The sequence below is a fragment of the Streptomyces sp. DT190 genome, assembly GCF_049846985.1.
Classification (GTDB): Bacteria; Actinomycetota; Actinomycetes; order Streptomycetales; family Streptomycetaceae; genus Streptomyces.
In genome coordinates, this window is record NZ_JBNCNM010000029.1 from 55,826 (window position 1) to 113,496 (window position 57,671).

General features: G+C 73.8%; 44 protein-coding genes (2 of these 44 running past the window's edge). 14 read left to right on the top strand and 30 right to left on the bottom strand.

The window, feature by feature from the left end:
• From ACPXCS_RS35065 to ACPXCS_RS35080, 4 genes are all read left to right on the top strand, one after another.
• Window positions 1-644, top strand: partial view of an AAA family ATPase gene (locus ACPXCS_RS35065; protein ID WP_425951561.1) — the 3' portion only. Its footprint begins 379 nt before the window's first position; the window shows 644 of its 1,023 coding nt (coding positions 380-1,023); its start codon lies off the left edge, out of view; it ends in the stop codon at window positions 642-644.
• 141 nt (window positions 645-785) lie between these two features.
• Window positions 786-4,466 (top strand): SAV_2336 N-terminal domain-related protein, encoded by a 3,681-nt coding sequence (locus ACPXCS_RS35070; protein WP_425951562.1) that lies wholly within the window; start codon window positions 786-788, stop codon window positions 4,464-4,466.
• 25 nt (window positions 4,467-4,491) lie between these two features.
• Window positions 4,492-4,983 (top strand): NUDIX domain-containing protein, encoded by a 492-nt coding sequence (locus ACPXCS_RS35075; protein WP_425951563.1) that lies wholly within the window; start codon window positions 4,492-4,494, stop codon window positions 4,981-4,983.
• A 71-nt stretch (window positions 4,984-5,054) separates the two neighbouring features.
• Window positions 5,055-5,795, top strand: coding sequence for an SIR2 family NAD-dependent protein deacylase (locus ACPXCS_RS35080; protein ID WP_425951564.1), 741 nt, complete (start codon window positions 5,055-5,057; stop codon window positions 5,793-5,795).
• A gap of 115 nt (window positions 5,796-5,910) precedes the next feature.
• On the opposite strand, the gene ACPXCS_RS35085 is transcribed toward ACPXCS_RS35080, so the two are convergent.
• A complete protein-coding gene (locus ACPXCS_RS35085) occupies window positions 5,911-6,393 on the bottom strand; it encodes a methylated-DNA--[protein]-cysteine S-methyltransferase (protein ID WP_425951565.1) in 483 nt (160 codons plus the stop codon).
• Window positions 6,394-6,402: 9 nt separating this feature from the next.
• Window positions 6,403-7,884: an AlkA N-terminal domain-containing protein gene (locus ACPXCS_RS35090; protein WP_425951566.1), complete on the bottom strand. Its 1,482-nt coding sequence runs from the start codon at window positions 7,882-7,884 to the stop codon at window positions 6,403-6,405.
• A 131-nt stretch (window positions 7,885-8,015) separates the two neighbouring features.
• Between ACPXCS_RS35090 and ACPXCS_RS35095 the strand changes: the two genes are divergently transcribed.
• A complete protein-coding gene (locus ACPXCS_RS35095) occupies window positions 8,016-8,378 on the top strand; it encodes an ArsR/SmtB family transcription factor (RefSeq protein WP_425951567.1) in 363 nt (120 codons plus the stop codon).
• A 27-nt stretch (window positions 8,379-8,405) separates the two neighbouring features.
• Here the strand turns inward: ACPXCS_RS35095 and ACPXCS_RS35100 are convergent, their stop codons facing one another.
• Window positions 8,406-12,314: a glycoside hydrolase family 2 TIM barrel-domain containing protein gene (locus ACPXCS_RS35100; protein WP_425951568.1), complete on the bottom strand. Its 3,909-nt coding sequence runs from the start codon at window positions 12,312-12,314 to the stop codon at window positions 8,406-8,408.
• A 705-nt stretch (window positions 12,315-13,019) separates the two neighbouring features.
• Between ACPXCS_RS35100 and ACPXCS_RS35105 the strand changes: the two genes are divergently transcribed.
• Entirely contained in the window at window positions 13,020-15,065 is a 2,046-nt protein-coding gene (locus ACPXCS_RS35105) for a SpoIIE family protein phosphatase (protein ID WP_425951569.1), read from the top strand.
• 384 nt (window positions 15,066-15,449) lie between these two features.
• On the opposite strand, the gene ACPXCS_RS35110 is transcribed toward ACPXCS_RS35105, so the two are convergent.
• The 6 genes from ACPXCS_RS35110 to ACPXCS_RS35135 all read right to left on the bottom strand — a co-directional run bounded on the left by ACPXCS_RS35110 (window position 15,450) and on the right by ACPXCS_RS35135 (window position 20,772).
• Window positions 15,450-16,781 (bottom strand): diacylglycerol/lipid kinase family protein, encoded by a 1,332-nt coding sequence (locus ACPXCS_RS35110; protein ID WP_425951570.1) that lies wholly within the window; start codon window positions 16,779-16,781, stop codon window positions 15,450-15,452.
• A complete protein-coding gene (locus ACPXCS_RS35115; RefSeq protein WP_425951571.1) occupies window positions 16,778-17,227 on the bottom strand; it encodes a DUF7144 family membrane protein in 450 nt (149 codons plus the stop codon). Before ACPXCS_RS35115 ends, ACPXCS_RS35110 begins: the two co-directional genes overlap by 4 nt.
• 33 nt (window positions 17,228-17,260) lie before the next feature.
• Window positions 17,261-17,719 (bottom strand): SHOCT domain-containing protein, encoded by a 459-nt coding sequence (locus tag ACPXCS_RS35120; protein ID WP_425951572.1) that lies wholly within the window; start codon window positions 17,717-17,719, stop codon window positions 17,261-17,263.
• A 129-nt stretch (window positions 17,720-17,848) separates the two neighbouring features.
• Entirely contained in the window at window positions 17,849-18,718 is an 870-nt protein-coding gene (locus ACPXCS_RS35125) for a ribonuclease BN (RefSeq protein WP_425951573.1), read from the bottom strand.
• A complete protein-coding gene (locus tag ACPXCS_RS35130; protein ID WP_425951574.1) occupies window positions 18,715-20,079 on the bottom strand; it encodes a hypothetical protein in 1,365 nt (454 codons plus the stop codon). Before ACPXCS_RS35130 ends, ACPXCS_RS35125 begins: the two co-directional genes overlap by 4 nt.
• Before the next feature lie 42 nt (window positions 20,080-20,121).
• Window positions 20,122-20,772, bottom strand: a complete 651-nt coding sequence (locus tag ACPXCS_RS35135; RefSeq protein ID WP_425951575.1) for an HdeD family acid-resistance protein — start codon at window positions 20,770-20,772, stop codon at window positions 20,122-20,124.
• A 223-nt stretch (window positions 20,773-20,995) separates the two neighbouring features.
• On the opposite strand from ACPXCS_RS35135, the gene ACPXCS_RS35140 reads away from it, so the two are divergent.
• Window positions 20,996-21,598: an ion channel gene (locus ACPXCS_RS35140; protein ID WP_425951576.1), complete on the top strand. Its 603-nt coding sequence runs from the start codon at window positions 20,996-20,998 to the stop codon at window positions 21,596-21,598.
• Entirely contained in the window at window positions 21,595-22,998 is a 1,404-nt protein-coding gene (locus ACPXCS_RS35145; protein ID WP_425951577.1) for a DUF2252 domain-containing protein, read from the top strand. The genes ACPXCS_RS35140 and ACPXCS_RS35145 overlap by 4 nt, the downstream gene beginning before the upstream one ends.
• 16 nt (window positions 22,999-23,014) lie before the next feature.
• On the opposite strand, the gene ACPXCS_RS35150 is transcribed toward ACPXCS_RS35145, so the two are convergent.
• From ACPXCS_RS35150 to ACPXCS_RS35165, 4 genes are all read right to left on the bottom strand, one after another.
• Window positions 23,015-23,212, bottom strand: coding sequence for a hypothetical protein (locus ACPXCS_RS35150; RefSeq protein ID WP_425951578.1), 198 nt, complete (start codon window positions 23,210-23,212; stop codon window positions 23,015-23,017).
• Window positions 23,213-23,328: 116 nt separating this feature from the next.
• A complete protein-coding gene (locus tag ACPXCS_RS35155; protein ID WP_425951579.1) occupies window positions 23,329-23,868 on the bottom strand; it encodes a hypothetical protein in 540 nt (179 codons plus the stop codon).
• The gene (locus ACPXCS_RS35160) at window positions 23,865-25,523 is read right to left on the bottom strand and encodes an MFS transporter (RefSeq protein ID WP_425951580.1); all 1,659 of its coding nucleotides are present in this window, start codon (window positions 25,521-25,523) and stop codon (window positions 23,865-23,867) included. Before ACPXCS_RS35160 ends, ACPXCS_RS35155 begins: the two co-directional genes overlap by 4 nt.
• Window positions 25,524-25,579: 56 nt before the next feature.
• The gene (locus ACPXCS_RS35165; protein ID WP_425951581.1) at window positions 25,580-28,252 is read right to left on the bottom strand and encodes a LuxR C-terminal-related transcriptional regulator; all 2,673 of its coding nucleotides are present in this window, start codon (window positions 28,250-28,252) and stop codon (window positions 25,580-25,582) included.
• A gap of 224 nt (window positions 28,253-28,476) precedes the next feature.
• On the opposite strand from ACPXCS_RS35165, the gene ACPXCS_RS35170 reads away from it, so the two are divergent.
• Window positions 28,477-29,310: a class II glutamine amidotransferase gene (locus ACPXCS_RS35170; RefSeq protein ID WP_425951582.1), complete on the top strand. Its 834-nt coding sequence runs from the start codon at window positions 28,477-28,479 to the stop codon at window positions 29,308-29,310.
• A 16-nt stretch (window positions 29,311-29,326) separates the two neighbouring features.
• Here ACPXCS_RS35170 and ACPXCS_RS35175 read toward each other — a convergent pair whose 3' ends face one another.
• The 7 genes from ACPXCS_RS35175 to ACPXCS_RS35205 all read right to left on the bottom strand — a co-directional run bounded on the left by ACPXCS_RS35175 (window position 29,327) and on the right by ACPXCS_RS35205 (window position 37,457).
• Window positions 29,327-29,836, bottom strand: a complete 510-nt coding sequence (locus tag ACPXCS_RS35175; RefSeq protein WP_425951583.1) for an O-acetyl-ADP-ribose deacetylase — start codon at window positions 29,834-29,836, stop codon at window positions 29,327-29,329.
• Window positions 29,833-31,242 carry a phytoene desaturase family protein gene (locus ACPXCS_RS35180; RefSeq protein ID WP_425951584.1) on the bottom strand — a complete coding sequence of 470 codons (1,410 nt, stop codon included), beginning with the start codon at window positions 31,240-31,242 and terminating at the stop codon, window positions 29,833-29,835. Before ACPXCS_RS35180 ends, ACPXCS_RS35175 begins: the two co-directional genes overlap by 4 nt.
• Before the next feature lie 180 nt (window positions 31,243-31,422).
• Window positions 31,423-32,268, bottom strand: coding sequence for an inositol monophosphatase family protein (locus ACPXCS_RS35185; RefSeq protein WP_425951585.1), 846 nt, complete (start codon window positions 32,266-32,268; stop codon window positions 31,423-31,425).
• A gap of 90 nt (window positions 32,269-32,358) precedes the next feature.
• Window positions 32,359-34,188 carry a gamma-glutamyltransferase family protein gene (locus tag ACPXCS_RS35190; protein ID WP_425951586.1) on the bottom strand — a complete coding sequence of 610 codons (1,830 nt, stop codon included), beginning with the start codon at window positions 34,186-34,188 and terminating at the stop codon, window positions 32,359-32,361.
• A gap of 300 nt (window positions 34,189-34,488) precedes the next feature.
• Window positions 34,489-35,748, bottom strand: coding sequence for a cation:proton antiporter (locus tag ACPXCS_RS35195; protein ID WP_425951587.1), 1,260 nt, complete (start codon window positions 35,746-35,748; stop codon window positions 34,489-34,491).
• 156 nt (window positions 35,749-35,904) lie between these two features.
• Window positions 35,905-36,990 (bottom strand): SPFH domain-containing protein, encoded by a 1,086-nt coding sequence (locus ACPXCS_RS35200; RefSeq protein ID WP_425951588.1) that lies wholly within the window; start codon window positions 36,988-36,990, stop codon window positions 35,905-35,907.
• A gap of 29 nt (window positions 36,991-37,019) precedes the next feature.
• Window positions 37,020-37,457 (bottom strand): NfeD family protein, encoded by a 438-nt coding sequence (locus ACPXCS_RS35205; protein WP_425951589.1) that lies wholly within the window; start codon window positions 37,455-37,457, stop codon window positions 37,020-37,022.
• A 315-nt stretch (window positions 37,458-37,772) separates the two neighbouring features.
• Here ACPXCS_RS35205 and ACPXCS_RS35210 point away from each other — a divergent pair, with 315 nt between their 5' ends.
• Window positions 37,773-38,441: a hypothetical protein gene (locus ACPXCS_RS35210; protein WP_425951590.1), complete on the top strand. Its 669-nt coding sequence runs from the start codon at window positions 37,773-37,775 to the stop codon at window positions 38,439-38,441.
• 26 nt (window positions 38,442-38,467) lie between these two features.
• On the opposite strand, the gene ACPXCS_RS35215 is transcribed toward ACPXCS_RS35210, so the two are convergent.
• The 9 genes from ACPXCS_RS35215 to ACPXCS_RS35255 form a co-directional block, all read right to left on the bottom strand.
• Entirely contained in the window at window positions 38,468-39,988 is a 1,521-nt protein-coding gene (locus tag ACPXCS_RS35215; protein ID WP_425951591.1) for an NCS1 family nucleobase:cation symporter-1, read from the bottom strand.
• A gap of 130 nt (window positions 39,989-40,118) precedes the next feature.
• Complete coding sequence (locus tag ACPXCS_RS35220; RefSeq protein WP_425951592.1) at window positions 40,119-41,141, bottom strand: TIGR03842 family LLM class F420-dependent oxidoreductase; 1,023 nt, start codon at window positions 41,139-41,141, stop codon at window positions 40,119-40,121.
• Between the two features lie 11 nt (window positions 41,142-41,152).
• Complete coding sequence (hydA, locus tag ACPXCS_RS35225; RefSeq protein ID WP_425951593.1) at window positions 41,153-42,538, bottom strand: dihydropyrimidinase; 1,386 nt, start codon at window positions 42,536-42,538, stop codon at window positions 41,153-41,155.
• 94 nt (window positions 42,539-42,632) lie between these two features.
• Window positions 42,633-43,475 (bottom strand): nitrilase-related carbon-nitrogen hydrolase, encoded by an 843-nt coding sequence (locus tag ACPXCS_RS35230; RefSeq protein ID WP_425951594.1) that lies wholly within the window; start codon window positions 43,473-43,475, stop codon window positions 42,633-42,635.
• Between the two features lie 155 nt (window positions 43,476-43,630).
• A complete protein-coding gene (locus tag ACPXCS_RS35235; protein ID WP_425951595.1) occupies window positions 43,631-45,226 on the bottom strand; it encodes a PucR family transcriptional regulator in 1,596 nt (531 codons plus the stop codon).
• A 28-nt stretch (window positions 45,227-45,254) separates the two neighbouring features.
• Entirely contained in the window at window positions 45,255-46,541 is a 1,287-nt protein-coding gene (locus ACPXCS_RS35240) for an aspartate aminotransferase family protein (RefSeq protein ID WP_425951596.1), read from the bottom strand.
• Window positions 46,538-47,380 carry a nitrilase-related carbon-nitrogen hydrolase gene (locus tag ACPXCS_RS35245; RefSeq protein WP_383322009.1) on the bottom strand — a complete coding sequence of 281 codons (843 nt, stop codon included), beginning with the start codon at window positions 47,378-47,380 and terminating at the stop codon, window positions 46,538-46,540. Before ACPXCS_RS35245 ends, ACPXCS_RS35240 begins: the two co-directional genes overlap by 4 nt.
• Window positions 47,381-47,550: 170 nt before the next feature.
• The gene (locus ACPXCS_RS35250; RefSeq protein WP_425951597.1) at window positions 47,551-50,022 is read right to left on the bottom strand and encodes a hypothetical protein; all 2,472 of its coding nucleotides are present in this window, start codon (window positions 50,020-50,022) and stop codon (window positions 47,551-47,553) included.
• A gap of 110 nt (window positions 50,023-50,132) precedes the next feature.
• On the bottom strand, window positions 50,133-50,384 hold the full coding sequence (locus ACPXCS_RS35255; protein ID WP_425951598.1) for a helix-turn-helix domain-containing protein: 252 nt from the start codon (window positions 50,382-50,384) through the stop codon (window positions 50,133-50,135).
• 32 nt (window positions 50,385-50,416) lie between these two features.
• Here ACPXCS_RS35255 and map point away from each other — a divergent pair, with 32 nt between their 5' ends.
• Window positions 50,417-51,184, top strand: coding sequence for a type I methionyl aminopeptidase (gene map / locus ACPXCS_RS35260; RefSeq protein ID WP_425951599.1), 768 nt, complete (start codon window positions 50,417-50,419; stop codon window positions 51,182-51,184).
• 179 nt (window positions 51,185-51,363) lie between these two features.
• On the top strand, window positions 51,364-53,886 hold the full coding sequence (locus tag ACPXCS_RS35265; RefSeq protein WP_425951600.1) for an ATP-dependent Clp protease ATP-binding subunit: 2,523 nt from the start codon (window positions 51,364-51,366) through the stop codon (window positions 53,884-53,886).
• A gap of 47 nt (window positions 53,887-53,933) precedes the next feature.
• Here ACPXCS_RS35265 and ggt read toward each other — a convergent pair whose 3' ends face one another.
• Complete coding sequence (ggt, locus tag ACPXCS_RS35270; protein ID WP_425951601.1) at window positions 53,934-55,733, bottom strand: gamma-glutamyltransferase; 1,800 nt, start codon at window positions 55,731-55,733, stop codon at window positions 53,934-53,936.
• A 104-nt stretch (window positions 55,734-55,837) separates the two neighbouring features.
• On the opposite strand from ggt, the gene ACPXCS_RS35275 reads away from it, so the two are divergent.
• Together ACPXCS_RS35275 and ACPXCS_RS35280 are read left to right on the top strand one after the other, a co-directional pair.
• Window positions 55,838-56,599 (top strand): hypothetical protein, encoded by a 762-nt coding sequence (locus tag ACPXCS_RS35275; protein ID WP_425951602.1) that lies wholly within the window; start codon window positions 55,838-55,840, stop codon window positions 56,597-56,599.
• A 116-nt stretch (window positions 56,600-56,715) separates the two neighbouring features.
• A protein-coding gene (locus ACPXCS_RS35280) for a CocE/NonD family hydrolase (protein ID WP_425951603.1) crosses the window boundary here: on the top strand, window positions 56,716-57,671 show its 5' portion. 613 nt of this gene lie beyond the right edge of the window; only the first 956 of its 1,569 coding nucleotides appear in the window; its start codon is at window positions 56,716-56,718; the stop codon falls past the right edge of the window.

Below are 57,671 nucleotides of genomic sequence, written 5' to 3' on the forward strand. Positions count from 1 at the left end.
GCCTGCGGGAATCCGGTCTGATCAAGGAAAGGGCGAAGACGAGTGGGGCCGAGGGGGCGCGCGGCGTGTCCGAGCCCGACATCGGTTCGTATGTCCGGCTCGGGCCGCTCGGTACGGCGCTGGTGCCGACCGGCCGACCGCGGGTGCTGCTGGTCGACGAACTCGACAAAGGAGACGTGGACCTGCCGAACGACCTCCTCGCCGTCTTCGAGGAAGGTGAGTTCGAGATCCCCGAACTGGCCCGGTTGCCCGAGGAGCAGGACCGCGTCGAGGTTCTGACCGCTGATCCGGGGGACCGGGTGCCGGTCGTCCGCGGCCGGGTGCGCTGCTCGGAGTTCCCCGTCGTCGTGATCACGAGCAACGGTGAACGGGAGTTCCCGCCGGCCTTCCTGCGCCGGTGCGTGCGGCTGGAGATCGCCGAGCCGGACAAGGCGCGGCTGCGGGACATCGTGCAGGCCCATCTCACCGATGTGTCCGGCGATGACGTCGACGAACTGCTGCGGGTCTTCCTGGACCGCCGTGCCTCCGGCGAGCTGGCGACCGATCAGTTGCTCAACGCGGTGTTCCTCCGCAAGGGCGGCGTCGACCTCCCCGCCGGTGGGCTGCTGGACGCCGTGCTGCACCGGCTCGGCGGAACGGTGTGACGGGTGCGCTTCGGATTCCGGCGGGAACGGGCGGGCGAGCCGCCGGCACCGGCCTCTCCCCCGGTAGCGCCGGAAGCCGATGAGGGGAGCACGGCTGCTGAGCGCCTCCGGCTCATCGTCGCAACCCTCGCCGACTGCGGGGTGGAGCTGGCTCCCGAGGAACTGCTGGACACGCTGTGGCTGGCGAGGCTGCTGCCCGCCGACGAATCGGCACCCCTCGCTCGCATCGAGGGCACACCCCGCGGCGCCCGGCCGAGGCCTGTCATGGCGCCCGGGGCGCCGGGACGGGCTGTGCGAAGCAGCCCGACCGTCGCTGCGCTCGAGCCAGGACCGCGTCCCGGCCCCGGGGCGGAGGCCTCCTCGCCGGGCGTGCCGCCGCCCGACGAGGACACCGGCCCCGAGCCCTCCCTCCCGCCGCGGCCGCAGCTACCGCTGCACGCGACCGCCGCGCCGGACGCACCGCTCCCTCACACGCCCGTCCAGGCCTTTCGGGCTCCGGCCTCCCGGGCCTCACAATTCGGGCAGCTGCAGTTGAGCCGATCGCTGCGCCCGCTGAAGCTGCGCGTGAGCGACCCGCGTGGTCTGGAGCTGGACGAGACGGCCACCGCCGACAGGATGGCGGAGACCGGTTTGGCGGAGGCCGTGGTGCGTCCGTCTCTGGCCCGCTGGCTGGACGTCACCGTGCTCATCGACGACGGCACCTCGATGTTGCTGTGGCAGCGGCTGGCCACCGAGGTCAAGAATCTGCTGGAACGCAGCGGCGCGTTCCGGGCCGTCCGCGTGCTGGGCCTGGACACTCGTGGTCTTCACGCCCCCAGGCTGGGCCGTCGTCCGTTCCTGATCGACACCGCTCCCCTGCCGCCGTCGACCGTGACCGACACCGCGGGCCGGACGCTGGTGCTCGTGGTCAGCGACGGGGTGGGTGCGGCCTGGCGCGACGGGAGGATGGAGGAGCAGCTCAGGCAGTGGGCACGGTTCGGTCCGACGGCGGTGCTCAACGCTCTGCCGCCGCAACTGTGGGAGGGCTCGGGGCTGCGGGCCGCCCGCTGGCGCGTCACGACACGGCGCCGAGGCGCGCCGAACCTGGAATGGGACGTGTCGGACCCGGTGCTGCCGACAGAGGTGGCTGAGTTCGACGGCGTGCCGGTGCCGGTTCTCGCGCCGGACCCGGTTGCGCTCGGGACCTGGGCCAGGCTGGTGGCGTCACCGGGAACGAGCGCGGTCCTCCCGCTGCTCGCCCGCCCCACCCCGGTCCGCGGCCCGGAGCGGGACACGCGCCCCGGGGCCGCGCAGGCGGTGCTGCGGTTCCGTCAGACGGCCTCCCCCGAGGCGTACCGCCTCGCCGCGCACCTCGCGGCGGTCGCTCCCGTGACGGTTCCGGTGATGCGGCTGGTGCAGCAGGTACTGGGCCCGCGCTTCGACTCAGGCCATCTCGCGGAGGTGTTCCTCGGTGGGCTGATGCGGCGTACGGGGACCGCGGGACAACCGCTCGTACCGCAGCACCGCCGGTACGACTTCGGTGAAGGGACACGCGACATCCTCCTCGGTACCACTCCGCCCGTGGAACTGCTCCGGTCGGGCCGGGCGGTGGCGGACCGGCTCACCGATCTGGTGGGGCGGTCGCCGGACTTCCCGGCGTGGCTGGCGCACCCGGACGGTGCGGACCGGGTCGCCGAGGGGGCCCGCCCCTTCGGGTGGATCGACCAGCGGCTGCTGCGGCGGCTGGGGGTGGCCGCGCCCGGCACGGAGCCTCCGAAGCCCGCGTCGGAGGAGCCCGCCACGTCGCCGGCTGGGGAAACCGGGGCCGCCGCCGTCATTGCCGACCTGCCCGATTACGTCGACGTCGCCGGGTCACCGTGGTGTTCGCTGCGGCCGGACGACCCCCGTGCGGCAGGCGGCTGGCAACTGTTCGCCCGGCACCGGTTGGCGCGTACGGAACAGGGCATCTTCCTGGGCCGTGACGAGACGGGCCGGACGGCCACGGTGCGGATGACCCGGCCCGTTTCGTCGGCGCGTGCCTCGCTTCAGCGGCAGGCGGCCACCTTGCGGTCCGTACGGGGTGCGGGTGTGCCGGCGCTGCTCGGCTCCGACCATCACTGGCTCGCCGCTGAACTGGTCACGACCGGCTCCCCGCCCCGCCCGGCACCGAGTCTCGCCGACCGCGTCGAGCGGCTGGGACGGCTGGACCGGGAGGATCTCCTCCGTGTCGGGCACCAGGTGGCGGGTGTCCTCGCGCGAGCCCATGCCGCGGGCGTGGTGCACGGCAGTGTGTCCGCGGAACGGATCCTGCTCTCCGACCGCGGCACCTTCGTCACGGGCTGGGGTGTGGACGAGCATCCCGACGACAGTGACCACGACGTGAGCAGGCTGGGCTCGCTGCTTCTGGCGGCCGCGGAGGACGACGCCGTGTCGGACCTGCGTACGCTGCTGCTGCGCTGTGGCAGCCCGGTACTCGGCGACCGGCCGTCGGCCGCGCAGGTCGCCGTGTCCCTCAGGGATGCCGCACGCCCGGCCGACCGGCCCGCGGCACCGGTACAGGCCGTGCCGATCGGTGTCGGCGAAGACGGCTCCCGGGTGTTCCTCAGGCTCGGCGAGCGGGCTCCGCACGGGAGTGTTCACGGTCTGTTCCCTGCCCGGGCGGCGCTGCTGTACTCGATGGTGAACGGCATGGTGCGCCGCCACACGACGGCGGACGAGACCCGGTTCGTCCTCGTCGGGGACGCCTGTCTCTATCTGGATTCGACCCTGGCAGCCAATCTGCGCCAGGTCATGGTGAGGCCCGACGTCACCGACGTCGTGGAGGCGCTCGACGAGGAGTTGCACCAGCGGTCGCTTCTGCTCGAGGAGGCCGACGCGGCGGGGCGGGCGCGCCCCGGACTCGGCCGCATCGTGGTGGTCACCGAGTCACCCGGCCCCGAGGCGATCTCCGCGTGGGCACGTGCCCTGCGGCCGGAGCTGGGTCTGCACCTGTTGGTGCTCGACGGCTCCGCCGAGCCCACGGCGGACCTGCACTACCACGTTCTCCTCGCGGGTGGCGGTACCGGACGCATCAAGGCCGGCCGTCTCGCGGACATGGCGGCGCCCGACCCCGGCCTGCCCTTCCGCACCCTTCTGCCGCTGCCGCGCATCGACCGGGCGGCCCAGTTGATGGACGAGCAGCGCCAGGCCGCCGACTTGGGGCGGTCCGGGCGCACCCTGGAGGCGCTGGCCGCGCTGCGGAACATCCTGACCGAACAGCGTGCCTCCCGCGGCGACAACCACCCCGAGACCTTGTCCACCCACTTCGAGATCGGCGTTCTGCTGCTGCGCGACGGGAAGTTCGAAGAGGCGGCCGGCATCTTGGAGGAGACGGCCACGCGGTGTGCCGCGACCCAGGGGCCCCAACACCCGGACACACTGGCCGCGCAGCAGCAGTGGGCCCACGCGCTGAGCGGACTCGGCCTGCACAACCGGGCCTACGACGTGACCAGCATGGTGCTCGCCTCTCTCGAGACGTCGGTGGGCCCGCAGGCTCCCAGCACGCTGCAGTGCCGTCATGACATGGCAGCGACGCTGCTCGCCCTGAGGCTTCCCGCGCTCGCGGCGCCGGAAGCCCGCACCGCTCACGAAGGCCGGGTACGCGTGCTGGGCGACGGCCATCCCGACACCCTGGCCAGCGCGTACCAGCTCGCCGTCGCGCTGTATCGCGCCGGCCGGACCGAGGAGGCCCGGGCCACCGCCCGGGATCTGCACGCCCGGCGAGTCCGGCTGATGGGCGAGGACCATGCCGACACCCTGGCCGCGCGGCGCCTGCTCGATGAGGGGCCGCACCCCGACGAGTGACCCGTGTCGCCGTTATCCTGCCGGGATGAGCACACCGGATTTCGCCGCCTACATCGCGTCCCTGCCCCGTGTCCTGGCCGGCGCCGCCGCGCTGTTCCGGGACGGTGAGGGGCGGGTGCTGCTCGTGGAGCCCAACTACCGGGAGGGCTGGGCGCTGCCGGGCGGCACCGTCGAGTCCGACGACGGGGAGACGCCGCGGCAGGGCGCGCGGCGCGAGACGGCCGAGGAGATCGGCCTGGACCGCGAGCTCGGCCGGCTGCTGGCGGTCGACTGGGTGCACGGCACGGGCCGTCCGCCGCTGGTGGCGTACCTGTACGACGGCGGGGTGCTCGGCGAGGACGACCTCAAGGCGATCCGCCTGCAGGAGGAGGAGCTGCTGTCCTGGCGGCTGGTGCCGCGCGAGGAGCTGACCGAGTACCTGCCGGGTGCCCTCGGCCGCCGGGTCCTGGCGGGCCTGGACGTGCTGGCGGACGGCTCGGGCACGGCGGAGCTGGAGAACGGCCACCGGGTCGCCTGACGCCCCCCCCCCCGGCGTCCGGTGCGATATCCGCTCGCCGCCGCACCGGGGCGCGGCCTACCCTCACCGGCATGGCCAAGCCCCTCGTCGCCCTGCTCACCGGTGCCGGTGTCAGCACCGACTCCGGCATCCCCGACTACCGCGGTCCGAACGGCCTGTGGCGGCGGGATCCGGACGCCGAGAAACTCGTCACGTACGAGTACTACATGGGTGATCCGGAGATCCGCCGGCGGTCGTGGCGGATGCGGCTGGAGCAGCACGCGCTGCGCCCCGAACCCAACGCCGCGCACCGGGCGGTGGCCGGGCTGGAGCGGTCCGGGGTGCCGGTGCGGGTGATCACTCAGAACGTGGACGGGCTGCACCAGCAGGCCGGGATGCCCGCCCGCAAGGTGCTCGAACTGCACGGCACGGCACGGAGTTTCGTCTGCACCGGCTGCCACGCGCGCGGCCCGATGGAGGAGGCGTTCGCCCGGATCGAGGCCGGTGAGGACGATCCGGCGTGCCGGGAGTGCGGCGGGATCCTGAAGCCGGCGACGGTGATGTTCGGCGAGCGCCTCGACCCGGTCGTCCTCGGCGAGGCGGCCGCGATCAGCAAGGCCTGCGAGGTCTTCGTCGCCGTCGGCACGAGCCTTCAGGTGCAGCCGGCGGCCGGCCTGGCCGGTGTAGCCGCCGACCACGGGGCCCGGCTGGTCATCGTCAACGCCGAGCCGACGCCGTACGACGACCGTGCCGACCAGATCGTCCGCGAGCCCATCGGCACGGCTCTGCCCGAGTTGCTGCGCGGGCTGATGGCCGGCCCTCCAGCCGGGTGAGCGCGTCCCGGGCCGCCTCGCGCTCGGCCTCGTCGAGGCGGCCCGCGGCGGCCCGGGTCAGGAAGTCCCCCGCCCCTCCCTCGTCCCCGAGCCGCCGTTGTGATGAGTCCCGGTGTCAGAAGAGGGCCGCTCCACGTTCGAAGTCCAGCAGGCGCTGCTTGCGTTCCAGGCCGCCGCCGTAGCCCGTGAGGCCGCCGTTCGCGCCGATGACGCGGTGGCACGGGACGATGATGCCGACGGGGTTGCGGCCGTTGGCCAGGCCGACCGCGCGGGAGGCGGTGGGGCTGCCCAGGGCGTCGGCGAGCCGGCCGTAGGTGCGGGTCTCGCCGTACGGGATGCGGCACAGCTCCCGCCACACCCGGAGCTGGAACGGGGTGCCGGTCAGGCGCAGCGGGACGGTGAACTCGGTCAGCTCACCGGCGAAGTAGGCCTTCAGCTGCTCCTCGGTCTCCGCGAAGAGGGTGTCGTCGCGGGGGCCGAAGGTCTCCTCGGGCGGGCGGTGGCGCTGGCCGGTCATGTAGAGCCCGCACAGGACGCCGTCGTCGGCGACCAGGGTCAGGGGGCCGTAGGGGCTGTCGGTCACGGTGTGCTGCTTCATCGAACGTCCCTATGCCGGAAGGAGGTTGATCGGGTGGCTGTCGGTCGCCCACAGGTACTGGACCGCGTAGGCCCGCCAGGGGCGCCAGGCCGCCGCACGCGAGGTGAGCGCCGCGGGCGTGGACGGCAGGCCGAGGTCGCGGGCGGCGCGGCGGATGCCGAGGTCGGTGGGGAGGAAGGCGTCGGGGTCGCCGAGGGCCCGCATGGCGATGACGTCGGCCGTCCAGGGGCCGAAGCCGGGCAGGTCGAGGAGCTGGGCGCGGGTGCGGGGCCAGTCGCTCTCCACACCGAGGTGGAGGTCGCCGTCGGCGAGCCGGCGCACCAGGGTGGTGAAGGTGGTGCGGCGGGTGCGGGGCAGCGCCAGGGTGTCCGGGTCCAGCGCCGCGAGCGCCTCGGGGACCGGGAAGAGGTGGGTGAGGCCGCCCTCGGGGTCGTCGACCGGGTCGCCGTGCGCGGTGACCAGGCGGGCCGCGTGGGTGCGGGCGGCGGCGGTGGAGACCTGCTGGCCGAGCACGGCCCGGACGGCGAACTCCGCCTCGTCCACGGTGCGCGGGACACGCCGTCCGGGCGCCTTGTCGACCAGCGGCGCCAGGACCGGGTCCGTGCGCAGCTGGTCGTCGATGGCGACCGGGTCGGCGTCCAGGTCGAGCAGCCGCCGGCAGCGGCTGATGGCGACGGTCAGGTCGCGCAGGTCGCCGAGGGTGAGGCGGCAGGCGATGTGGTCGGGGCGCGGGGTGAGGGCGACGATCCCGTGGCCGTACGGCAGGCGCAGGGTGCGCCGGTAGGAGCCGTCGCGCCACTCCTCGACGCCGGGTACGGCCGTGGCGGCGAGGTGGCCGAAGAGGTTGTCGGGGTGGAGCGGGGCGCGGAACGGCAGCCGCAGCGAGAGCGCGCCCGGTGTGCTCGGGCCCTGCCGCTTCGGGGCGCGGGCGCGCAGCTCGCTCGGGGAGAGGGCGAAGACCTCGCGGACCGTGTCGTTGAAGGTGCGGATCGAGGCGAAGCCCGCGGCGAAGGCGATCTGCGCCATCGGCAGGGCCGTCGTCTCGACGAGCAGCCGGGCGGTCTGGGCGCGCTGGGCGCGGGCGAGCGCGAGGGGTCCCGCGCCCAGTTCGGCGAGGAGCTGGCGTTCGACCTGCCGGGTGCTGTAGCCGAGCCGGGCGGCGAGGCCGGGGACGCCCTCGCGGTCCACGACGCCGTCGGCGATCAGCCGCATGGCCCGGGCCACCAGGTCGGCCCGCTGGTTCCACTCCGGCGAGCCGGGGCTGGTGTCGGGCCGGCAGCGTTTGCAGGCCCGGAACCCGGCCTGCTGACAGGCCGCGGCGCTCGGGTGGAAGACCATGTTCTCCGGCTTGGGCGGCACCACCGGGCAGCTGGGGCGGCAGTAGATGCGGGTCGTCAGCACGGCCGTGAAGAACCAGCCGTCGAACCGCGCGTCCTTGGACTGTACGGCGCGCACGCAGCGCTCGGTGTCGGTGTGCATCCCCATCTGCATGCCCCCAGCATCGGGCACCGGGACGGGCCGGGTCTGGCGAGAATCCGACATGGACCTCGCGGCACGGCACCGCGCACCGGGACAGATGAAGATTCATTCATGTGTTCGTGACTGCCCGGTACGATGACGTCATGGGTCATGGAGCCGTCATCCCCGCGCAGGACGCCGCACAGCGCGTACGCCTGGACGCGGACAACGCCGCGAAGGTCGCCACCACGCTCCAGGCCCTGTCCACGCCCTCCCGGCTGCTGATCCTCGCGCGTCTGCGGGAGGGGCCGCTGCCGGCCACGGAGCTGGCGGCCGAGGTGGGCATGGAGCAGTCCGCCTGCTCGCACCAGCTGCGGCTGCTGCGCAACCTGGGTCTGGTGGTGGGTGAGCGCAGGGGCCGTTCGGTGGTGTACGCGCTGCACGACCACCATGTCGCCGAGCTGCTCGACCAGGCCGTGTACCACGTGGAGCACCTTCGTCTGGGGATCAGCGACGCCGCCGACTGAGGCGGCGCCGCCCTCCCCCCGCGCGCCCTACTCGGTGGCGGTCGGCCGCCGCGCGGCCCGCATCGCCTCGCTGACGCGGGCCAGTGGACGCAGCCGGTAGGTGTAGGCGTAGTCGCGGTCGGCGAACAGCTTGAACTCGTCGTGCGTGTGGGCGCCCCAGCTGTTGTCGCCGCCCACGCCCATCTGGCGGTGGTTGAGGCGCAGGACCACCGCGTCCCGGGGAGTCAGCTGGTAGTCGTGGCGGGCCCCGACCGACAGGTCCTCGGGGGTGAAGTGCGAGGCGTTGACCTCCAGCAGCGGCTCACCGCAGACCAGCAGTCCGCGCCCGCGGCCGTCGGTCAGGGCCGCCCAGCGGACGTCGGTCTTGTTGCCGTTCTCCTGGGGGCGCAGATACGGGGTCCACTGGTCGGCGACCTTCCCGGAGTACAGGCCCACGTCGGTGGCGTTGTTGCGGTCCCACATGTTCTCCTCGGGGCCGCGTCCGTAGTAGTGCAGCCGGTCCAGGCGGCGCGGCAGGAACAGCAGGGAGCCGACCTCGGGGAGGTACGGCAGGGTGGCCGCGCCCGGGTGCAGGGTGTGGTCGACCTTGATCTCGCCGTTGCCGAAGACGGTGTACGTGGTGCCGAAGGCGGACGCCGGGCCGGTGGGCAGGGTGCCGGTGACGGTGATCTCGACCGCCCGGTCGGCCAGGGGCCGGACGCGCACCTCCGCCACGGTCCGCCGGGCTCCGGCGTCGCGCCAGACCTGGTTGCGGGTGTGGTGGCCGTTGCCCCGGTCGTTGTCGGTGGGCGCCCGCCAGAAGTTCGGAACGGGGCCGGAGGTGACGAGCTGCTCGCCGTCCGCCTCGTAGGAGATCAGCGTGCCGGTCGACTTGTCGACGGTGAGCGCGAAGCCCCTGCCCTCGACCGTGACGGCCCTGTCCCCGTCGGTGTGGCGCAGGGCGGGCACGCTGCGCAGCGGGGCCGGGGTGACGGCCGGGCCGCCCGCGTCGAGGGCGAGCTGCTGCTTGGCCACCTCGAAGCCCGCCTCGGCCCAGGGGGTGCGCTCCCTGGTGGTGAAGGAGAGCTGCAGGAAGTACTCGGTGCCGGGCGCGGGCCGGGCCGGCAGCCGCACCGGGACCGTGATGTCCTTGCGGCTCAGCGGGGGGACGTCCAATTGGTCGCGGCTCAGCCGGCCCCGCTGGACGACCGTGCCGTCGGCGACCAGGGACCACCGCCCGTCGAACTCGCGCAGGTGGGTGAAGAGGTACTCGTTGACGAGCGTCAGGGCACCGGGGCCGCCCTCGGCGGGCGTGGCGTTGATCGCCTGGTAGATCTGCTTGACCTCGGCGGACTTGCCGGTGAGCGTGCGGTCGGGCAGGACGATGCCGTCGCCGGAGAACGCGCCGTCGTTGGGGTTGTCGCCCCAGTCGCCGCCGTAGGCGTAAAACGTCCTGTCGCGCGGGCGCTTCTCGGTGAGGCCGGCGGTGGCCGCGTCGAACCAGAAGCGCACGCCCTCGTCGTCGGGCTCGCGGGTGTCCGAGGCCAGTTCCGCGGCGCTCAGGGCGCGGGCGTACACCCGGGCCCGGCGGATGCTGCCGCTGAACTCCCGGGTGGGGTTGTCGACGTCGGTGGCGAGCGACAGGGACGCGGTGTTCACGCCGGGACGGCGGGTGGTGGTGCGGGTGCCGCGCACCCGGCCGTCGACGTACAGGGTGAGGGTGCCCGCGTCCGCGTCGAAGACGCCCGCGATGTGGTGCTCCCTGCCCGTCCAGTCCTCGGGCAGCGCCCAGCTCGCGGCCACCCACTGGCCGCCGCCGTGGAGGAAGAACTCCAGTGTCCGGTCGGTCTGTTTGAGGGCGTACTGGGTGTCGCCCTTGGCGACGATGGGCTGGTGGCCGCCGGTGAAGGCCGGGGTGACCCAGGCCTCCAGGGTGAGCGAGCCGGTGAGGTCCAGGCGGGGGTCGCGCGGGAAGACGGTGCCGCCGGAGACGCCCTTGGCCCGGTCGAAGGTGCCGGCAGGCGCGACGATCTCGCCGCGCAGCGAGCCCGGGCCGGACTCGGTCAGCAGCGTGCGGGCGGGGGTGGGCCAGCGCAGGGCCTGGTCGGCGAAGTCCCAGATCCAGCCGCCCTGGAGGACGTCGTGGCGGCGGACGACGTCCCAGTACTTCTTGAAGTTGCCGTTGGAGTTGCCCATGCCGTGGGAGTACTCGATCATCACGTACGGCCGGGTGTCGCTCGTGTCCTCGGCGCGCTGCTCGACCCGCTGCGGGCTGTCGTACATCTCGGAGCGGATGTCGCTGATGCCCGGGCGGTCGTCGCCCTCGTACTGGATGACGCGGCTCGGGTCGTAGGAGCGGATCCAGTCGTACATGGCGTTGAAGGTGGTGCCGCCGCCCGCCTCGTTGCCGAGGGACCAGATGACCACCGAGGGGTGGTTCTTGTCGCGGTGGACCATGTTCCGGGCCCGCGCCACGCAGGCCTCGGTCCACTCGGGGTGGCCGCTGCCGGGGTAGGTGTCGCGGATGCCGTGGGTCTCGAGGTTGGTCTCGTCGACGAGGTAGAGGCCGTACTCGTCGGCGAGTTCGAGCCACAGCGGGTTGTTGGGGTAGTGCGAGGTGCGGACGCTGTTGATGTTGAGCCGCTTGATGATCCGGATGTCCTCGACCATCTGCGCGCGGGTCAGCGCCGAGCCGGTGACGGGGTGCATCTCGTGCCGGTTGGTGCCGCGGAAGGAGACCGGCTTGCCGTTGATGCGCATCAGGCCGTCCTTGAGCGCGAACTCGCGCAGGCCCACCCGGTGCGAGAGCGTCTCGACGACCTCGCCGGACGGGTCGCGCAGGCGCAGCACGGCGGTGTAGAGGTACGGGTGCTCGGCCGACCAGAGCTTCGGTGAGGGGACGGGCCGAGACGCCTCGACGGTGGCCTCGTCGCCGTCGGGGACGTCGACGGTGCGGCTCAGGGGCCGGGACCAGACGGCGTGGCCGCGGGCGTCGTAGAGCTGGGTCTCGACGGTGTGGCGGCCCCCGCCCTCGCCGCCGTGGTCGCGCACGTGCGCGGTGACCTTCAGCTCGGCGGAGGTGTGGTCGTCACCGAGCGGGGTGTCCAGCTTGAAGTCGCGCAGGTGCACGGACGGCGTGGAGTACAGGTGGACCGAGCGGAAGATGCCGCTGAGCCGGATCATGTCCTGGTCCTCCAGCCACTCCGCGTCGGAGTAGCGGTACACCTCCACGGCGATCTGGTTGGTGCCCGGCTTGAGGTGGCGGGTGATGTCGTACTCGGCGGAGGTGTAGGAGTCCTCGTGGTAGCCGACCAGTTCGCCGTTGATCCACACGTAGTGGGCGGACTTGACGCCCTCGAAGTGCAGGAAGGTGCGCCGGCCCTGCCAGGTGCGGGGGACGGTGAAGGTGCGGCGGTACTGGCCGACCGGGTTGTACCGGGTGGGGGCGGCGGGCGGCTGGGCGTTCTCGCCGCGGCCGTTGGGGCCCCACCAGGGGTAGGTGATGTTGACGTAGATCGGGACGTCGTAGCCGTGCAGCTGCCAGGCGGAGGGCACGGGGACGGTGTCCCAGCCGGAGTCGTCGACGTCGGTGCGATGGAAGTCGGGGTCCCGGTCGTCGGGGCGGTCCGCGTAGGCGAACTTCCAGGTGCCGTCGAGGCTCAGCCGGTACGGCGAACGCTCGCGGTCACCGGCCAGGGCCTGCGTGAGGTTCGCGTACGGCGTCAGCGTGGTGTGCGGTGGTTCGGTGCCCACGCGGTACAGGGACAGCCCGTCGTTCCACTCCGGAGGGCCGTCCGCCGCCGGGCGCCGGCCGGCCGGGTCCGCGGCGGCGGGTGACGCGGACAGCGCCAGCGCGCCCAGCACGGCGGCTCCTCCCTCCAGCAGACGGCGACGGCTGACGACCGGCCGCTCGGGGTGGGCGGGCCGGTCGGCGGGAGACGGGTGGGGGTGCGGCATACCGTGGCCTTCCTCGGCTCGACAAGGTGGTGCTGCACGGACTGAGGGCACGTCAGAAGCGATCGCCAACTGCGCGCCCCCGAGGGGTGGTTCCGCTGGGGCGCGTGGCAACTGACGGTGACGGAGCAACTGCTGAGCAGGCACACCCTAGGACTCGAACACAACCGAAGCAATGACCGCGTCGGACTTTGTGCGGTCCTGATGGTTCCGCTCCCCCGCGGCCGGCGTTCGGCCCAGCAGGAAGGACCGGCTCCTCCCCCGGGTGGCAGGGAGCCGGGTGTCCTCCTCTCACCGGCGGACCGCGACGGGCAGGTCGAGCGTCGGGGACAACGGCTGGATCTCGTCGGTGCGGCGCCGGTCGGTCTGCGCGATCCGGCGGTGCCAGGCGGCCGTGCTCCCCCGACGAGCCGGAAGGGGCCGGTGCCCCAGGGCGTCGGGGCCACGGCGTCGGCCGGTGCGAGCCGCCGGCAGCCGGTGCGAGCCGCCGGCGGGCCCCGTGCAGCAGGTGGGCGAGCAGCTCCGTGAGGACGGCCGCGGGCTGGGGGTCGTCACGCACGACGCTGCTGCTTCGCTCCGCGCAACGGCGGTTTTTTGTCATTTCGGCGCGACAGTGTCGCGCCGCCGACCGTACTGTGACCCCAGCGGACGGCCTGCGAAACGGACCTCGGCGGTACCTCCTGCCGCGCCGGAAGGAGAGCGGCTCGCATGAGCGGCTATGCGACCTCGGACCCCGGCGCCGTCGCGGGCGCGCCCGGTGGGCTGCTGGACCTGCTGAAGGTCGCGGCCGTCGTCCTGGACGGGTCCGGGTACATCGCCCTGTGGAGCCCCGAGATCGAGCAGCTGCTCGGCTGGACCGCCGAGGAGGCCCTGCGGCAGCGCGCCGACACCCTTCTGGTCTCGCCCGCCGACCGGCCCCGGGGGCGGGAGCTGTTCGCGCAGGTCAGTGCGGGCAAGCGCTGGGCCGGTGTCTTCCCGCTGCGCCACCGCGACGGCACGGAACGCGCCGTGGAGTTCCGCACCATGCGGCTGCTGGACCCCGAGGGGCAGCCCCATCTGCTGGGGCTGGCCACGGACGCGACGACGGTACGGAAGGTGGAGCGGGACCTCGCCCTCTCGCACAGCCTCGTCAACCAGACGCCGCTCGGCATCGCCGTCTTCGACAACGACCTGCGCTGGGTGGGGGTCAACCCGGCGCTGGAGCAGATCAACGGCGTGCCCGAGGAGGCCCTGCTGGGGCGCCGGATCGGGGAGGTGCTGCCCGGCCTGGACGTGGCGGCCATCGAGTCCCGGATGCGGCACGTGCTGCGGACCGGCCGCCCGCTGCTGGACCAGCAGACCGTCGGCCGTACGGCCGGGGAGGCGCAGGACCGGGCGTACTCGGAGTCCTACCACCGCATCGAGGACATCGACGGGCGGGTGCTGGGCCTGGCCATGGCCGTGCTGGACGTCACGGAACGCCAGCAGGCCGCGGCCGAGGTGGCGCAGGCGCGCCAGCACCTGTCGGTGATCGCCGACGCGGGGGTGCGCATCGGCACGACCCTGGACCTGCGGCAGACCGCACGGGAGCTGGCCGGCGTGGTCGTGCCGCAGCTCGCGGACCTGGCCGCCGTGGACGTGCTGGAGTCCGTCGTCGCCCACGGCACCATCGTGCCCGTGACGGGCGGCGCGCCCGCCGAGTTCCGGGCCCTGGCCGTCGCGGCCGGCTATCCCACCGACGCCATCCACGCCGCCGACCCGGTGGGCGAGGTGGCCACCTACGGCTCGTCCCGGATCATCACGCGGTGCGTGCGCAGCGCCCGGCCGGTCCTGGTCGAGCGCGTGGATCCGAAGACGCTGCGGCGCCTGGCCCGGGACGCGCGGGCCGCCCAGGCCCTGCACGAGGCCGGCGCCCACTCCTACCTGGCACTGCCGCTCGTGGCCCGGGGCAAGGTGCTCGGCACGCTGTCGCTGTTCCGCACGGTCAACGAGCGCCCCTTCGACGCCCGGGACCAGGTGCTCGCCTCCGAACTCGCCGCCCGGGCCGCGATCTGCATCGACAACGCCCGCCTCTACGGGCGTGAGCGCGGCACCGCGCTGACGCTGCAGCGCAGTCTGCTGCCGGCCGCGCCCGCCGCGCAGGAGGGACTCGACATCGTCGCCCGCTACCGGCCGGCCCTCAGCGAGGTCGGCGGCGACTGGTACGACGTGCTGCGGCTCGGGCCGGGACGCACCGGGCTGGTCGTCGGGGACGTGATGGGCAAGGGCGTGCAGGCCGCGGCGATCATGGGGCAGCTGAGCACGGCGACCCGGGCGCTGGCCCGGCTGGACCTGCCGCCCGCCGAGTTGCTGAGGCACCTCGACGACATCGCGGGCTCGCTCGGCGACGCGATCGCCACCTGTGTGTACGCCGTGTGCGACCTGGGGCGCGGCGTGTGCGAGCTGTCCAGCGCCGGTCATCTGCCGCCCGTGCTCGCCGGCGCGGACGGCAGCGCCCGCCTCGTGGAGGTGCCCGGTGGTGTGCCGCTCGGGGTGGGCGGCGTGGAGTTCGGCACCGTGGAGGTGGAACTCGCCCCGGGCGCCCTGCTCGCGCTGTACACGGACGGGCTGGTGGAGACCCGCGGTGAGTCGCTCGACACCGGCCTCGACACGCTGACGCGCCTCCTGCGGAACCCGGCGCCGAGCCTGCAGCGGACCGGCGACCACCTGCTCGGCGCGCTGCGCCCGGAACCGGACGACGACGTGGCGCTGCTGCTGGTGCGCAGACACGTCTGACCCGTCCCCGGCACGTGCACCCTCCCCGATACGTCCCCCCGGCGGGCGGCCCCGGCGCCACCCACGGGGAGGAACGGCCTACGGCCGGACGGCGCGGCCCGCGGCCGGACGGCGCGGCCCGCGGCCGGGGGGCACGGCCACCCGCCGGGGAGCACGGCCACCCGCCGGGGAGCACGGCCACCCGCCGGGGAGCACGGCCACCCGCCGGGGAGCACGGCCACCCGCCGGGGAGCACGGCCAACGGCCGGGGAGCACGGCCAACGGCCGGAAGAGCAGCTCACCACGGGGCGCGGGCCCGACAGCCTGAAGGCGCAGCCCACGGCCGGGAGGAGTGGCCCACGGCCGGAAGGCGTGGTCGGCATACGGGAGGAGCCGGTGGTGGTCTCACCCCGGGGCGGGGTTCGGGGGGCGGCTGCCGAACGCGATCCGTGCGGTACGCGGCCAGTCGGCCACCGGCCGGCTGACCGGGACCCCCGGCCGGTGGCGCGGCACCCGCACGCGCAGCGCGCCCGGTCGGATGCGCACGGCCACCGGGACCGGCAGCACCACGTGTTCGCCGTCGATGCCCACCGGGACGGTCTCCGCGTCCGCCTCGACCACCACCTCACGCGCCGTCAGGCGCAGCAGTCCGCGGGAGCGGGGGCCGCGCGCCATCCCCGCTGCCTGTGCGGCGCTGTCTACCCGCACGCCCAGCACGCCGAGCCGCCCGGAGTCCAGGCGTTCCCGGCGGCCCGGGTGGGGCGAGTCGACGGCGCGCCGGTAGGGGTTGTTGCTGACGAGCAGCGCCTGGAGGCCCTCGGCGTGCTCGCCGTCGGCCCGCATCCGCAGCCTGGGCGCGTCGTCGCCGGTCAGCAGGCCGGGCAGGGTGCGCAAGGCGGTGTGCACCTTGTCGTCGCGGTAGGCGGGGGACGCCACGACGGCCGCGTACGTACCGAAGGAGGCGTTGTTGACGAACACGCGGCCGGCGGCGAACCCGAGGTCGACGTCCAGCTCGACCCCGTCGGTCAGGGCGTCGAGGGCCTTCGCCGGGTCCTCCCGGTCGAGCCCGAGGTCGAGGGCGAAGTGGTTGCGGGTGCCGGCCGGGATCACCAGGAAGGGCAGGCGGTGCCGGGCCGCGACCTCGGCCACCAGCGCCTGGGTGCCGTCGCCGCCGGCCACGCCCAGCAGGTCCGCGCCCTCGGCCACGGCCTGCCGCGCCAGGGCGGACACGTCCTGGTGCCCGGAACCGAGCAGCACGACCCGGGCACCCGCCGCCCGGGCCCTGGCCGCCAGGTCGAAGCGCCGCACCTTGCCCCCGCCGGAGCGGGGGTTCATGAGGATCCAGGGGTGGTGTGCCGGAACGGCGTCGTGCTCTGTCGTGGCCGTGCGGGTGCCGGGGGTGAGGGCGATCCGGGCGGCCGCGACGGCGGCACCCCACAACGCCAGGGAGACGAGCGCGGGCCCCAGCATGCCGGCGGCGGCGTACAGCGCCAGGACGGCGGCCGGCGCCGCGACCGACAGCAGGAGCCCGGCGGCCCGGGCGGGGCCGGTGCGGGCCAGGGCCCACCACACCCCCGCCGCGGCGAGCGCCACACCGGCCACGCCGAGCAGGAGCCACAGCACGCTGCGCAGACCGGCCACGACCAGCGGTACGGCCGCGCTCGCCGTCAGGGCGAGCACGGCCAGCCGGGCCCAGCCCGCCGCACCGGGGCGGACGGAGCCCGAAGTGCGCCTCACGGATTGCCCGGCGGCCGTTCGAAGGGCTCCCAGGCGTCGTCCTTGCGCACGGTGCACAGGGCCCAGATGACGATCGCCGACATCGCGATCATCACGACGGACCACACCGGGTAGTACGGCAGGGACAGGAAGTTGGCGATGATGACGAGCCCGGCGATGGCCACGCCGGCGACCCGTGCCCACGTCGCCGCCTGGAACAGCCCGACGCTGACGATGACGGCGGCCGCGCCCAGGAACAGGTGGACCCAGCCCCAGCCGGTGAGGTCGAACTCGAAGACGTAGTTGCGGGTCGAGAGGAAGACGTCGTCCTCGGCGATGGCCGCGATGCCGCGCAGGAGGTCGAGGATCCCGGCGATCATCAGCATCACCGCGCCGAAGACGGTCAGGCCGACGGCCCATTCGCGTTTGGCTCTCGACGGCGCGTGCGTGGGGTGTGTGGCGGTCATCCTGCTGCCTCGTTTCTGCTGCGTCCGGCGCGTTCAGCGACCGGAGGGGGAGGTGACGGAGGCCGTGGGGCCCGAGGCGGCGGAGCCGCTCAGCACCAGGTCCTTCGCCTTGCGGAACTCCTCGTCCGTGATGTCGCCGCGGGCGCGGATCTCGGAGAGCCGGGCGAGTTCGTCGACACTGCTCACCCCGGTGCGGGCGGTCTGGCGTACGTAGTCGTCGAAGGACTTCTGCTGCTCGCGCGCCTGGGTGATCTCCCGGCGGCCCATGTCCTTGCCGCGCGCGACGACGTAGACGAACACGCCGATGAACGGCAGGACGATGCAGAACACCAGCCAGCCGGCCTTCCCCCAGCCGCTCATCGAGTCGTCCCTGAAGATGTCGAAGACGATCCGGAACAGCAGGACGAACCACATGATCCACAGGAAGAACACCAGCATCGTCCAGAAGGCGCTCAGCAGGGGGAAGTCGTACGCCAGGTAGGTCTCGCTCATGTCACTCCTCCGTTCCGGGCGCGCGCCCGGCAGCCGCTCGTGCTGCTCCAGCGTGCTCGCCGCCGGCCGGGGCCGGCCTCACCCGGCACGGGTGAGCGCGCGGGGCGGCCCGGGCCGGCGCGGGCCGGGTCAGCGGTCTCCCGCCGGACGGTCGCGGGCGGTGCACAGGGCGCGGTACCAGCCGGCCGTGGCCACGCTCTCGCCGAGCGCGAGGCCGCACACGGCTCCCAGGAAGATCGCGATCAGCCACGACAGGAAGGTGAAGACCGGGCCGAGGACGCCGAACTCCGCCAGGCTGCGCTCCATGGCCGCGGGCAGCACCAGCGGGGCCACCCGGCTCAGCAGCACCGTCGTCGCCGCGGCCAGCGCCGCCCCCGGCAGCAGGGGACCCCACCCGACCCTGCCGCCCAGCAGCAGGTGCTGCGACCACCACCACAGCAGCGTCGCCGACAGCAGCGACAGCGTCAGCCCGGCCACCGGGCCGAGGCCGAAGCCGTCGCGCAGCGGCCCCTGCACGAGCAGGTAGGCCAGCCAGCCCAGCAGCCACAGCGGCCAGCGCCAGACGGCCGCCCGCAGCGGCGTCCTGGGCAGCCGCCAGCACCTGAGGCAGACCGCCTGCAGCGCCCGGGTGAAGGCGGTGGCCGAGACGAGAGCCACCACGACGCCGAGGGCTCCGACCGTGTCCCGGGTGGGTCCGGTGGCGGTGAAGGTGCGGCGTATCTCGTCCAGGGTGTCACCGCGCAGGCCCAGCACGGCCCGCAGGGAATCGGCCAGCAGGTCCTGCACGGCGCTCGGCGCGAACGCCGCGACCGTCATCAGCAGCGGCAACGCGGTGAGGAAGGCCTGGGCGGCCAGTCTGACGGCCCCCTCCATGATGTTGAGCGCGGACAGCCTGGGCAGCACCCGGGCCGCCGGGCCGGAGCGCAGACTCGCCGAGAGCCGCTCCGCCCTGGATCTGCGGGACGGCGGAGTCGGGGCGGGCGGGCCGTCACGGGTCACGGAGCCGGGCCGGAGCGGGGCGGGGCCGCGTCCCGGGCAGTGGCGGTGGCGGTGGCGGTGGCGGCCAGGGTCTCCAGGAGGATCAGCACGACCAGGACCAGACCCACGACGAGCGCCACCGCGCCGACCGTGGGGTGGTTCCACAGCACCAGGGTCAGCACTCCGGCGCCGATGACCAGGCCGGTGGTCCAGGAGCGGTGCCCCGCCAGGGCCCTCCCGGCCGCCCCGGTGCGCAGTCCGGCGGTGGTCACTCCCCGCCCGGCGGCAGCGGTGCCCCGGTTCGCCAGACCCCGCACGGCCCGGGCCCCGCGCCCGGGACCGTAGAGGTAGGCCGCGAGGGCGGTGATCACGGCGACCACGAGCAGGGTGCGGGTGCTGTCGCGCAGGAAGCGGACGAAGGTGTCGTAGATGACGGCGGCCGCGTCCTGGGGCAGGGCCGCGGCCGGCACCGCGTCGAGGTAGACCCGACGCACCACGGCCAGCGCGACGAGCAGCACCACCATCATCACGCCGGTGCCGACGGCCGTGATCAGCAGCATCAGCCGGTGCCGGGGCGCCGTCCACACCGCCAGGGCGGCCAGGGCGAGCGTCAGCACCGGCAGCCAGGTCCCGACGACGTCCAGCAGCCGCAGGGTGTCCTGGGCCGTGCCGAGCTTCTCGGTCTCGAACAGCGGGACCGTCCGGTCGGTGTCCGGGATGGCCGCGGCCTTGTCGAAGCCGGCCGCGACGAGACGCTCGCGCACCTGTTCGACGACCTGGCCCAGATCGAGTTCGACGGTGTCGCCGGTGGCGCGCAGGGCGCCCTCGCGCTCGCCGGTCAGCATGGTCACCACGGCGGCGTGAGCCCGCTCGTTGGCGCCCTCCCATCCCTGCCGGAAGGCGTCACTGGTGACGACCCGGCTGATGGTGGCCTCCACGGCACCGCGGACGGCGGAGCGCAGCGGCCCGGCGAGGGACTCGGAGGCGTCGACGACACCCGGTGGCGCTCCGGCGTCCGCGAGGCTCTTCGTCAGTGCCTCGGTGATCGCGTCGACGTCCACGTTGGCCACGACGCGATCGGTCCAGCGGTCGATCACGAGGTCCTGGACCGCGGGCTCCGACGCCAGCGGCGCCACGGTCCGCACGTAACGGCCGGTGTCGGAGACCTCGTCGTCGACCCAGGCGGCGACCACGGACAGCGGGGCGAGCAGCAGGGCCAGGACGAGCAGCACGCCCGCGCCCGCGTACCGCAGCCGCCGGTGGCGCACCGTCGCGGCGCCGCGCAGCCGCTCGTACTCGGCGTGCTCGGCCGCGCTCAGGACGCGGCCCGTTTCCTCGGGCTCCCGCGGGGGCGGCGGTCGGGGACCGCTGTCGGGGACCATGGACTCTCCTCGGGTCGGGACGCCGGTCGCCGCGCGCCGGGTTCACACGGACGCCGCCGGGTGGGACCCGGCTCTGCGCAGCGCGGCCCGCCAGGCGAAGGCGAGCCCCGCCTCGGCCAGCCCGAGCAGCACGAGCCACAGACCCAGCAGCCGGGTCAGCGCACGGGCCGACTCCGCGGGCAGGGCCAGGACCACGATCCCCGCGACGACGGCGAGTACGGCCGCGCCGAGGACGAGGCCGCGGTGCGGCAGGCCCCGGGCGGCCAGGGCGGTGTAGAGCGTGAGCATGCCGGACACCAGCCAGACCAGCCCGGTGATCAGGGACAGCGCGGTGATGGTCTGCAGCGGATCGCGCAGGCACAGCACCCCGCCCAGCACGTAGAGCACGGCCAGCAGCAGGCTGGGCAGCCGGTGGCCCTGTTCCTCCCGGGCGAACGTCCCGACGAACCGGAAGGCCCCGGCGGCCAGCAGGTACAGGCCGATCAGGACCGCCACCACGTGCAGGGTCGCCTCCGGCCAGACCAGGAGCAGGACACCCGGCACGAGGATCGCGACCGCCGAGGCGAGGATCCACGTCCAGGAGCGTCCGAGTGCGGCCAGGAGCTCCGCGGGGTCCGCCGGGCGAGGGGGCCCGGGGCCGTCCGTCCCGAGGTCCGCTCCGGTGCCCGGTGTCCCGCCCGGCGACGTGGTCATCCTCGCTCCTCCTGCCCCGGCGAACCGGCCCGGCGTACTCCCCCGACGAGCCCCCGGAGCAAGCGTCGCGCGCGCCGCCGGTGACCGGGTCACCCCCGGCGGGTGATCCGGGCCGCGCCACCGTGGTGATGGAGTGACAGCGCACCCCGTCCGCACACCGGCCGCCCGGGCGCCGGGCACGCGCTCCGTGTCCCGGTGCCGGGCACAGACCGAAAGACACGAGATGAAGGATCCGGCGACCGTCCGGACCGGGCCGCCCCCGTCCCGGCACGGGCAGCGGCCGCATCGGGGCCGTGCGTCGGCCACGGCGCTGGCGCGAGCCCTCCTCAGCGCGGCGGGGCTGGTCACCGTCTACTACGTGCTCCCCCTGGATGGCCGTCTGACGAGCGGTGCCTCGGTCGTGCTCGCCTGCGGGCTGCTGCTGGTCGTGGTGGTGTTCTGGTGGGAGGTGCGGGCCATCGTGGACTCGCCCTGGCCGCGGCTGAAGGCCCTGGAGGCTTTGGCCACCACGCTGGCGTTGTTCCTGCTGCTCTTCGCGGGCGCCTACTTCCTGCTGGAGCACACCACACCCGGCTCGTTCAGCGAGCCGCTGACCAAGACGGACTCCCTGTACTTCACGCTCACCACGTTCACGACCGTCGGCTACGGCGACATCGCGGCGCGTTCCCAGCCCGGACGCGTCCTGGTGATGTGCCAGATGCTGGGCGGTCTGCTGCTGGTGGGAGTGGCCGCGAAGATCCTCGCGGGCGCGGTGCAGACGGGGCTGCGCCGCCGGGACCGCGATGCGGTGGACGACTTCCCGCCCGGCCGGAGGAACCAGCGATGACCATGCCCGGCACCACCCCCGCCTTCCTGTCCCCGGCCGAGCGGGCCGCCGAGGGCCGCGCCGCGCGGCGCCGCTCGCCGCGCGCGTCGCACGGCCGGTTCGACCGGGAACCCGGACGGTTCGACCCGGTGGAGGTGGTGGAGCGCCAGTCCGCCACGCGCGTACCGGAGTTGGTGCCGGTCCGCTACGGCCGCATGCTCGAATCGCCCTTCCGTTTCTACCGCGGCGCCGCGGCGATCATGGCCGCGGACCTCGGGTCCGCCGCCGACACCGGGCTGCGGGTGCAGTTGTGCGGCGACGCCCATCTGCTGAACTTCCGGCTGCTGGCCACGCCGGAGCGCCATCTGGCCTTCGACATCAACGACTTCGACGAGACCCTGGCCGGCCCCTTCGAGTGGGACGTCAAGCGCCTCGCGGCCAGCTTCGCCATCGCGGCCCGGGCCAACGGCTTCGGGACCGGGGAGCAGGACGGCGCGGTACGGGCGTGCGTGGAGGCCTACCGGCGGCGGATGCGGGACTTCGCCGGCATGCGCACCCTGGACATCTGGTACGCGCAGGACGACGCCGACCGCCTGCGGGAGCTGATGGCCGCCTCGATGACCAAGCGGGCCAGGCGCCGCACGGACGAGGCGACGGCGAAGGCCCGGACCCGTACGCATCTGCAGGCCTTCGCACGACTCACCGTCGCCACCCCGGAGGGCCGGCGGGTCGCGGCGGATCCGCCCCTGATCACTCCGCTGCGGGACCTGACCACCGGTTCCGCGGCGCAGGAACGGGAACTGCGCACGGTCCTGGAGGGGTACGCCCGCACCCTGTCGTCGGAACGGCGGCACCTGCTGCGCCGCTTCCGGCTGGTGGACATCGCCCGCAAGGTGGTGGGCGTCGGCAGCGTCGGCACCCGCTGCTGGATCGTGCTGCTGCTCGGCCGCGACGACGACGATCCGCTGCTGCTCCAGGCCAAGGAGGCCCAGGAGTCGGTGCTCGCCGCCCACACCGAGGGCGTGCGCTACGACAACGAGGGCCGTCGTGTCGTGGCGGGGCAGCGGCTGATCCAGACGACCAGCGACATCCTGCTGGGCTGGACGCACGCCGTGGGCCTCGACGGCCGGGAGCGGGACTTCTACGTACGGCAGTTGCGCGACTGGAAGGGCATCGCCCGGCCGGAGAGCATGGACCCCGGCATGCTCCGGCTGTTCGCGCGGCTGTGCGGGGCGAGTCTGGCCCGGGCCCACGCCCGCTCCGGCGACCCGATCGCCATCGCCGGCTATCTGGGCGGCGGCGACCGCTTCGACCGCGCGCTCACCCTGTTCGCCCAGGCCTACGCCGACCGCAACCAGCGGGACTTCGAAGCCCTCGGCGCCGCCGCCCGCTCCGGCAGGATCCCCACCGCCGCCCTGTGACCGCCCGTCCGGCCGCTCACTCCGGCAGCTGGCGCATCTCCACGACCCTGAGCCCCAGCGACTGGAAGCGGCTCAGCAGCCCGTACAGGTGGGCCTCGTCGACGACGGGCCCGAACAGCACGGTCTGCCCGGCCATCCTGACGTGGTCCAGCTCCGGGAAGACCTTGGCCAGGGTCTCCGACATGTGCCCGTCGACGCGGATCTCGTAGCGCATGTGCTGCTCTCCCCCGGGCGGTGTGGGGTGTGCGGTGCGCCCTCTCCTGCGATCGTCCGCCTGCGGGACCGGGGTGCCCTCACCCGGGGCAGGTGAACCGGGAGCCGGTGGCCGCGTCACTTCTTCAGGACGATCTTCAGCGCGATGATCAGCAGCCCCAGCAGCAGGTTGACCGCCGCGGACAGGACCAGCTGCCGCCGGGAGGCCCCGGCGCGCACCGCCGCGGCCAGTGACCAGCCCACCTGTCCGGCCACGGCCACCGCGAGCGCCAGCCACAGGGTGCCGGGCACGTCCAGGCCCAGCAGGGGGCTGACGGCCACGGCGACGGCGGGCGGCACGGCGGCCTTCAGGATGGGCCACTCGTCGCGGCACACGTGCAGCAGGACGCTGCGGTCCACGCGCTGCTGCGCCAGGCGGGCCCCGAACAGCTGGGCGTGCACGTGCGCCATCCAGAACACCGCCCCGGTCAGCACGAGCAGCAGCACCAGTTCCAGGCGGGGCAGCTCGCCCAGGTGACCGGCGCCGAGCACCACGGAGGCGGCCAGCATGGAGCCGTAGACGCCGCCGGTGTAGTCGGCGTGGGCGCGGCGTTCGGCGCTGCGGGCCCGGCGCTCGCCGTGACGGGCACGGTGGGTGGTGGCACGGGTGGTGGTCATCGGGGTCCTCCCCCGGTCCTGGTGCTCCGGTCCCCGGCCGGGGCCGGAGACCTCGTGTCCGGTCCGGGCGGCCGTCTGCCGGGGGCGGCCGGCAGGTGCGAGGTCGCCAGGAACCCGACCAGGGTGACGCCGCCGGTGGCGAGGACGGCCGCCTTCAGCCCGTCGAGCTGGGCCGAGGCGTAGGAGTCGGTGAGGGCCTCCACCTCGGCCGGCGGGAGCCCGGTCCGTTCGGCCGCCGAGCGGACCTGGCCGGTGGAGACGAAGCTGACGTCGCCTTCCAGGGCGATGCCGGTCTGCCTGCGCGCCTCGTCCGACAGGCGGGGGTCGTTCTCGACCTGGGTCGTGAAGGCGTGCACCAGGGCGCCGATGAGCAGCGACCCGATGAGGGCGGTGCCCAGGGCGGAGCCCAGGTTCTGCGCCGTGAACTGGAGTCCGCCCGCCTCACTGCGCTCCTTCTCCCCCACGGCGGACTGGACGACGTTGCCCAGCTGCGAGGCCAGCAGCCCCATGCCCACCCCGAGCAGGGCCATGGCGCCGGCGAACTGGGCGTCGTCGATGGCGGTGTCGATCGTGGCGAGCAGCCACACGATCGCGCCCGCGAGGGTGAGCAGCGCCAGCCGCACCACCCGCCGCGGTCCCGCCAGCCGGCCTAGCCGCGCGGCGGCCAGCGACGTCAGGAGCATGGTGACGGACACCGGCAGCAGGCGCAGCCCGGTCTCGAAGGCGTCGAAGCCCTGCACCACCTGCAGGTACAGCGGGATGGCGAAGAACAGGCCGAGCAGGATGAGGTTCTGGCTCACGAGCATCGTCAGGCCGGACCGCAGGGCGGGCCGGTGCAGCAGCGACAGGTCCACCAGGGCGTCCCCGCCGTGCCCGGCCCGCCACCGCTCCCAGCGCGCGAACCCGCCCAGGACGAGTGCCCCGGCGCCGATGACGAAGAGGGTCGGTGCGAAGCCCAGCACCGTGAAGGGCGGGTTGCGCGGCTGCACCCAGCCCCAGGCGCTGCTCTGGAGCACTCCCAGCACGCCCAGGCCCAGTCCGCCGGCCGACAGCGCGGCGCCCACGCCGTCCAGCCGCGGACGCGGATCGGCCGGGGGCGTGCGGGGGATCCACCGGTACAGGCACAGCATGGCCAGCACGACCACGACCTCCCCGGCGAAGACCAGCCGCCAGGTGAGGTACGTCGTCATCCACCCACCCAGCAGCGGGCCGACGGCGATGCCCGCGCCGGCGAGGCCGCCGATCACGCCGTAGGCGACGGCACGGTCCCGGCCGCGGTAGGACTCGGCGACCAGCGCCGCCATGGAGGGCAGGACCAGCGCGGCACCGAGCCCCTCGATGACGGACCAGCCCACGGCCAGCACCCACAGGGTGGGGGCCACGGCGGTCAGGGCCGATCCGGTGCCGTAGACCGCGAGCCCCAGCAGGAACACGCGTCGGCGGCCCAGGATGTCGCCGCAGCGGCCGCCGGTCATCATGAAGGCCGCCATGACCAGGGCGTACAGGGTGATGACCGCCTGGATGGCGGTGACCTCGGTGTCGAAGTCCTCGACCAGCCGGCTGATGGACACGTTCATGACGGAGGTGTCCAGCACCATCAGGAACTGGGCGGTACCGAGGACGAGCAGGGCGCGCCAGTGGGTCACGCAGTCCATCACAGCGGTGGCGCCGGGTTTTGTGCCTCACCCCTCGCGGGGGAACCGGGCCGGGGTCACAGGAGCCCCTTGTCGCGGGCGCGGCGGACCGCCTCGGCCCGCCGGCTCACCCCGAGCTTGCGGTAGATGCTCTTCAGGTGGGTCTTCACGGTGTTCACCGACACGTGCAGGTCGGCGGCGATCTCCTCGGTGGAGAGCATGTCGGCCAGGCGGTGCAGCACGTCCCGCTCCCGCGCGCTCAGGTCCTCCACGACCAGGTCCGGTGCCGGCGCGGATGCGGCGGCCCCCACGGCCCGGTACCGGACCCGGCCGGTGACGAGCCAGCCGTCGGCCAGGTCCCGCAGCCGGCCGGTGCGCAGCAGCGGGCGGAGCCAGGGTCCGGCCTCCAGGAACGGCCGGCGCAGCCGCTCGCGCCGGCCGTCCAGGAGCGCGCGGGCCACGAGCCGGCCGGCGGCGGTGTGGTCGCCGGTCCGGTGGGCGGCCTGGGCGCGGACCAGGGTGGCGCGGACCGTCACCGCCGGACCGCAGCGGGCGTCCTCGGGCAGGCCGTCGAGCAGGGCGAGCGCCTCGTCGGTCCGGCCCGCGGCGAGCCGGACGCGGGCCGCCTCGACCGCGCACGCGGTCCGGTGGTGCGCCACCCGCTCCACGTCCTTGCGGGCGAGGTCCGGCTGTCCCTGGGCGAGGTGGGCGGCCGAGGCGAGCAGCGCGCTCTGTTCCTGCGCCCAGGGCGAGCCGACGTCGGCGGTGACCGGTTCGTCGGCGGCGGCGAGCGCGGCCCGGGTGTCCCCGCGGGCCAGGAGCAGCCGGCCCCGGACCACGGCCCGGCCCGCCCGCGCCACCGGGTCCTCGACGGCCGGGCGGGTCGCGGTCTCCTCGTCGAGGAGCACCTGCGCCTCGTCCAGTTCGTCGCGTTCGACGTGGACGGCGGCCAGCACCAGGGGGCCGAGGCCCGCCCCGGCGCGCTGCGGCAGGCTGTGGCGCTCGGCCTGGCCGGCCGCGGCCAGGGCCTTGTGCTCCGCGCGGCCGGGCCAGCCGTTGAGGTAGTCGATCAGCGCCAGATGGCCGAGGGCCTCCCACCGGGGCAGGGCCATCACCGCTCCGCCGGGCTGCCCGGCGACCTCCGACAGGGCGGTGCGGGCGTCGTCGAAGCGTCCGGCCCACAGGCGGGCGGAGCCGAGGTGGGTGAGGAGCAGGGCGGTGAGTTCCGGGTGGGCGTCGAGGAGCCGCCCGGGGATCCGCTGCCGCAGGAGCCGGGCCTGCTCGGCGGCGTGCTCGGCCCGGGCGGGGGAGCCGGTCAGCCGGGCGGCGAGCGTGTCGAGCAGGGCGAAGCCGAGCTGGGCCGGGGCCGGTTCGCCGCCGCCCCGGGCCAGTTCCTCCCCGGCGTGGCGCAGATGGTCCAGGCCGTGGGCGAGATCGCACCGGCCCAGGTCGCGGGCGGCGCGGACCAGGTCGGGCGCGGGGCCCGTCACCTCGGGGCTCATCCGTGCGAACAGGGCGGACAGGTCCTCCGAGCGCAGGCCGGTGAAGAGCCGGCCGAGCGCGAGGTCGTCGACGACGGCCCGGGCGGTGAACTCCCAGTCGTCGGCCGCGGCGCCCTGGACGAGCGCGTCCCGCAGCGCTCCCGATTCCCGCAGCCAGCGGGCGGCCCGGCCACGCAGCTCCGGCTCCAGGCCGGGTCGGCGTTCGCGCAGGTGGGCGCGGAGGATCTCGGCGAACAGGGGGTGCAGGCCGTACCAGGAGTGCCCGAGGTAGTGGACGAAGGCGTTCTCGCGGTGCAGCGAGGCGAGCACGGGTTCCGCGTCGGTGCGCCGCGTCACCGCGTTGACCAGGTCGGGGCAGAACCGGTCGAGGACGCTGATGCGCAGCAGCAGGTCCTGGGTGCCGGGTGTCTGCCGGTCGAGCACCTCGGCGAGCAGGAAGTCGGCCACCGTGCTGTGGTTCGCCTCGAACTGCTTCGCGTAGGTGCCGGGGTCGGTGTCCCGCTGGGCGGCCAGGGCCCAGAGGCGGAGCCCGGCGGCCCACCCCTGGGTGCGCTCCACCAGGGCCCGCACGGCACCGGTGGGCAGGTCGAGGCCGTGGCGGGACAGCAGTGCGGCGGCCTCGTCGGTGGTGAAGGCCAGTTCGGCGTCCCGGATCTCCGTCATCTCGCCGGACGCGCGGTAGCGGTGCAGCGGCAGCAGCGGTTCGGTGCGGGTGACCAGCAGCAGGCGCAGGCCGTGTCCGGCGTGGTGCAGCACGAACTGCAGCTGCCGCGCGATCTCGGGCGAGGTCACCCGGTCGAACTCGTCCAGGACGACGACGGTGGGATGCTCGCGCCGCTCCAGGTCGGCGGCGAGGCAGGTCAGGGTCCTCGGATCCACGCGGCCGGCCTCGGCGGGGGAGCCGACCTCGGCCGCCACCGGGATGCCGGCGGCCCGCAGCGCCTCCAGCAGGTAGGCCCAGAAGACCCCGGGGGCCTGGTCTGCGGTGTCGGCGGTGAGCCAGGCGACGGGCTCGCGCAGGTCGGCGGCCCAGTCCGCGACCAGGAGGGTCTTGCCCGCGCCGGCCGACCCGTTGACCATGGTCAGGGGCGTGTGGAGCGCCTGGTCGAGGTGCCGGACCAGGCGCGGGCGGCGCAGGAAGGTGGCGGGCCGCTGCGGCAGCGCGAACCGGGTGCGCAGCAGGGGGTCCCCCGTGGGGTCGACGTCCGCCGGTGCCGGCTCCGCGTCGGTCTCGTCGGTCTCGGCCATGGGGCCCCCAGTGCGTGCCGCCCGCCGGGTCAGGAGCGGTCGTTCGTCCCGCTCAGCATCTCTCCGTTCACTCCCCCGCGCACCCCCGGGTCGTGATCGTGCCCGTCCCGATCACCCGTGGCGGGCGATGCGGTGCCGGTGGCGTCCGGGGTTGGCTGAGGTGCCCGCACACCGTCCAGGGAGCCGCGGGGCACGCCCGGCGGCTCGGAACCGGAGTACCGACCATGTGCCGCTGGCTCGCCTACTCGGGCACTCCCGTGCTGCTCGACGACGTCCTGTACCGGCCGCAGCACTCGCTGATCGACCAGAGTCTGCACGCGCGGATGGGGGTGGAGACCACCAACGGGGACGGTTTCGGCGTCGGCTGGTACGCATGGCACCTGCGCGCCCCCGCCGTCATCCGCGACATCGGGCCGGCGTGGAGCAACCGCAACCTGCGGGAGATCGCCGACCACGTCCGCTCGCCGCTGTTCTTCGCCCATGTGCGCGCGTCCACCGGGACCGCCGTGCAGCAGACCAACTGCCATCCGTTCCGCCACGAGCGCTGGATGTGGATGCACAACGGGGCGATCACCGGGTTCTCCGCGATGCGCCGGGATCTGATGCTGGCCGTCGACCCGGAGCTGTTCCCGTCGCTGGAGGGCACCACCGACTCGGAGCTGATGTTCCACGTGGCGCTCACCTTCGGCCTCGACGGCGATCCGCCGGGCGCGGTGGCGCGGATGGCGGGTCTCGTCGAGCGTCTGGGGCACGAGCACGGAGTGGCCGAACCCCTGCAGATGACCATCGCGGTGACCGACGGCGAGCGGCTGTGGTTCTTCCGCTACTCCAGCGGCGGGGACTCACGGTCGCTGTACTTCAGCAGCCGGGTGGAGGACGTGCGCGCCCTCCACCCCGACCTCGCGTTCCTCAAGCACATCTCCGACGACACCCGCCTGGTGGTGTCGGAGCCGCTGGGCGATCTGCCGGGTGTGTGGAACGCCGTACCGGAGAGCAGCTACGGCGTCGTCCAGCCCGGCCGGGACCTGTTGCAGCACTTCGAGCCGCAGCCCGTGTGAGTCCGGTGGGGGTGCCTCAGCGCAGCCGCGCGGCGAACACCTCGTACGCCTCCTCGCCGAACAGCACGAACCTGACCCGCTCGACCGCGGTGCCGGCCGCCCGGACCGTCTCGACGGCGATCCGGGCGCCGTCGTCCATCGGCCAGCCGTAGACGCCGGTGGAGACGGCGGGGAACGCGACCGTGCGGGCGCCGAGTTCGTCGGCGACGCGCAGCGACTCGCGGTAGCAGGAGGCCAGCAGGCCGGAGCGGTCCTCGGTGGCGCTGAAGACGGGGCCGACGGTGTGGATGACCCAGCGGGCGTCGAGGGCGCCGGCGGTGGTGGCGACCGCCCGGCCGGTGGCCAGGCCCTTGCCGTAGCGGGACGCGCGGAGCTTGCGGCACTCCTCCAGGATCGCCGGGCCGCCGCGCCGGTGGATCGCGCCGTCGACCCCTCCCCCGCCCAGCAGCGAGGAGTTGGCCGCGTTGACGATCGCGTCGGCGCTCTCGAGGGTGATGTCGCCCTGGACCGCTTCGATGAGGGTCATGTCTGCCTCAGTCGTTTCCATACGGCCTTCGCCGCGTTGTGCCCGGACATGCCGTGCACGCCGGGGCCCGGCGGCGTCGCCGAGGAGCAGATGAAGATCGCCGGGTGGGGTGTGTGGTAGGGGAACAGGGTGAGCTTCGGACGGAGCATGAGCTGGAGGCCGGAGACGGCGCCGGAGGCGATGTCCCCGCCGACGTAGTTGGCGTTGCGGGCGGCGAGTTCGGGCGGTCCGGCCGTGGCACGGGCCAGGACCAGGTCGCGGAACCCCGGGGCGAAGCGCTCCAGTTGGCGTTCGACGGCGTCGGTGAGGTCGCCCGTCCAGCCGTGCGGGACGTGCCCGTAGGCCCAGAAGACGTGCTTGCCCTCCGGGGCGCGGGTCGGGTCGACGACGCTCGGCTGGGTCGTGATCAGGAACGGCCGGTCGGGGGCCCGGCCCTCGCGGGACACCGCGCGCAGGGCGGCGCCGATCTCCGCGCTGTCGGCGCCGATCTGCACGGTGCCGGCGGCGCGGGCCTCCTTGGCCGTCCACGGCACGGGCCCGTCCAGCGCGTAGTCGATCTTGAACACGCCCGGTCCGTAGCGGTAGCCGGCGTAGTGGTTGCCGAAGCCGGCGATGCGGGCGAGGGCGGTGGGCGAGGTGTCGAAGACGTACGCCCGGGCCGGCGGCAGGTCGTCGAGGCGCTTGACCTCGTAGTCGGTGTGGACGGCGCCGCCGAGGTCGCGCAGGTGGGCCGCGAGGGCGTCGGACAGCGCCTGGGAGCCGCCACGGGCGAGGGGCCAGCCGCGGGCGTGCGCGGCGAGCGCGAAGACCAGGCCGATGGCGCCGGTGGCGAACCCGCCGAGCGGCGCCATGACATGGGCGACCAGCCCGGCGAAGAGCGCCCTGGCCCGTTCGTCGCGGAAGCGCCGCATGAGCAGGGTGGACGGGGGCAGGCCGAGGAGCCCGAAGCGGGCGAGCGTGACGGGGTCGCGGGGCAGCGCCGTGAGCGGCAGGGACATGAAGTCCCGGGCGAGCGTGTCCCACTTGGGCAGGAAGGGCTCGACCAGCCGGCGGTAGGCACCGGCGTCGCGCGGCCCGAAGGAGGCGGCCGTCTCGCCGACCGACCGGGACAGCACGGCCGCCGTGCCGTCCGGGAAGGGGTGGGCCATGGGCAGCTCGGCGTGCAGCCACTGAAGGCCGTACCGCTCCAGCGGCAGGGCGCGGAACGCCGGGGAGTTGACGGCGAGGGGGTGGGCCGCGGCACAGGGGTCGTGCCGGAAGCCGGGCAGGGTGAGCTCCTCGGTGCGGGCCCCGCCGCCCACGGTGCCCCTGGCCTCGAACACGGCGACGGAGAAACCGCGGCGGGCCAGCTCCACGGCCGCGGTCAGTCCGTTCGGTCCCGCTCCCACTACGACGGCATCGAGCATCGACGGCACCTTGGGACCCCTTCGTCAGCCGACGGCCACTGGGGATCAGGATATGCCCGGGGACGGACCGTCACCGGCGGCGGGGGCCACCCGCCCGGGACGGCCGGTGAGCGACGGCGGGAGGCCCCCGCCCGTCACCTCCGGTCACCGTCGGTGCGCCCCGGGCGACGGTCGCGCAGGTCAGGCGCCGCCCGCCAGCAGCCCGGCGATCCGGCGGGCCGTGGCCGCGTCACGGGCCGCGGTGAACGGCAGGGCGTTGCCGCCCGTAATGCGGAACGGCTCGCCGGTCAGGGTCAGATGGGCACCGCCCGCCTCCTCGACCAGGAGCAGTCCGGCGGCATGATCCCATGCCGCCTCCCAGGAGAAGGCCGTTGCGTCCGACTCGCCGCGGGCGACGGCGAGGTACTCCAGGCCGGCCGAGCCGCACGCGCGTGGTGCCACGCCCTCGGTGCGCAGGGCGAGCAGGGCGCGCTTCTGCTCGTCCGTCGTGTAGTCCGGGTGGGAGGTGGCCACGCGCAGGTCCCGGCCGGGCTCGGGCACGCCGGCGAACAGCCGCTCGCCGTCGAGGTGGGCGCCCTTGCCCCGCTGGGCGGTGGCGAGCCGGTCGCGGGCGGGCGCGTACGTCCAGGAGGCGAGGAGCGTGCCGCCGAGGGCCAGCGCGACCAGGGTGCAGAACCCCTCCTCGCCGCGCACGAACTGCCGTGTGCCGTCGACCGGGTCGACGATCCAGACCGGGGCGTCGCCGCGAATCGCCTCGTAGGACGCCGGGTTGGCGTGGACCGCCTCCTCGCCGACGACGACCGAGCCGGGCAGCAGGGCGACCAGCTCCTCGGTCAGGTACAGCTCGGCCTTGCGGTCGGCGTCGGTCACCAGGTCGTGCGGCCCGGCCTTCTGGTCGATCTCGTGCGCGGCGAGGCGGCGCCAGCGCGGCAGGATCTCCGTCGCGGCCGCCTTGCGGATCGCCTCCTCGACGTCGGAGGCGTGCTGCGCGAGAAACTCTTCGATGGTTTCGTTGCTGTCGATCACCCTTCCATCACAACACGCGCCGCTGACAATCCCCAGCCGCGGGGTGCACCCCGGGTGGCAGCGCGGTGAACAGCGGCGCGTGCGCGCCGGTCACCGGCCGACCGCGTACCCCTGCATGCCGCGCGGGTTCGCCGCCGCCGACAGCACGCCCGTCTCCGGGTCCCGGGCGACCGCGCAGAGCCGGCCCTCCGACCAGGGGGCGCCGACGGTCACCTGGTGGCCGCGCCGGCGCAGCCCCGCGACGACGGCCGGGTCGGTGCGGGCCTCGACGGTCACGCTGCCCGGGCGCATGCCGCGCGGGTAGAAGGAGCCGGGGAAGCTGTCGTTGTGCCAGTTCGGGGCGTCGATCGCGCCCTGCAGGTCGAGCCCGCCGCGCACCTGGGGGCGCAGCGCGAGGGCGACGAGGAAGTGCAGCTGCCACTGGTCCTGCTGGTCTCCGCCGGGCGTGCCGAAGGCCAGCACGGGCTCGCCCCCGCGCAGCGCGATCGACGGGGACAGGGTGGTGCGGGGGCGGCGGCCGGGGGTGAGGGTGGCGGGCAGGCCCTCCTCCAGCCAGGTCATCTGCAGCCGGGTGCCGAGCGGGAAGCCCAGTTCGGGCACGACGGGGTTGGACTGGAGCCAGCCGCCGCTGGGCGTGGCGGAGACCATGGTGCCCCAGCGGTCGACGACGTCGAGGTGGCAGGTGTCGCCGCGGGTGCTGCCGTCGGCGAGGACCTCCGGTTCGCCGGGCACGGGCGAGGTGGGGAACGTGGCGACGGTCGGCTCGCCGACGCCCAGGGCGCCGAAGCCCTCCTGGGCGGCGGCCGCCCCCCGCGCGTGGGCGCCCAGGCGCGGGGTGCGCCCGCCCGGGCTGCCGGGCCGCAGGCCGTACGCGGCCCGCTCGCCGATCAGGGCGCGGCGGGCCGACCCGTACGCGTCGGACAGCAGGTCGTCGAGGGGCACGTCGGCGGCGTCCCCGTACCAGGCCTCCCGGTCCGCCATGGCGAGCTTGCAGCCCTCGACGAGGAGGTGGACGTAGTCGGCCGAGCCGTACGGGGGCAGCTCGGGCGGGAGCAGGGCGAGCTGCTGGAGCAGGACCGGGCCCTGGCTCCAGGGGCCGGGCTTGCACACGGTCCAGCCGTTCCAGTCGTACGTCACCGGCCGCTCCCAGGTCGCGGACCAGGCGGCGAGGTCGGCGGCGTCGAGGGTACCGGTGCGGTGGGTGCCGCTGGTGTCGAGGGTGGGGCGGGCGGCCTGGCGCACGAGGGCCTCGGCGATGAACCCGGTGCGCCAGACCTGCCGTGCGGCGTCGATCCGGGCCTCCCGGTCGCCCGCCCGGGCGGTCTCGGCGAGCAGGCGCTTCCAGGTGGCCGCGAGCGCGGGGTTGCGCAGCAGCCGGCCGGGGCGCGGCACCTCGCCGCCGGGCAGGTAGACCTCCGCCGAGGAGGTCCACTCGGTCTCGAAGAGTTCCCGCACGGTCGCCACGGTCTGGCCGACCCGCTCCACGGGCACGTGGCCGTGCTCGGCGTAACCGATGGCGTACTTCAGGACGTCGTCGAGGCTCTTGGTGCCGTGGTCGCGCAGCAGCAACGCCCAGGCGTCGAACGCGCCGGGTACGGCGGCGGCGAGCGGCCCGGTGCCGGGGACGAGGTCCAGGCCGAGGCCGCGGTAGTGCGCCACCGTCGCCCCGGCCGGTGCGACGCCCTGGCCGCACAGCACCCGCACCTCGCCGCCGGGCCGGGCGACCAGGAGCGGCACCTCACCGGCCGGGCCGTTGAGGTGGGGTTCGACGACCTGCAGCACGAAACCGCCGGCGACGGCCGCGTCACAGGCGTTGCCCCCGTCCTCCAGCACGGCCATCGCCGACTGCGCGGCGAGCCAGTGGGTGGCGGAGACCATGCCGAAGGTGCCGCTGAGGGTGGGACGCGTGGTGAACTGCATAGGTGACCTCGGTGTTCGTGGACGTCGGCCGGCCTCTGCGCGGGCCGCGGGCGGCTTGCGGGAGAACACGTGCACGGCTTCTCCTGCCCCACTCCTCCCCAGGGCCCCCCGCTTCCCATGCCCGGCAAGCCGTGGCCGCTCCGCTCGGCACCGCGCAGGCGCAGGCCGGCCCGTCCGGCCCCGCCCACCGCCAGCCGCAGACCGCGGCGATCGGCGCCCGGCTGCTCGGCCGGCCCGGCGAGGAACTCCGGCCCGGCCTCCGCGGGGAGCGGCTGCGCGAGGGGTGCCCGACGGCCGGGTCTACGACCGCCCGGCCCGCTCGCGCCGCCGGTCCAGGTGACCGATGGCCGGGCTCGCCATCACGCCGTGCAGCACCACCGAGATCACCACGGTGAAGGCCACGGCCGCCCACAGCTCCCGCGCGAGCCCGCCGAAGGAGTCCTGCCCGAGCGCGTAGGACAGGTAGAACAGCGACCCGATCCCCCGGATCCCGAACAGGGCGATCACCGCGCGCTCCTTCCTCCCCGTGGCGGTCCGTGCCTGTGCCGGCCACCCGGTCAGCGGCCGTACGACCAGCAGCACGAGCACGCCCAGCACCGCGCCCCTCGGCGTCAGCGCGGACCAGGCACCGGCCACCAGGTAGCCGCCGAGCAGGAACAGCAGCACGGCCGTCAGCAGCCGCTCGATCTGCTCGGTGAACTCGTGCAGCACCTTGTGGTAGCCGTGGCTGCGTTCGGCGGCCCGGATGACGCAGGCGGTCACGAAGACGGACAGGAAGCCGTAGCCGTGGAGCACCTCGGCGACGCCGTACGACACGAAGGTGGCTCCCAGCGCCACGAAACCCTCCATGTGCTCGGACAGTCGCAGCGCCGAGGTGCGCGCCCGGAAGAACATCCACCCCAGCAGCCGGCCGACCGTGCCCCCGACCGCCAGCCCGACGGCGCACTTGCCGAGCAGGTCGGTCAGGGCCCACGAGCCGATCCAGTCCGCCGACCACCCCGTGCCGGCCGCCGCGGCGAGGGCGATCGCCGCGTAGACGAACGGAAAGGCCAGGCCGTCGTTGAGCCCCGCCTCACTGGTCAGGGAGAACCGCACCTCGTCCTCGTCCCGCTCGCCGCCGAGCGGCTCGCCCACGCGCACCTCGCCGGCCAGCACCGGGTCGGTGGGCGCGAGCACGGCTCCCAGCAGCAACGCGGCGGCGGGCGGCCAGCCGAGCACGCCCCAGGCCAGGAGGGCGACGATCCCCACGGTCAGCGGCATCGTGATGCCCAGCAGCCGCCAGGCACTGGACCACCGGCGCCACCCGAAGGGCCGGTCGATGGCGAGCCCCGCGCCCATCAGCGACACGATCACGCACGCCTCGGTGGTGTGCTCCACCCACAGCCGGTCCCGGACGGGGTCGACCGCAGGTACGCCCACCGGCAGCAGCTCGATCACGATGCCCGCGGCGAGGAAGACCATGGGCAGGGACAGCGGCCGCCTGGACACCACCCTGGGCAGCACGGCGGCCCCCAGCGCCCCCAGGCCCAGACAGACGTAGACCACGTCCGAGAGCGTCACTGCGGCCTCCTGCCCGAAAGGATCACCATGAGCCGGGCAAGTACCCCGTCAGCACGGGTGATTCCTCCGGGCACGGCCGGTCCTGCCGCGGCCGCGCACGGCCCCGGCGGCGGGGCGGAGCCCGCTACCGGCCCCCTGGCGCGGTCGAGGGAGGTGTCATCCGCCGGACGGCTGGCCCCGGCGCGGTGTCTGGGGCGACTTCGCGGCCTCGGCCTCGGCCTTGGCGTCGTTCACCGCGGCGGCGGCCTGCTTGCCGGCCTCGTCCGCGGCCGCGGCGGCGTCGAGCGCAGCCGTCCGGCCCGCGTCGAGCTCCGGCGTGCGGTCGTCGTCCCCGGCGGCCGCCTCCCGCCGGTGCGGGGGCGGGCCCGCGTCGGACTCGTCGCCGAACGCGCGGGTGACGGTCCGGACGGCTTCGGTCAGCTCCCCCGGGATCACCCAGAACGTGTTGTTGTCGCTGCTCGCCAGGTGCGGCAGCGTCTCCAGGTACTTGTAGGCCAGCACCTTCGGGTCGGCGTTGTTGCGGTGGACGGCCTGGAAGACCAGCTCCACCGCCTTCGCCTCGCCGTCCGCCCGCAGGATCATGGCCTGCTGCGCGCCCTGGGCCTCCAGGATGTCCTTCTGCTTGGTGCCCTCCGCGGTGAGGATCTTGGCCTGCCGCTCCCCTTCGGCGTGCAGGATCGCCGCGCGCTTGTCGCGCTCGGCCCGCATCTGCTTCTCCATCGCCTCCTTGATGGTGTGCGGAGGGTCGATGGCCTTGATCTCGACGCGGTTGACGCGGATGCCCCACTTGCCGGTGGCGTCGTCGAGGACGGCGCGCAGCCGGGAGTTGATCTCCTCGCGGGAGGTGAGCGTCTCCTCCAGGTCCATGCTGCCGATGACGTTGCGCAGCGTGGTCACGGTGAGCTGGTCGATCGCCTGCAGGTAGTCGGCGACCTCGTAGGCCGCCGAGCGCGGATCGGTGATCTGGTAGTAGAGGACGGTGTCGATGTTCACCACGAGGTTGTCCTCGGTGATCACCGGCCTCGGATCGGACGAGTAGACCTGCTCGCGCACGTCGAGTTTGGTGTTGATGCGGTCCGCCACCGGCACGACCAGGTTCAGCCCGGGCTGCAGGGTCCGGCGGTACCGGCCGAACCGTTCGATGTTGTAGCGGCGGGCCTGCGGGACGATCCGCACGCTGGAGGCCACGAGGAAGACGACGACGAGGGCCGCCACGAGCGCGAGGACGACAACTGGCTCCACGGTGCCTCCGTTGCTGTGTGTTCAGCCGTTCACGGAAGGAGTTCGCGGGGGTAGACGACGGCCGTGGCGCCTTCGATCTCCATGACGTCCACCAGCGCCCCCACCGGAATCACGAGGGTTTCGTCGAGGGCGCGGGCCGACCACTCCTCGCCGGACAGCCTGATCAGGCCACGGGTCGCCGTGACCTCCTGCACGACCTCGGCCCGCTTGCCGATCAGCGCGTCGCTGCCCTCGTGCGTGAGGGGCTGCTGCGCCATGTGCCGCAGCGCCACCGGACGGATGAGGAACAGACCCGCTCCGGCGGCCGCGGTGAAGGCCAGCAGCTGGCCGAGCAGGCCGATGCCCACGCCGGCGACCACCGCGGCGACCAGCGCGGCACCCGCCAGCAGACCGAGGACGAGGGTCAGGGTGAGGAACTCCGCGGCACCCAGTGCCGCGGCGGCGCACAGCCATATGAACCACGGCATCGCATCGCCCTCCTTCTGGGGCCCTCCCCACCAAGCTACCTCCCGGACACCTCGGGCAGAACAGACAGGGCAGGCGCGGTTGCGGGCCGGTGCCCGCCGACCGCACTCGCCGGGGCGGCCCCGCACGACGGCCCGCCCAAAACCCCCACTCGCCGCGCAACCGGCCGAAACCGCGACGGCCGATGGCGAGGTCCCGTCACCACGCCACCACGCAGCGAGTTCGGCCTTCCGCCCCACAGGGACTCGTGTGACACTGTCGTCCCGTCCGCCGTGCGGACCCGTTCCGCACCGTCCGTCCCCCACGAGAAGGGCGCCGTGCGTTCTCTACCCCTGCCTCTGGCCCTGACCGCACGCCTGTCGCCGGTGGCCGTGCTCGCCGCGGCGGGCTGGGCGCTGTCGGCCGGTCCGCTCGCCGCGCCGCAGGCCGCCGGGCACAAGCCGGCCGAGGAGAAGACCGAGACCCGGTCCGTCTCCGCTCCCTCGACGTCGGCGGCGGCGAAGACGTACGCCACGGCGCCCGCGCCGTGCGAGAGCGTCGCCGAGAAGACCGTCCAGTCGCTCGTGCCGGGCGCCCGGACGGCCGGCAAGGAGATCCCGTCCACGGACTCCGAACTGCGCCGGACCTGTTCGTGGAACGCGCTCAAGGGCTACGACTACCGCTGGCTCGACGTGTCCTACGAGGTGATGGCGTCGGACGAGGCGGCGCAGAAGTCGTACGAGGACCAAGTGGAGCGCAGGAGCGGCGGCGGGGCGGTCCCCGGTCTGGGGGACGGCGCGTACTCCGTCGTGAACCTCACCACCGAGGACGAGCAGCAGACCAGGGAGGGCGTCGTGGTCGCGCGTGCCTCCAACGTGCTGGTGACGATCACCTACAACGGCAGCGACTTCGAGTCGAAGAAGGCGCCGGACACGGACACCGTCAACAAGGGCGCCATCAGGGCCGCGAAGGAGGCGGTGGCCGCGCTGGAGAGCGAGAAGGGCTGATCCCGCTGCCCGGCGCGGCTCACGTCTCACAGGGCCTTGCGGCCGCGCAGCGCCATCAGCAGCAGGTACAGCACCATCGACGTGCCCAGGCCCACCGCCCAGCCGTAGTCGGCCAGGTCGGCCAGTGCCGGGACGGGGCGGCCGTCGATCAGCGGCTTGAAGCTCGCACCGCCGACGGCGAGGACACCGCCGGCCACGAAGGCGACGACGGCCCGCCAGTTCCAGCCGCCCTCGTACCAGTAGCGGCCGCCCGCGCGGTACAGGTCGGCCAGGTCGAGCCGGGCGCGGCGCAGGATCCAGTAGTCGGCGATGAGGATGCCCGCGACGGTGCCGAGCAGGCCGCCGACCAGGCCGAGCCAGGTGAAGATGTAGCCCTGCGGGTCGGAGTACAGCTTCCACGGGAAGATCAGCACTCCGAGGACGCAGGTCGCGAGGGCCCCGGCGCGGAAACCGATGCGGCGGGGCGCGATGTTGGAGAAGTCGAACGCCGGTGAGACCAGGTTGGCGGCGACGTTGACGGACAGCGTCGCGACCAGGACGGTGACCAGCGCGAAGAGCAGGCCCACGGTGTTGTCCGCCTTGGCCGCGAGCTGCACCGGGTCCCAGACGGCCTCGCCGTAGACGGCCTGGGAGCCGGAGGTGACCATCACCGACAGGAACGCGAAGAGCGTCATGGTGGTGGGCAGGCCGAGGGCCTGGCCCCACGTCTGCGCCTTCTGGCTCCGGCCGTAGCGGGTGAAGTCGGGGATGTTCAGCGACAGCGTGGACCAGAAGCCGATCATGCCCATGAGGGCGGGGGCGAACAGCGTCCAGAAGTCGGCGCCCCAGCCGAGCCTGGAGGGCTGGTCGAGCAGCGGTCCGAAGCCGCCCGCCTTGTCGCTCATCCACCACAGCATCACGAACGCGCCGACGAGCACGAAGGGCGCCGCCCAGTTCTCGAAGCGGCGGATCGTCTCCATGCCCCGGTAGATGATGACGACCTGCAGGGCCCAGAAGATCGCGAACGACAGCCACATGGTCCAGGCGTAGCCGCCGACCTTCGCCGCGTCCGTCCAGCCGCTGCCGATCAGCTTCCCGGCCAGGAAGTAGATGGCCTCGCCGCCGATCCAGGTCTGGATGCCGAACCAGCCGCAGGCCACCAGCGCGCGCACGACGGCGGGCAGGTTGGCCCCGCGGATGCCGAAGGAGGCCCGCGCGAAGACGGGGAAGGGTATGCCGTACTTCGGCCCGGCGTGCCCGGTGAGCAGCATGGGTATCAGCACGATCACGTTGGCCAGGGCGATGGTGAACACCGCCTGCTTCCAGTCCATGCCGACGGCGATCAGCCCGGAGGCCAGGGTCCAGGAGGCGGTGTTGTGGGCCATGCCGACCCACAGCGCGGAGAAGTTGTACGTGGTCCAGGTGCGCTGGGCGACGGGGACCGGCAGCAGGTCCTCGTTGGCGTAGGGGCCGCTGGGCGCCGGGGCGTCCGGGGCGATCTCCACCCGGCCGTCGGCGAGAGTGACTTGGGTGGTCGGCGGTGGGGCCGTGGGAGCGGTATCGGTCATGGCCGGGCCAATCGGGGAGACGGGACGGGAAAGGCCGTGCGGGTGATGCCGATGGGGGGTGCGCCCGGGGCGCCCTGGCCCCCTTCCCGGGCCGGGGGAAGGGGGGAGTCGGGGGTGTGCCGCGGAGAGGTCAGTCGCCGAGGGCCGGGATCACGCGGGATCCGTAGGCGTCGATCACGGCCTCCTGCGCGTCGTGCATGTCGTAGACGGCGAACTGGTCGACGCCGAGCGCGCGCAGTGCCTTCAGCTTCTCGATGTGCCGCTCGACGGGGCCGATCAGGCAGAACCGGTCGACGATCTCGTCGGGCACGAACCGGGTGTCCGGGTTGCCCGCGCGGCCGTGGTGGGAGTAGTCGTAGCCCTCGCGGGACTTGATGTAGTCGGTGAGTTCGTCGGGGACGGCGGCCGAGTGCTCGCCGTACCTGGAGACCAGGTCGGCCACGTGGTTGCCGACCATGCCGCCGAACCAGCGGCACTGCTCGCGCGCGCGGGCGAGCGCCTCGGGCGAGTCGTCCTCGGTGACGTAGGCGGGGGCGGCGACGCAGACGGTCACCTCCGACGGGTCGCGGCCGGCGGCGACGGCCGCGTCCTTCACGGCCTTGACCATGTACTCGGTCAGGTACAGGTCGGCCAGCTGGAGGATGAACCCGTCCGCCTCCTCGCCGGTCATCTTCAGGGCCTTGGGGCCGTACGCGGCCATCCACACGGGCAGTTCGGCCCCGGGCTTGATCCAGGGGAACCGGACGACGCTGCCGCCGCCGAGGTCGGCCTCGCGGCCGCTGCCGAGGGCCCGGATGACCCGCATGGCGTCGCTGATCCGGGCCAGCGTGTTGGGTTTGCGGCCGGCCACGCGCATCGCGGAGTCGCCGCGGCCGATGCCGCAGACCGTGCGGTTGCCGAACATGTCGTTGAGGGTGGCGAAGGTGGAGGCGGTGACCTCCCAGGTGCGGGTGCCCGGGTTGGTCACCATGGGCCCGACCTTGAGTTTGGTGGTGTTGGCCAGGATCTGGCTGTAGATCACGAACGGTTCCTGCCACAGCACGGCGGAGTCGAAGGTCCAGCCGTGGGAGAACCCGTTGCGTTCCGCGCGCTTCATCAGGCTGATCACCCGCGAGGCCGGCGGGTCGGTCTGCAGGACGAGTCCGAAGTCCATCCGCACCACTCCTAGTTGAGGTACTGACAGGTGGATCGCGGGGTGAAGACGCCGTGCCCGGCGTGCCCGGTGTACTCCCGCTCGGTGATGACCGGTTCGCCGCGCGAGAGCACCGTCTCGACGCGGCCGGTGACCCGCCGGCCCTCGTACGCCGAGTAGTCGACGTTCATGTGGTGGGTCTCGGCCGAGATGACCTGCTCGGCGTGCGGGTCGTAGATCACGACGTCGGCGTCGGCGCCCGGCGCGATGGTGCCCTTCTTCGGGTAGAGGCCGAACATGCGCGCCGGGGTGGCGCAGGCGATCTCGATCCAGCGGCGGCGGCTGATGTGCCCGTCGACGACGGCCTGGTGGAGCAGGTCCATGCGGTTCTCCACGCCCGGCAGGCCGTTGGGGATCTTGGAGAAGTCGCCGCGGCCGAGGTCCTTCTGGCCGGTGAAGCAGAAGGGGCAGTGGTCGGTTGAGACGACCTGGAGGTCGTTCGTGCGCAGCCCCTGCCAGAGCCTGGCCTGGTGCTCGCGGGGCCGCAGGGGCGTGCTGCACACGTACTTGGCGCCCTCGAAGTCCGGTTCGGCGAGGTTGTCGGTGGACAGGAACAGGTACTGCGGGCAGGTCTCGCCGAAGACGGGCAGTCCCTCGTCGCGGGCGCGGGCCAGTTCGGCGACCGCCTCCATCGCCGAGACGTGCACGACGTAGAGGGGTGCGCCAGCGACCTGGGCGAGCCGGATCGCGCGGTGGGTGGCCTCGGCCTCCAGCAGGGCCTTGCGGACCTCGCCGTGGTAGCGCGGGTCGGTCTCGCCGCGGGCCAGGGCCTGTTCGACCAGGACGTCGATCGCGATGCCGTTCTCGGCGTGCATCATGATCAGGCCGCCGTTGTCCGCGGAGCGCTGCATGGCGCGCAGGATCTGGCCGTCGTCGCTGTAGAAGACGCCCGGGTAGGCCATGAACTGCTTGAAGGAGGTGACGCCCTCCTCGACCAGCAGGTTCATCTCCTTGAGGGTCTCCTCGTTGACGTCGGAGATGATCATGTGGAAGCCGTAGTCGATCGCGCAGTTGCCCTCGGCCTTGGCGTGCCAGGCGTCCAGGCCCTCGCGCAGGCCGTGGCCGACGCTCTGCACGGCGAAGTCGATGATCGTCGTGGTGCCGCCCCAGGCCGCGGCGCGGGTGCCGGTCTCGAAGGTGTCGGAGGCGAAGGTGCCGCCGAAGGGCAGCTCCATGTGGGTGTGGGCGTCGACGCCGCCGGGGATGACGTACTTTCCGGTGGCGTCGATCGTGCGGTCGGCGGTGAGGACCCCGGGCGCGGCCAGGGCGGCGATCCGGCCGTCCTCGATCAGGACGTCGGCGTGGACTTCGTCGGAAGCCGTGACGACGAGACCGCCGTGGATCAGTGTTCGGGTCATCGGGCGCTCCTCCATGTGGATGCGTGCGGGTTCGTCGTGGCCGGTCGCGCGCACGCGGCGGCAGCCGCATGTCGAATACAGCAGCCCCGCGCCCCTAGAGGTCCGTCAGCGGGCCGTACGTTCCAGGCGCCCGGTCCCGGTAGAACTGCCAGCGGTCGCGTACCTCGCGGAGTGTGGCCATGTCGAGGTCCCGGACGACCAGTTCGGGCTCCTTGTCGCCCGCCACCTCGCCGACGAACCGGGCCTCCGGGTCCACGAAGTACGAGGTGCCGTAGAAGTCGTTGTCGCCGTACTCCTCCACACCGACCCGGTTGATCGCGCCGATGAAGTACTCGTTGGCCACGGCCGCCGCCGGCTGCTCCAGCTGCCAGAGGTAGCCGGACAGGCCGCGGGAGGTGGCCGAGGGGTTGAAGACGAGTTCGGCGCCCGCGAGGCCGAGGGCCCGCCAGCCCTCCGGGAAGTGGCGGTCGTAGCAGATGTACACGCCGACTTTGCCGACCGCCGTGTCGAAGACGGGCCAGCCGGAGTTGCCGGGGCGGAAGTAGAACTTCTCCCAGAATCCCCGCACTTGCGGGATGTGGGTCTTGCGGTACTTGCCGAGGTAGGAGCCGTCCGCGTCGATCACGGCCGCGGTGTTGTAGAGGACGCCGGGCTGCTCCTCCTCGTACATCGGCAGCACCAGCACCAGGCCCAGCTCCTTCGCCAGGGCCTGGAAGCGGCGGACGATCGGGCCCTCGGGGATCCGCTCGGCGTACGCGTAGAAGGCCGGGTCCTGCACCTGGCAGAAGTACGGTCCGTAGAACAGCTCCTGGAAGCAGAGGACTTGGGCGCCCTGCGCGGCGGCGTCGCGGGCCGCCTGCTCGTGGACCTGGATCATCGACTCCTTGTCGCCCGTCCAGGCGGTCTGGAAGACGGCGGCACGGATCACTCGGCTCATCGGGACCTCCGGTCGCTCGGTGTGCCGTGAGCCTAGGAAGCCCGGACGTCCTCTTTGAGATGCACCGTGTCACGTTCCGGGGCGTACGGCGTGCCATCGTGTCACTCTCGTTCGGGCTCATGTTTCACCGCCGTTTTCCCAGGTGGTTGCGTGTTTCAGTGGTGTTGCGCGTCGTGCGCGAGAAGCGCGATGTGCACCGAGGCGGCCTGTTCGAAGTCGTCGAGGTCCACCCCGAGGCGGATCTGTATCGCCTCCAGACGGCGGTAGAGGGCCGGCCGGGAGACGTGGTGGAGCTGGGCGGTGCGGGACTTGTTGCGGCCGGTGGCGAGGTAGGTGCGCAGCACGGACAGCAGGTCCTCGTCCGTCCCGCACAGCAGCCCGTCCAGCTCCCGCTCGGCGAAGGACTGCACGTGCGGGTCGTCGCGCAGCAGGCGGATCAGACCGCGCAGGTGGACGTCCTTCAGACGCACGACCGGCGGCAGGTCGAGCACGGCGGAGGAGTCGGCGACGGCGTCCGCCACGTGCTGGGCCTCGCGCAGGCCGGTGGGGACGTCGTCCCAGGCGGCCCGGGGTTCGGCCGCCGCGACGACCGTGCCGTCGGTGGCGGCCTCCGTGCGCAGCCGGGTCGCGAAGTGCGCGGCGAGCGCGCCCGCGTCCTGGTCTCGGGCGAGGCTGAGCAGAACGGCGGTGGCCCCGTCGGCGAGTTCGGCGACCAGGCCGGACAGTCCGAGCAGCCGCAGCAGCCGTTCCAGCCGGGCGGGGTCGCCGTCGCGGACGACCAGCGGCACGAACGTGCGCCGGTTGACCGGGAGTCCGGCGGCACGCGCCCGGGGCAGCAGCTGCCGCGCCGGTACGACGCCGCTGACCAGATCGGTCAGCAGGCTCTGCGCGGACTGCTCCTCCCAGGAGCAGGCGGCGCCGCCGAGCATGCGGTGCAGGACGAGGGCCTCGGCGGCACGGTCGGCCAGCAGCCGCCCGGTGGCGGTGTCGCCCCGGTAGCCGCACAGCACGATCCGGCCCCAGCGCTCGCCGCGCCCGCCCAGTTCGGCCCGGATCCAGCCGTCGCCCTCGGTGCCCGTCCCGGTGCCCGAGGGACCCGGGCGGTGCCCCCATGCCTGCCGGGCGATGCGCTCCCAGTCGCGCAGCACGTCGTCGACGGCCGGGCGCTCCCCCGCCGTGCCGAGGACGCGGTGGGCGAGGTTGGTGACGACGACGGGGCAGCCGCTGTGCCGGGCGACCTCGTCGAGCAGACGCTGCAGCGGGGCGCCCGCGGTGATGAGGGCGGTGAGCTCGGTGCGGACGGCCTCGGAGAGGCTGACGGCGGCGAACTTGCGCCGCACCAGCCGCGACTGGACCTCCTCGGTGAGTTCGGCGAAGGGGAAGGGCCGGTGCAGCACGACCATCGGCAGTCCGCACCGCTCGGCGGCCCGGCGCATCACGTCCGGCGGGGAGGGGAAGGCCCGGCCGAGCCCCAGGACGACGGCCGCCGCCTCGGCCCGGTGCAGCGAGCGCACGTACTCGGCCTGCTTGTCCTCGTCGCCGGCGAGCAGCACCCCGGTGGTGAGGACCATCTCGCCGCCGCTGAGCATGACCCCGACGTCGGCGGCCTCGGCGACGTGCACCCACCGCACGGGCCGGTCGAGGTGGCTCGCACCGGCCACCACCTCGGGCTCCCCGGCGAGCACCCGCTCCAGGGAGAGGACCTGCCGGACCGACAGGGCGGGTTCCGGGGAGTCCGAGGTGAGGGTCATGGTGACGGTTCCCTTGTCCGGTCGGCCGCTACGGGATGCTCCTCAGAGCGTTCTCGAGGATCGCGGCGCCCTCCTCGGCCTCCGCGACGTTGAGGGACAGCGGCGGGGCGACGCGCAGCGAACTGGTGTTGTGCCCGCCGCCCTTGCCGATCAGCAGGCCGCCCTCGCGGGCCGCCTCCAGGACGGCCGCCGCGGTCGCCGGGTCGGCCTCGTCGGTGCCCGGCCTGGTGATCTCGATGCCGATCATCAGGCCGCGGCCGCGGACCTCCCGGACGGCCGGCACGTGCGCGGCGGCGGCCCGCAGCCGCTCGATGAGCATGCCGCCGACCCGCCGGGCGTTGCCCTGCAGGTCGTGCTCCAGCAGGTAGGTGAGGTTGGCGAGGCCGGCCGCCATGGTGATCTGGGTGCCGCCGAAGGTGGAGATGCTGTTGGCGTCCAGGCAGTTCATGATCTCGGCGCGGGCCACGACGCCGCCGATGGACATGCCGTTGCCGATGCCCTTGGCGAAGGTCAGGATGTCCGGCGGCCCGTTCTGCCCGTGGGCCTGCCAGCCCCAGAAGTGCTCGCCGGTGCGGCCCCAGCCGGTCTGCACCTCGTCGGCGATCCACAGGATGCCGCGCTCGTGCAGCACCTCGCGGAAGGCGGCGTACAGCCCGTCCGGCGGCGAGGTGAAGCCGCCGACGCCCTGGATGGGCTCGGCGATCAACGCGGCCGGCGGGCGGGTGTGGCCGAGCAGGTCGACCAGGTCGTCCACGCAGGCCGCGATGAAGTCGCCGTCGCTCAGCTCGGCGTACGGGCCGCGGGTGCGCACGCCGCCGTGCACGTACAGCGTCTGCAGCGGGGACAGCGAGGTCGGGGACCAGCCGCGGTTGCCGGTGATGCCGACGGAGCTGAAGGAACGGCCGTGGTAGCTGTTGCGCATGGCCAGGATCGTGTTGCTGCGCCGGTAGGCGGTGGCCAGCAGCAGGGCGGTGTCGTTGGCCTCGGTGCCGGAGGTGGTGAAGAACACCCGGGCGTTCGGGATGCCGCTCAACTGGGCGATCCGCTCGGCGAGTTCGACCATCGGGCGGTTGAGGTAGAGGGTCGAGGAGTGGATGATCCGCCCGGCCTGCTCGGTCACCGCCTTGGTCACCTCGGGCAGCGCGTGCGCGGTCATGGTGGTGAGGATGCCGCCGAAGAAGTCGAGGTACCGCTTGCCCTCGGAGTCCCAGACGTGGCGGCCCTCGCCGTGGGTGATCTCGATCGGCTCCTCGTAGTAGAGGGAGAGCCAGTCGGGGAGCACGGACCGGTGGCGGCCCAGCAGGTCGTGGTTCACGGCCGCACCAGCCCTTCGTAGGCGTCGGGGCGGCGGTCGCGGTAGAAGGCCCACGTCTGCCGCACCTCCTCGATGAGGTCGAGGTCGATGTCCCGGACCACGAGTTCCTCCTTGCTGTCGCTGGCGACGTCCCCGACGAACTGCCCGCGCGGGTCGACGAAGTAGCTCGTGCCGTAGAAGTCGTTGTCGCCGTACTCCTCCTGCCCGACACGGTTGATCGCGGCGACGTAGTACCCGTTGGCGACGGCGGCCGCGGGCTGCTCCAGCCGCCACAGGTGGGACGAGAGGCTGCGGTGCGTGGCGGAGGGGTTGTAGACCAGCTGGGCGCCGGCCAGGCCGAGTTCGCGCCAGCCCTCCGGGAAGTGGCGGTCGTAGCAGATGTAGACGCCGACCCTGCCGGCCGCCGTGTCGAAGACCGGCCAGCCGAGGTTGCCGGGCTTGAAGTAGAACTTCTCGCGGAAGCCCTTCAGCTGCGGGATGTGGTGCTTGCGGTACTTGCCGAGATAGCTGCCGTCGGCATCGATCACGGCCGCGGTGTTGTAGTAGAAGCCGGGCTGCTCGGCCTCGAACACCGGCGCGACGATCACCATGCCGGTCTCGCGCGCGAGCGCCCGCATCCGCCGGACCGTGGGTCCGTCGGGGACGGGCTCGGCCCAGCGGTAGTGCTCCGGCTCCTCGACCTGACAGAAGTAGGGGCTGTTGAAGACTTCCTGGAACCCGATGATCTTCGCGCCCCGGCGGGCCGCCTCGCGGGCGTGCTCCTCGTGTTTCGCCACCATGGACTCGGTGTCGCCGGTCCAGGTGGCCTGGACCAGAGCGGCACGTACGACGTTGGCCATGAGCTGCTCCTTCGACGCGACGTCTGCGCCTCTACGCCCGTAGAAGCGAGCCGTAGAGCCACGAACGTAAGCCTCCTGCCGGGGCTTGCCAAGACCATCGTCGCCAACCCGCGGGGCAGCGCGCGATTCGCACTCCGGTGGGTGAGTCGCCCGGGCCACGGAGTCGCCGGTCAGGCGGGGTGCCCGGCGACCCGGAGGGCGTGCACGAGGTCCCAGCGGCGCTCGTCGGACACGCCCGCCGCCGCCTCCAGCAGCAGCGGCACGAGGCGCCGCGGGTCGGGTTCGGCGCTGCGGGCGGCCTCCTCGGGGGTGCGGGCGGTGACGTAGGCGTCGAGCAGCACGCGCACCTCGCGGTGGCGCCCCTCGTCGGCCAGGGCGAGGACGGCCCGCCCGATCTCCCCCGGCGGGCGGGCGACCCCCTGGCGCAGCAGTTGCCGCCCGTCGCCCGTGCGCCCGGCCGCGCCCAGGGCGTCCGCGGTGGCGACCAGCTGCCCGGCGGGCAGCGCGGCGGCCTCCCAGAGCAGGGTCTGCCAGTCGGCGTCCAGCCCGGCGCGGTGCAGCCGCTCGGCGAGCAGCGGGATCCGGACGGGCCCCCAGGAGGCGGCCTCCACCAGCAGGACGTGCGCCTCCCCGCTGCGCCCCTCGCCCCGCAGCCGCGCCAGCGTCTCGACGACCCTCGCGACCTCGCCCCGGTCGGCTTCACCTGCGGCGGGGTCCTGCCCGGCCGGGCGCTCCACCACCGGCTCCTCGGCGGCCCCGGCGAAACGGGCGCCCCGAGGGGTGCGTCCGGCCGCCGGGGCGGCGGGCGCGGGCGACGCCGGCACGGTGGCGGACGGCACGACGACGGGCGCGACGTCCTCGTCCACGACCCCGGCGAACCGCGCACTGCCACGGCGCCGCTTGCGCGGTTTGCCGCCGGCGGACTCGGGGGGCGGGGCGTCGGAGCCGCCGAGGGCGGCCTGGTCGGCCCTGCTGGACGCCCCCGGGTCCACCGGAGCCGGAACCGGGGCCGGGACCTGGCTGCCGAAGGCGTGCCGGGCGGCCGGGGCAGCACCGGGGAACGCCCCCGAGGCGGCGGCCGGGCCGCCGAACGCCTCGGCCGCCGGGGACGGCCCCGACGCGGCGGGCGTCCCGGGAGCGGCCGGGCGCGGACCGCGAGCGGCGGACGAGGACCGCGCTCCGTCCCAGGAATGCCCCGGGGCGACGGAGGATTGCGCTCCGGCGCGGGGAGCTGCGGGGGCGGCACCCGAGGGCCGCGCTCCGCCCCAGGAGGGCCCCCGGGGGTTTGCGGGCCGCTCCCGGTCCCCCGAGGGCTGGCGGGGGTCTGCGGGCCGCTCCCGGTCCCCCGAGGACCCGGGGGCGGCCGACGGCTGCTCCCGGTCCCCGACGGGACCTGTGGCGGCCGACGACTGCCCGCCACCCCGCGAGACACCCCGAACGGCCGAGGACCCTTCTCCGCCCCACGAAGACTCGGGAGCGGCCGACGGCTGCTCCCCGTCCCCGACGGGACCTGTGGCGGCTGAAGACTGCCCGCCACCCCGTGAAACACCCCGAACGGCCGAGGACACCTCTCCGCCCCACGAGGACTCGGGAGCGGCCGACGGCTGGCCTCCGTCCCAGACGGGACCCGCGACGGCCGACGACTGCCCGCCACCCCGCGAGGCACCTCGGGCGGCCGAGGACCGCTCTCCGCCCCATGAGGACTCGGGAGCGGCCGACGGCTGCCCTCCGTCCCAGACGGGACCCGCGACGGCCGACGACTGCCCGCCACCCCGCGAGGCACCCCGAACGGCCGAGGACCGCTCTCCGCCCCACGAGGACTCGGGAGCGGCCGACGGCTGCTCCCCGTCCCCGACGGGACCTGTGGCGGCCGACGGCTGCTCCGCGTCCCACACGGGACCTGTGGCGGTCGACGGCTGTTCCCCGCCCCACGAAGGGCCCGGGACATTCGATGGCCGCCCTCCGGCACTCGCAGCGGCACGGGCCCCGGCCGACGACTGCTCTCCGCCCCGCGAGGGATCCGAAACAGCCGGGGAGCGCGAGGGCCGCGCGGGCCGCTCCCCGGCGCCTGTCGGCGTCGGCTCGCGCGGGGTGCTCGCCGTGCCCCGGTCCTGCCCGGGGGCGCCGCCCCGCGCGCGCCGGTCCAGACGGTCCGTGCGCGCCCGCAGTTCCGCGCAGCGGGCCGCCGCGCGGTCGTGGTCGTCGCGGGCCCAGGCCAGGTCCAGGCGCAGGGCGTCCGCCTCGTCACGGCTCGTGGCCGACGTCAGCTGGCGGGCCAGGACGGCATGGCGTTCCGCGGCGTACTCCTGCTCGCGGAGCATGACGGCGAGGCGGTCGCCCAGGGCCTCGCGGCCGCCGGGCCGGTCGTCGTACGCGGCGAGCGCGACGGTGTGCAGAAAGCGGGCGTGTTCCGTCTCCGGGCCGGCGCCCCCCGGCCCGTACTGCCCGGCGAGGTCGGCCAGCAGGGACTCCACCACGTCCCAGGGCGGCACCTCACGTCCGTCGAGGCAGGCCCGCATGCCCTCCGGGTCCCGCTGCCAGAACACTCCGCACCAGCCGCCGGACGGGTCCAGACGCGCCAGGAGACCGTCCAGGTAGTTCGCGAACTCCCGCACCCGGTCCGGGAGTTGTTCCGCCGTCATCGCCCAACTCCCGCCTGACCGGAGCACTCCGCCCCGTAGGCAACACCAGCCGTGTTACGACGGTGCTACAGGGAGTTTTCACCCGCGGAGCAGGCGCCTCCGCGGGCGGGTCACAGCGGCACCAGGACGCACTGCCCCGCGAGTTCGTCCATGGACAGCCCGAGCACGCCGGCCAGCGCGGCCACCGTGAAGAAGGCCGGGGTCGGGGCCCGCCCGGTCTCGATCTTGCGGAGGGTCTCGGCGGAGATGCCCGCGCTCGCCGCGATCTCGGTCATGCTCCGGTCGCCACGCGCCTCACGCAGCAGCTTGCCGAGCCGCTCGCCGCGTTCGCGCTCTTCGGGGGTGAGAGGGGTGCGCACCATGCACCCATTCTAATACCGGTATAGTAATTGGCATGGTGGAGCTGAAGACAGACACATCGATCGACGCCATGTACGAGGCGGGCCAGGTCGTCGCCCGCGCGCTGACGGCCGCCCAGCAGGCCGCCGACGTGGGCGTTTCCCTGCTGGAGCTGGACGAGGTGGCGCACGACGTGCTGCGCGCGGCGGGCGCGACCTCGCCCTTCCTCGGCTACCGGCCGTCCTTCGCGCCGACGCCGTTCCCCGCCGTCCTGTGCGTCTCGGTCAACGACGCGATCGTGCACGGCGTCCCGACCCGTTACCGCCTGCGCGACGGTGACCTCGTCTCCATCGACTTCGGCGCCGAACTCGGCGGCTGGGTCGGCGACTCCGCGCTCAGCTTCGTCGTCGGCACCCCGCGCGAGGCCGACCTGCGCCTGATCGAGACGGCCGAGCGGGCCCTTGCCGCCGGCATCGAGGCGGCCGTCGTCGGCAACCGCATCGGCGACATCGCCCACGCGATCGGCACGGTCTGCCGCGCCGCCGGGTACGGCATCCCCGACGGCTTCGGCGGCCACGGCATCGGCCGCCGCATGCACGAGGACCCCGGCGTGCCCAACGAGGGCCGGCCCGGGCGCGGCATGCGGCTGCGGCACGGCATGGTGCTGGCGATCGAGCCCATGGTCGTCGCGGGCGGCACGGACCACTACCACGCGGCCCCCGACGGCTGGACCCTGAAGACCAACGACGGCTCCCGCGCGGCCCACGCCGAGCACACGGTGGCGATCACGGAGTCCGGCCCGAGGATCCTGACCGCACGCTGACAACGTCCGCCTTCACCCCGGTATGCACCGAAGGTGCCCCTTGTCGGCGTTCGTGCGAAGGTGTTCTACGAGCGCGCCCCAGGTGTAACGGGCTGCCACCCGGGTTACCCGACCCCGGCACGTCGACCAGCGAGGGCGTCCCCCGCCCGGGCGCCGGGGACGCCGGGAACGGAAGGCCCATGAGCAGCGGCTACAGCAGCCCGGAGGGCTACGGCTCGGACCCCTTCGGAGAATTCCTCGCACGCTTCTTCGGCGGACCGCGCCCCGGTCCCCGGCAGATCGACCTCGGCCGGCTGCTCAGCCAGCCGGCCCGGGAACTCGTCCGCGGCGCCGCCCAGTACGCCGCCGAGCACGGCAGCCGGGACCTCGACACGCAGCACCTGCTCCGCGCGGCCCTGTCCACCGAACCCACCCGGACCCTGCTGAGCAAGGCCGGCGCGAACCCCGACTCGCTGGCCTCGCAGATCGACGAACGCTCGGGGCCCGCCCAGCACACCCCGGACGACGCACCGCCGCCCACCGCGCTCTCCCTCACCCCGGCCGCCAAGCGGGCCCTGCTGGACGCGCACGACATGGCCCGGGCCCGCGGCTACGGCTACATCGGCCCGGAGCACGTGCTCAGCGCCCTGGCCTCGAACCCCGACTCGGCCGCGGGGCACATCCTGAACGCGGCCCGGTTCGCGCCGTCCAGCCCGCCCGAGGCACCGGAGGCACCGCAGGCCGAGCGGCCGCGCGCGACGAACACGCCCACCCTGGACAAGTACGGCCGCGACCTCACCGAGCTGGCCCGGCAGGGCCGGATCGACCCGGTGATCGGCCGGGACGAGGAGATCGAGCAGACGGTCGAGGTCCTCTCCCGGCGCGGCAAGAACAACCCGGTCCTGATCGGTGACGCGGGCGTCGGCAAGACCGCCATCGTGGAGGGCCTGGCCCAGCGCATCTCCGAGGGGGACGTGCCCGACGTGCTGATCGGGCGCCGGGTGGTCGCCCTGGACCTGACGGGCGTGGTCGCCGGCACCCGCTTCCGGGGCGACTTCGAGGAGCGGATGAACAACATCGTCGGCGAGATCCGCGCCCACTCCGACCAGCTGATCATCTTCATCGACGAGCTGCACACCGTCGTGGGCGCCGGTGCCGGGGGCGGCGACGGCAGCTCCATGGACGCGGGCAACATCCTCAAGCCCGCCCTCGCCCGGGGCGAGCTGCACATCGTGGGCGCCACCACCCTGGAGGAGTACCGCCGGATCGAGAAGGACGCGGCGCTGGCCCGCCGCTTCCAGCCGATCATGGTGCCGGAGCCGACACCCTCGGACGCGATCGAGATTTTGCGCGGCCTGCAGGACCGCTACGAGGCCCACCACCAGGTCCGTTACACCGACGACGCGCTGGTGGCGGCCGTGGAGCTGTCCGACCGCTACCTCACCGACCGGCGGCTGCCCGACAAGGCGATCGACCTGATCGACCAGGCCGGCGCCCGGGTGCGGCTGCGGGCCCGGACCAAGGGCACGGACGTGCGGGCCCTGGAGCGGGAGCTGGAGCAGCTGATCCGGGACAAGGACCAGGCCGTCGCGGACGAGAGCTACGAGCAGGCGACCCAGCTGCGCGACCGGATCCTGGACGTGAAGCAGCGGATCACGGAGGCGGGCGGCGACGGCGAGGTCGACGAGGGCCAGGACCTGGTGGTCGGCGCCGAGGCGATCGCCGAGGTGGTGTCCCGGCAGACGGGCATCCCGGTCAGCAGCCTCACGCAGGAGGAGAAGGACCGCCTGCTGGGCCTGGAGGAGCATCTGCACGAACGGGTCGTCGGCCAGGACGAGGCCGTGCGGGTCGTCTCCGACGCGGTGCTGCGCTCCCGCGCCGGGCTCGCCTCCCCGGACCGCCCGATCGGCAGCTTCCTGTTCCTCGGCCCGACGGGCGTCGGCAAGACCGAACTGGCCCGGGCCCTGGCCCAGGCGCTGTTCGGCAGCGAGGACCGCATGGTCCGCCTGGACATGAGCGAGTACCAGGAGCGCCACACCGTCAGCCGGCTGGTCGGCGCCCCGCCCGGCTACGTCGGCCACGAGGAGGCCGGCCAGCTCACCGAGGTCGTCCGCCGCCACCCGTACTCGCTGCTCCTGCTGGACGAGGTGGAGAAGGCGCACCCGGACGTCTTCAACATCCTGCTCCAGGTCCTCGACGACGGCCGCCTGACCGACGCGCAGGGCCGCACGGTGGACTTCACCAACACCGTCATCGTCATGACCAGCAACCTGGGCTCCGAGGCGATCACCCGCCGCGGCGGCGCGCTGGGCTTCGCCTCGGGCGGCGCCGACGCGGACGAGGAGGCCCGCCGCGAGCAGATCCTGCGCCCGCTGCGAGAGCACTTCCGCCCGGAGTTCCTCAACCGCATCGACGAGATCGTCGTCTTCCGCCAGCTCAGCACGGAGCAGCTGCGCCGGATCACCGACCTCCTGCTGGATCGCACCCGCTCCCTCGTCCGCAGCAAGGGCATCACGGTCGACTTCACCGACCGCGCGGTGGAGTGGCTGGCCGACCACGGCTACCAGCCGGAGTACGGCGCCCGCCCGCTGCGCCGCACGATCCAGCGCGAGGTGGACAACGAGCTGTCACGCCTGCTGCTGGACGGTCGGGTCGGCGAGGGCGGCCGGGTGACCGTGGACGTGCAGGACGGTCGTCTCGCGTTCAGTACGGCGCCCCGTTAGGGGCGCGGGCAACTGCGCGGCCGGCCCCCGCACACCCGCAGCGGCACTCAGTGCGCAGGCCGCACCACCATCGCCGAACCACCACCCCGCCGCACGGTCTCCGCGGCCGCCAGCCACTTCCCCCCGGGCAGCCGCTGCACCCCCGTGGCCGCCCCGATCTCCGGGTTGGCCTTGAAGGAATGCCCGATCGCCTCCAACTGCCGCCTCACGTCGGCGTCGAGCCCCGGCTCCAGCTCGGTCTGCGCGGCGTTGCGCTGGCTGGCCCGGGGCGCCGCGATCGCGTCGACCAGGGGCAGCCCCCGGTCGAGGAACCCGGTGAGCGTCTGCAGCACGGTCGTGATGATCGTCGCGCCGCCCGGCGACCCCAGCGCCACCACGGGCCTGTCGTGCCGGTCGAGGACGATCGTCGGCGACATCGAGGACCGCGGCCGCTTGCCCGGCCCGGGCAGGTTCGGGTCGTGCACGGCCGGGTTGGCCGGGGCGAAGGAGAAGTCCGTCAGCTCGTTGTTGAGGATGAACCCCCGCCCCGGGACGGTGATCCCGCTGCCGCCCGTCTGCTCGATGGTGAGGGTGTAGGAGACGACGTTCCCCCACTTGTCGGCGACGGTCAGGTGCGTGGTGCTGTCACCCTCGTACGTCGTGGGCGCGGCCGTGCCTCCGGTGTCGCACGCCTTCGGATCGCGCGGGTCGCCGGGCGCCACCGGGCTCGTGAGCACCGCGTCGTCCTTGATGAGGCACGCGCGCGAGTCGGCGAACCGCTGCGACAGCAGTTCCTTCGTCGGCACGTCCTCGAAGGCCGGGTCGCCCACCCAGCGGCCCCGGTCGGCGAAGGCGATCCGGCTCGCCTCGATGTACCGGTGCAGGTACGCCGCCCGGCTCGCCTTCGACAGGTCGGTCCGCTCCAGGATGTTGAGCGCCTCGCCGACCGTCGTGCCGCCGGAGGAGGAGGGCGCCATGGAGTAGACCCCCAGGCCCCGGTAGGAGGTCCGGGTGGGTGCCTGGAGCTTGGTGCGGTAGGCGGCCAGGTCCTCGGCGGACAGGTCGCCGGGCCGGGCGTTCCAGCCCGAGGAGGGGTCGACCGGCGGCTCGTTGACCGTCTCGACGACCTCCCGTCCGAGCCGGCCGTGGTAGAGCTCCCCGACCCCCTTGCGCCCGAGCTCCGCGTAGGTGTCCGCGAGGTCGGGGTTCTTGAAGGTGGAGCCGACCTCGGGCAGTTCGCCGCCCGGCAGGAACAGCTCGGCGGTGTCCGGGAAGTAGCGGAAGCGGGCCTCGTTGGAGGCGGCCTGCGAGCGGAAGGTCTCGTCGACCGTGAAGCCGTCGCGGGCGAGCCGCTCGGCCGGCTTGAGCAGGCTCGCGAGCCGCTTGCTGCCCCAGCGGTCCAGGGCCGTCTGCCAGGTGGCGGGCGTGCCGGGCGTGCCGACGCTCAGGCCGCTGCTGACGGCCTCGGCGAAGGGCACCGGCTTGCCGTCCTCGACGAACAGGTCCCGGTCGGCGGTCAGCGGGGCGGTCTCACGGCCGTCGATGGTGCGCACCGTGCGGGACGCGGCGTCGTAGTAGACGAAGTAGCCGCCCCCGCCGATGCCGGCGGAGTAGGGCTCGGTGACGCCGAGGGCCGCGGCCGTGGCGACGGCGGCGTCGACGGCGTTGCCGCCCTTCTTCAGGACCTCGATCCCGGCGGCGGAGGCGTCCGGGTCGACGCTGGAGACCGCGCCGCCGTAGCCGACGGCCAGTGGGGTCTTCTCACCGCCCGGGCTCTGCGCGGCGGGTGGCGCCGCGGCCCCCACCGAAGCCACCACGGCGGCCGAGACCGCCAGGACCGTCAGATTCCGTGCGACAGGGCGACGCATCCGCACCTCCAGGCAAAGGCAGTCCGCGCAGCTTAATTCATCGCCATGGCCTCGTCAGGAGCACGCCGAACGCGTGTCCGCCCGGCCCGCTACCATGCGCGCCCATGAACGACGACGTGCGCAACATCGTCCTGGGCGTGATAGCGGCGGGCATCAGCGGCGCGCTCGGCTGGGTGGCCCGCACCTACCTGTACCGGCGCAGGCTCCGCCGCAAGCAGGCGTTCTTCGGGCTGCCCGACAACTCCGAGTCCCTGCTGGTGGTGAACAGGGGTGCGGCGGGCCCCGAGTTCGCGGTGATGCGCTACGACGTGTTCGCGCTGCTCGAACTGGCCGCCCTCATCAAGGACTGCAACGCCCACGCCCAGATCCTGCCCCACGACACGGCACGTCAGGGCTTCGGTGAGCGTACCGAGTTCTGCGTCGGCGGCCCGGCCTCCAACCGGCGGATGGCGGCCCATCTGTCCTCGTTGCTGCCGGGCGTGCGGGTGAACGTCGACGCCGAACCGGGCCCGGACCGGGGCTCGTTCCTGATCGGCTCGGAGCGCTACCGCGTGGACCACGGCAGGGAGGAGTACGCGCTGCTCGCCCGCCTCACCCCGGACCGCAGCCAGAACACCCGTCCGGTCTTCCTGTTCTGCGGCCAGACGTCGATCACCAATCAGGCCACCACCCGCTACCTCGCCCGCAACCACGAGCGGCTGGCCCGCAAGCACGGCAACACCTCGTTCGTGCTGCTGCTGAAGGTGATCAACTCGCAGGCGTACGGACCGGACGTCGTCGAGCTGGTGGACGACGTCACGCGCGCGGCCCGGTCCGCTCCGCCCGCCGCGGCGACGACTCCCCGCACCACGCACCGCGCCTCCTGAGGTCCTCCGCCCCTCAACAATCGTTACTGGCACGTAACTTACCGACGGGTTACCTCTGGTAAGGGGTCGTGGTTACCGTTCGGTCACTTTGCACTGACACGAGTGAGGAGTGACCCGTGGGACCCCACCGCAAGGCCCTGCGCACCACCGCCGTAGGCGCCGTCTCGGCGACCCTGGTCGCCGGGAGCGCCCTCGGAATCGCCCCCACCGCCCAGGCGGCACCCCATCCCGTCCGCTTCGTCGACATCGGCGGCGACGGCGGCACGGTCCTCAAGGCCAACGTCGTCACCCCGTCCGGCGCCGACCCCGCGCGGCGCCACCCGCTGCTGGTCATGCCCACGAGCTGGGGCCTGCCCCAGATCGAGTACCTCGCCCAGGCCCAGAAGCTCGCCGACTCCGGGTACGTCGTCGTCACCTACAACGTGCGCGGCTTCTGGCAGTCGGGCGGCGAGATAGAGGTGGCGGGCCCGCCCGACGTCGCAGACGCCTCCAAGGTCATCGACTGGGCGCTCGCACACACCCCCTCCGACGCCGGGCGCGTCGGCATGGCGGGCGTCTCCTACGGCGCCGGCATCAGCCTGCTCACCGCCGCGCACGACCGGCGCGTCAGGGCCGTCGCCTCGCTGAGCGGCTGGGCGGACCTGATCGGCTCGATCTACGCCGGGCGCACCCAGCACGTCCAGGCGGCCGCCCTGCTCGACGGCGCGAGCGTGGTCACGGGCCGTCAGGGCGCTGAGGTGCGGCAGGTGTTCGACGACTTCTACAGCTCCGACCTGTCGAAGGAGCCGGCGCTCGTCGCCTGGGGGAAGAAACGTTCCGCTGCGACGTACGTCGACCGGATCAACAGCAACGGCACGGCGATCATGCTCGCCAACGCCTGGGGCGACTCGGTCTTCCCGCCCAACCAGTACGCCGACTTCTACGAGAAGCTGACCGGCCCCAAGCGGCTCCAGATGCGGCCCGGCGACCATGCCACCGCCGAACTGACCGGCCTGTTCGGGCTGCCCAACGACGTGTGGAAGGACACCGAGCGCTGGTTCGACCACCATCTGCGGGGCGTGGACAACGGCGT

Coding starts and splice junctions, on each gene's coding strand:
- ACPXCS_RS35075 (WP_425951563.1), top strand. CDS start 4,492: ATGAGCACACCGGATTTCGCCGCCTACATCGCGTCCCTGCCCCGTGTC.
- ACPXCS_RS35080 (WP_425951564.1), top strand. CDS start 5,055: ATGGCCAAGCCCCTCGTCGCCCTGCTCACCGGTGCCGGTGTCAGCACC.
- ACPXCS_RS35085 (WP_425951565.1), bottom strand. CDS start 6,393: ATGAAGCAGCACACCGTGACCGACAGCCCCTACGGCCCCCTGACCCTG.
- ACPXCS_RS35090 (WP_425951566.1), bottom strand. CDS start 7,884: ATGCAGATGGGGATGCACACCGACACCGAGCGCTGCGTGCGCGCCGTA.
- ACPXCS_RS35095 (WP_425951567.1), top strand. CDS start 8,016: ATGGGTCATGGAGCCGTCATCCCCGCGCAGGACGCCGCACAGCGCGTA.
- ACPXCS_RS35100 (WP_425951568.1), bottom strand. CDS start 12,314: ATGCCGCACCCCCACCCGTCTCCCGCCGACCGGCCCGCCCACCCCGAG.
- ACPXCS_RS35105 (WP_425951569.1), top strand. CDS start 13,020: ATGAGCGGCTATGCGACCTCGGACCCCGGCGCCGTCGCGGGCGCGCCC.
- ACPXCS_RS35115 (WP_425951571.1), bottom strand. CDS start 17,227: ATGACCGCCACACACCCCACGCACGCGCCGTCGAGAGCCAAACGCGAA.
- ACPXCS_RS35120 (WP_425951572.1), bottom strand. CDS start 17,719: ATGAGCGAGACCTACCTGGCGTACGACTTCCCCCTGCTGAGCGCCTTC.
- ACPXCS_RS35130 (WP_425951574.1), bottom strand. CDS start 20,079: ATGGTCCCCGACAGCGGTCCCCGACCGCCGCCCCCGCGGGAGCCCGAG.
- ACPXCS_RS35135 (WP_425951575.1), bottom strand. CDS start 20,772: ATGACCACGTCGCCGGGCGGGACACCGGGCACCGGAGCGGACCTCGGG.
- ACPXCS_RS35140 (WP_425951576.1), top strand. CDS start 20,996: ATGAAGGATCCGGCGACCGTCCGGACCGGGCCGCCCCCGTCCCGGCAC.
- ACPXCS_RS35145 (WP_425951577.1), top strand. CDS start 21,595: ATGACCATGCCCGGCACCACCCCCGCCTTCCTGTCCCCGGCCGAGCGG.
- ACPXCS_RS35150 (WP_425951578.1), bottom strand. CDS start 23,212: ATGCGCTACGAGATCCGCGTCGACGGGCACATGTCGGAGACCCTGGCC.
- ACPXCS_RS35155 (WP_425951579.1), bottom strand. CDS start 23,868: ATGACCACCACCCGTGCCACCACCCACCGTGCCCGTCACGGCGAGCGC.
- ACPXCS_RS35160 (WP_425951580.1), bottom strand. CDS start 25,523: ATGGACTGCGTGACCCACTGGCGCGCCCTGCTCGTCCTCGGTACCGCC.
- ACPXCS_RS35165 (WP_425951581.1), bottom strand. CDS start 28,252: ATGGCCGAGACCGACGAGACCGACGCGGAGCCGGCACCGGCGGACGTC.
- ACPXCS_RS35170 (WP_425951582.1), top strand. CDS start 28,477: ATGTGCCGCTGGCTCGCCTACTCGGGCACTCCCGTGCTGCTCGACGAC.
- ACPXCS_RS35175 (WP_425951583.1), bottom strand. CDS start 29,836: ATGACCCTCATCGAAGCGGTCCAGGGCGACATCACCCTCGAGAGCGCC.
- ACPXCS_RS35180 (WP_425951584.1), bottom strand. CDS start 31,242: ATGCTCGATGCCGTCGTAGTGGGAGCGGGACCGAACGGACTGACCGCG.
- ACPXCS_RS35190 (WP_425951586.1), bottom strand. CDS start 34,188: ATGCAGTTCACCACGCGTCCCACCCTCAGCGGCACCTTCGGCATGGTC.
- ACPXCS_RS35205 (WP_425951589.1), bottom strand. CDS start 37,457: ATGCCGTGGTTCATATGGCTGTGCGCCGCCGCGGCACTGGGTGCCGCG.
- ACPXCS_RS35215 (WP_425951591.1), bottom strand. CDS start 39,988: ATGACCGATACCGCTCCCACGGCCCCACCGCCGACCACCCAAGTCACT.
- ACPXCS_RS35220 (WP_425951592.1), bottom strand. CDS start 41,141: ATGGACTTCGGACTCGTCCTGCAGACCGACCCGCCGGCCTCGCGGGTG.
- hydA (WP_425951593.1), bottom strand. CDS start 42,538: ATGACCCGAACACTGATCCACGGCGGTCTCGTCGTCACGGCTTCCGAC.
- ACPXCS_RS35230 (WP_425951594.1), bottom strand. CDS start 43,475: ATGAGCCGAGTGATCCGTGCCGCCGTCTTCCAGACCGCCTGGACGGGC.
- ACPXCS_RS35235 (WP_425951595.1), bottom strand. CDS start 45,226: ATGACCCTCACCTCGGACTCCCCGGAACCCGCCCTGTCGGTCCGGCAG.
- ACPXCS_RS35245 (WP_383322009.1), bottom strand. CDS start 47,380: ATGGCCAACGTCGTACGTGCCGCTCTGGTCCAGGCCACCTGGACCGGC.
- ACPXCS_RS35250 (WP_425951597.1), bottom strand. CDS start 50,022: ATGACGGCGGAACAACTCCCGGACCGGGTGCGGGAGTTCGCGAACTAC.
- ACPXCS_RS35255 (WP_425951598.1), bottom strand. CDS start 50,384: ATGGTGCGCACCCCTCTCACCCCCGAAGAGCGCGAACGCGGCGAGCGG.
- map (WP_425951599.1), top strand. CDS start 50,417: ATGGTGGAGCTGAAGACAGACACATCGATCGACGCCATGTACGAGGCG.
- ACPXCS_RS35265 (WP_425951600.1), top strand. CDS start 51,364: ATGAGCAGCGGCTACAGCAGCCCGGAGGGCTACGGCTCGGACCCCTTC.
- ggt (WP_425951601.1), bottom strand. CDS start 55,733: ATGCGTCGCCCTGTCGCACGGAATCTGACGGTCCTGGCGGTCTCGGCC.
- ACPXCS_RS35275 (WP_425951602.1), top strand. CDS start 55,838: ATGAACGACGACGTGCGCAACATCGTCCTGGGCGTGATAGCGGCGGGC.